Annotated in this window: 51 protein-coding genes and 1 pseudogene (1 of these 52 running past the window's edge); 26 read left to right on the top strand and 26 right to left on the bottom strand. The window is 53.5% G+C overall.

Going from position 1 to position 57671, the window contains the following annotated elements:
* Positions 1–72: 72 nt before the first annotated feature.
* From PQG80_RS22440 to PQG80_RS22510, 15 genes and pseudogenes are all read left to right on the top strand, one after another.
* Complete coding sequence (locus PQG80_RS22440) at positions 73–360, top strand: HPr family phosphocarrier protein (RefSeq protein WP_271753885.1); 288 nt, start codon at positions 73–75, stop codon at positions 358–360.
* Positions 357–1427, top strand: a pseudogene (locus tag PQG80_RS22445) (putative PEP-binding protein); the annotation flags it as partial. The gene PQG80_RS22440 and the pseudogene PQG80_RS22445, both read left to right, overlap by 4 nt.
* A gap of 112 nt (positions 1428–1539) precedes the next feature.
* On the top strand, positions 1540–2088 hold the full coding sequence (locus tag PQG80_RS22450) for a putative PEP-binding protein (protein ID WP_271753886.1): 549 nt from the start codon (positions 1540–1542) through the stop codon (positions 2086–2088).
* Positions 2072–2803 carry a helix-turn-helix domain-containing protein gene (locus tag PQG80_RS22455; protein WP_271753888.1) on the top strand — a complete coding sequence of 244 codons (732 nt, stop codon included), beginning with the start codon at positions 2072–2074 and terminating at the stop codon, positions 2801–2803. The genes PQG80_RS22450 and PQG80_RS22455 overlap by 17 nt, the downstream gene beginning before the upstream one ends.
* 344 nt (positions 2804–3147) lie before the next feature.
* Complete coding sequence (locus PQG80_RS22460; RefSeq protein ID WP_271753890.1) at positions 3148–3963, top strand: GntR family transcriptional regulator; 816 nt, start codon at positions 3148–3150, stop codon at positions 3961–3963.
* A gap of 71 nt (positions 3964–4034) precedes the next feature.
* Complete coding sequence (locus PQG80_RS22465) at positions 4035–6080, top strand: hydantoinase/oxoprolinase family protein (protein WP_271753891.1); 2046 nt, start codon at positions 4035–4037, stop codon at positions 6078–6080.
* On the top strand, positions 6077–7753 hold the full coding sequence (locus PQG80_RS22470; protein ID WP_271753892.1) for a hydantoinase B/oxoprolinase family protein: 1677 nt from the start codon (positions 6077–6079) through the stop codon (positions 7751–7753). Before PQG80_RS22465 ends, PQG80_RS22470 begins: the two co-directional genes overlap by 4 nt.
* 83 nt (positions 7754–7836) lie before the next feature.
* On the top strand, positions 7837–8784 hold the full coding sequence (locus PQG80_RS22475) for an SIS domain-containing protein (RefSeq protein ID WP_271753893.1): 948 nt from the start codon (positions 7837–7839) through the stop codon (positions 8782–8784).
* 4 nt (positions 8785–8788) lie between these two features.
* Entirely contained in the window at positions 8789–9766 is a 978-nt protein-coding gene (locus PQG80_RS22480) for a carbohydrate kinase family protein (RefSeq protein ID WP_271753894.1), read from the top strand.
* Entirely contained in the window at positions 9753–10589 is an 837-nt protein-coding gene (locus PQG80_RS22485) for an ABC transporter ATP-binding protein (RefSeq protein ID WP_271753981.1), read from the top strand. Before PQG80_RS22480 ends, PQG80_RS22485 begins: the two co-directional genes overlap by 14 nt.
* Complete coding sequence (locus PQG80_RS22490; RefSeq protein ID WP_271753895.1) at positions 10579–11406, top strand: ABC transporter permease; 828 nt, start codon at positions 10579–10581, stop codon at positions 11404–11406. Before PQG80_RS22485 ends, PQG80_RS22490 begins: the two co-directional genes overlap by 11 nt.
* Positions 11407–11423: 17 nt before the next feature.
* A complete protein-coding gene (locus PQG80_RS22495) occupies positions 11424–12626 on the top strand; it encodes an ABC transporter substrate-binding protein (protein WP_271753896.1) in 1203 nt (400 codons plus the stop codon).
* Between the two features lie 13 nt (positions 12627–12639).
* Positions 12640–13653 (top strand): aldose epimerase family protein, encoded by a 1014-nt coding sequence (locus PQG80_RS22500; protein ID WP_271753897.1) that lies wholly within the window; start codon positions 12640–12642, stop codon positions 13651–13653.
* Positions 13654–14183: 530 nt separating this feature from the next.
* Entirely contained in the window at positions 14184–15161 is a 978-nt protein-coding gene (locus PQG80_RS22505; RefSeq protein WP_271753982.1) for an InlB B-repeat-containing protein, read from the top strand.
* A 393-nt stretch (positions 15162–15554) separates the two neighbouring features.
* On the top strand, positions 15555–16403 hold the full coding sequence (locus tag PQG80_RS22510) for an LPD29 domain-containing protein (RefSeq protein ID WP_271753898.1): 849 nt from the start codon (positions 15555–15557) through the stop codon (positions 16401–16403).
* Positions 16404–16568: 165 nt separating this feature from the next.
* Here PQG80_RS22510 and PQG80_RS22515 read toward each other — a convergent pair whose 3' ends face one another.
* Complete coding sequence (locus PQG80_RS22515) at positions 16569–16916, bottom strand: hypothetical protein (protein WP_271753899.1); 348 nt, start codon at positions 16914–16916, stop codon at positions 16569–16571.
* 320 nt (positions 16917–17236) lie between these two features.
* On the opposite strand from PQG80_RS22515, the gene PQG80_RS22520 reads away from it, so the two are divergent.
* Positions 17237–17674, top strand: a complete 438-nt coding sequence (locus PQG80_RS22520) for a DUF4362 domain-containing protein (protein ID WP_271753900.1) — start codon at positions 17237–17239, stop codon at positions 17672–17674.
* Between the two features lie 76 nt (positions 17675–17750).
* Here PQG80_RS22520 and PQG80_RS22525 read toward each other — a convergent pair whose 3' ends face one another.
* Both PQG80_RS22525 and PQG80_RS22530 read right to left on the bottom strand, forming a co-directional pair.
* Positions 17751–18374 (bottom strand): hypothetical protein, encoded by a 624-nt coding sequence (locus PQG80_RS22525; RefSeq protein ID WP_271753901.1) that lies wholly within the window; start codon positions 18372–18374, stop codon positions 17751–17753.
* 16 nt (positions 18375–18390) lie between these two features.
* Positions 18391–19080: a zinc metalloprotease gene (locus PQG80_RS22530; protein WP_271753902.1), complete on the bottom strand. Its 690-nt coding sequence runs from the start codon at positions 19078–19080 to the stop codon at positions 18391–18393.
* Between the two features lie 810 nt (positions 19081–19890).
* Between PQG80_RS22530 and PQG80_RS22535 the strand changes: the two genes are divergently transcribed.
* Together PQG80_RS22535 and PQG80_RS22540 are read left to right on the top strand one after the other, a co-directional pair.
* The gene (locus tag PQG80_RS22535; RefSeq protein ID WP_271753903.1) at positions 19891–20280 is read left to right on the top strand and encodes a helix-turn-helix domain-containing protein; all 390 of its coding nucleotides are present in this window, start codon (positions 19891–19893) and stop codon (positions 20278–20280) included.
* Between the two features lie 565 nt (positions 20281–20845).
* Positions 20846–21826 (top strand): tyrosine-type recombinase/integrase, encoded by a 981-nt coding sequence (locus tag PQG80_RS22540; protein ID WP_271753905.1) that lies wholly within the window; start codon positions 20846–20848, stop codon positions 21824–21826.
* 956 nt (positions 21827–22782) lie between these two features.
* Here the strand turns inward: PQG80_RS22540 and PQG80_RS22545 are convergent.
* From PQG80_RS22545 to PQG80_RS22560, 4 genes are all read right to left on the bottom strand, one after another.
* The gene (locus tag PQG80_RS22545; RefSeq protein ID WP_271753906.1) at positions 22783–23010 is read right to left on the bottom strand and encodes a hypothetical protein; all 228 of its coding nucleotides are present in this window, start codon (positions 23008–23010) and stop codon (positions 22783–22785) included.
* A gap of 36 nt (positions 23011–23046) precedes the next feature.
* On the bottom strand, positions 23047–24558 hold the full coding sequence (locus PQG80_RS22550) for a YVTN family beta-propeller repeat-containing protein (RefSeq protein WP_271753907.1): 1512 nt from the start codon (positions 24556–24558) through the stop codon (positions 23047–23049).
* Positions 24559–25078: 520 nt separating this feature from the next.
* The gene (locus tag PQG80_RS22555) at positions 25079–26605 is read right to left on the bottom strand and encodes an alpha/beta hydrolase family protein (protein WP_271753908.1); all 1527 of its coding nucleotides are present in this window, start codon (positions 26603–26605) and stop codon (positions 25079–25081) included.
* 139 nt (positions 26606–26744) lie between these two features.
* Positions 26745–27284, bottom strand: a complete 540-nt coding sequence (locus PQG80_RS22560) for an NAD(P)H-dependent oxidoreductase (protein ID WP_271753909.1) — start codon at positions 27282–27284, stop codon at positions 26745–26747.
* Between the two features lie 251 nt (positions 27285–27535).
* Between PQG80_RS22560 and PQG80_RS22565 the strand changes: the two genes are divergently transcribed.
* Complete coding sequence (locus tag PQG80_RS22565) at positions 27536–27904, top strand: winged helix-turn-helix transcriptional regulator (RefSeq protein WP_271753910.1); 369 nt, start codon at positions 27536–27538, stop codon at positions 27902–27904.
* Positions 27905–27991: 87 nt separating this feature from the next.
* Here PQG80_RS22565 and PQG80_RS22570 read toward each other — a convergent pair whose 3' ends face one another.
* The 3 genes from PQG80_RS22570 to PQG80_RS22580 all read right to left on the bottom strand — a co-directional run bounded on the left by PQG80_RS22570 (position 27992) and on the right by PQG80_RS22580 (position 30377).
* Complete coding sequence (locus tag PQG80_RS22570) at positions 27992–28810, bottom strand: sugar phosphate isomerase/epimerase family protein (protein WP_271753911.1); 819 nt, start codon at positions 28808–28810, stop codon at positions 27992–27994.
* Positions 28811–28911: 101 nt separating this feature from the next.
* Complete coding sequence (locus PQG80_RS22575) at positions 28912–29235, bottom strand: MocE family 2Fe-2S type ferredoxin (RefSeq protein ID WP_271753912.1); 324 nt, start codon at positions 29233–29235, stop codon at positions 28912–28914.
* On the bottom strand, positions 29232–30377 hold the full coding sequence (locus PQG80_RS22580; RefSeq protein ID WP_271753913.1) for a fatty acid desaturase family protein: 1146 nt from the start codon (positions 30375–30377) through the stop codon (positions 29232–29234). The genes PQG80_RS22575 and PQG80_RS22580 overlap by 4 nt, the downstream gene beginning before the upstream one ends.
* A 169-nt stretch (positions 30378–30546) precedes the next feature.
* Between PQG80_RS22580 and PQG80_RS22585 the strand changes: the two genes are divergently transcribed.
* Positions 30547–31446, top strand: coding sequence for a helix-turn-helix domain-containing protein (locus tag PQG80_RS22585; protein WP_271753914.1), 900 nt, complete (start codon positions 30547–30549; stop codon positions 31444–31446).
* A 21-nt stretch (positions 31447–31467) separates the two neighbouring features.
* Here the strand turns inward: PQG80_RS22585 and PQG80_RS22590 are convergent, their stop codons facing one another.
* From PQG80_RS22590 to PQG80_RS22605, 4 genes are all read right to left on the bottom strand, one after another.
* Complete coding sequence (locus tag PQG80_RS22590) at positions 31468–32064, bottom strand: TetR/AcrR family transcriptional regulator (RefSeq protein WP_271753915.1); 597 nt, start codon at positions 32062–32064, stop codon at positions 31468–31470.
* A gap of 181 nt (positions 32065–32245) precedes the next feature.
* Positions 32246–33010, bottom strand: a complete 765-nt coding sequence (locus PQG80_RS22595) for an SDR family NAD(P)-dependent oxidoreductase (protein ID WP_271753916.1) — start codon at positions 33008–33010, stop codon at positions 32246–32248.
* Positions 33011–33071: 61 nt separating this feature from the next.
* A complete protein-coding gene (locus tag PQG80_RS22600; protein WP_271753917.1) occupies positions 33072–34115 on the bottom strand; it encodes an Atu2307/SP_0267 family LLM class monooxygenase in 1044 nt (347 codons plus the stop codon).
* A 172-nt stretch (positions 34116–34287) separates the two neighbouring features.
* Positions 34288–34758: a MarR family winged helix-turn-helix transcriptional regulator gene (locus tag PQG80_RS22605; protein ID WP_271753918.1), complete on the bottom strand. Its 471-nt coding sequence runs from the start codon at positions 34756–34758 to the stop codon at positions 34288–34290.
* Positions 34759–34945: 187 nt separating this feature from the next.
* On the opposite strand from PQG80_RS22605, the gene PQG80_RS22610 reads away from it, so the two are divergent.
* Together PQG80_RS22610 and PQG80_RS22615 are read left to right on the top strand one after the other, a co-directional pair.
* Positions 34946–35119 (top strand): hypothetical protein, encoded by a 174-nt coding sequence (locus PQG80_RS22610; protein WP_271753920.1) that lies wholly within the window; start codon positions 34946–34948, stop codon positions 35117–35119.
* A 216-nt stretch (positions 35120–35335) separates the two neighbouring features.
* Complete coding sequence (locus tag PQG80_RS22615) at positions 35336–36523, top strand: M20 metallopeptidase family protein (protein WP_271753921.1); 1188 nt, start codon at positions 35336–35338, stop codon at positions 36521–36523.
* A gap of 55 nt (positions 36524–36578) precedes the next feature.
* On the opposite strand, the gene PQG80_RS22620 is transcribed toward PQG80_RS22615, so the two are convergent.
* The 6 genes from PQG80_RS22620 to PQG80_RS22645 all read right to left on the bottom strand — a co-directional run bounded on the left by PQG80_RS22620 (position 36579) and on the right by PQG80_RS22645 (position 43806).
* Entirely contained in the window at positions 36579–36950 is a 372-nt protein-coding gene (locus tag PQG80_RS22620; RefSeq protein ID WP_271753922.1) for a glyoxalase superfamily protein, read from the bottom strand.
* 107 nt (positions 36951–37057) lie between these two features.
* Positions 37058–37885, bottom strand: a complete 828-nt coding sequence (locus PQG80_RS22625) for a carbohydrate ABC transporter permease (protein ID WP_271753923.1) — start codon at positions 37883–37885, stop codon at positions 37058–37060.
* A gap of 16 nt (positions 37886–37901) precedes the next feature.
* Positions 37902–38804 carry a carbohydrate ABC transporter permease gene (locus tag PQG80_RS22630; RefSeq protein WP_271753924.1) on the bottom strand — a complete coding sequence of 301 codons (903 nt, stop codon included), beginning with the start codon at positions 38802–38804 and terminating at the stop codon, positions 37902–37904.
* Positions 38797–40164 (bottom strand): ABC transporter substrate-binding protein, encoded by a 1368-nt coding sequence (locus tag PQG80_RS22635; RefSeq protein ID WP_432432798.1) that lies wholly within the window; start codon positions 40162–40164, stop codon positions 38797–38799. Before PQG80_RS22635 ends, PQG80_RS22630 begins: the two co-directional genes overlap by 8 nt.
* A gap of 188 nt (positions 40165–40352) precedes the next feature.
* Positions 40353–42005: a response regulator gene (locus tag PQG80_RS22640; protein WP_271753926.1), complete on the bottom strand. Its 1653-nt coding sequence runs from the start codon at positions 42003–42005 to the stop codon at positions 40353–40355.
* On the bottom strand, positions 41998–43806 hold the full coding sequence (locus PQG80_RS22645; RefSeq protein WP_271753927.1) for a cache domain-containing sensor histidine kinase: 1809 nt from the start codon (positions 43804–43806) through the stop codon (positions 41998–42000). Before PQG80_RS22645 ends, PQG80_RS22640 begins: the two co-directional genes overlap by 8 nt.
* A 145-nt stretch (positions 43807–43951) precedes the next feature.
* Between PQG80_RS22645 and PQG80_RS22650 the strand changes: the two genes are divergently transcribed.
* Genes PQG80_RS22650 through PQG80_RS22665 form a run of 4 tightly spaced genes read left to right on the top strand, consistent with a single transcriptional unit; the run spans position 43952 to position 47906 of the window.
* Entirely contained in the window at positions 43952–45418 is a 1467-nt protein-coding gene (locus tag PQG80_RS22650; protein WP_271753928.1) for a spore germination protein, read from the top strand.
* Positions 45399–46556, top strand: a complete 1158-nt coding sequence (locus PQG80_RS22655) for a Ger(x)C family spore germination protein (protein ID WP_271753929.1) — start codon at positions 45399–45401, stop codon at positions 46554–46556. Before PQG80_RS22650 ends, PQG80_RS22655 begins: the two co-directional genes overlap by 20 nt.
* Positions 46557–46567: 11 nt before the next feature.
* Complete coding sequence (locus tag PQG80_RS22660; protein ID WP_271753930.1) at positions 46568–46804, top strand: hypothetical protein; 237 nt, start codon at positions 46568–46570, stop codon at positions 46802–46804.
* A 4-nt stretch (positions 46805–46808) separates the two neighbouring features.
* Complete coding sequence (locus PQG80_RS22665) at positions 46809–47906, top strand: GerAB/ArcD/ProY family transporter (RefSeq protein WP_271753931.1); 1098 nt, start codon at positions 46809–46811, stop codon at positions 47904–47906.
* A gap of 6 nt (positions 47907–47912) precedes the next feature.
* Here the strand turns inward: PQG80_RS22665 and PQG80_RS22670 are convergent, their stop codons facing one another.
* The 6 genes from PQG80_RS22670 to hepB all read right to left on the bottom strand — a co-directional run.
* Positions 47913–49532, bottom strand: coding sequence for a response regulator (locus PQG80_RS22670; RefSeq protein WP_271753932.1), 1620 nt, complete (start codon positions 49530–49532; stop codon positions 47913–47915).
* Complete coding sequence (locus tag PQG80_RS22675; RefSeq protein WP_271753933.1) at positions 49492–51348, bottom strand: sensor histidine kinase; 1857 nt, start codon at positions 51346–51348, stop codon at positions 49492–49494. Before PQG80_RS22675 ends, PQG80_RS22670 begins: the two co-directional genes overlap by 41 nt.
* Positions 51349–51467: 119 nt before the next feature.
* Positions 51468–52340 (bottom strand): carbohydrate ABC transporter permease, encoded by an 873-nt coding sequence (locus tag PQG80_RS22680; protein WP_271753934.1) that lies wholly within the window; start codon positions 52338–52340, stop codon positions 51468–51470.
* Positions 52334–53296, bottom strand: a complete 963-nt coding sequence (locus PQG80_RS22685; RefSeq protein ID WP_271753935.1) for an ABC transporter permease — start codon at positions 53294–53296, stop codon at positions 52334–52336. The genes PQG80_RS22680 and PQG80_RS22685 overlap by 7 nt, the downstream gene beginning before the upstream one ends.
* A 120-nt stretch (positions 53297–53416) precedes the next feature.
* Positions 53417–55057 carry an extracellular solute-binding protein gene (locus PQG80_RS22690; protein WP_271753936.1) on the bottom strand — a complete coding sequence of 547 codons (1641 nt, stop codon included), beginning with the start codon at positions 55055–55057 and terminating at the stop codon, positions 53417–53419.
* A gap of 171 nt (positions 55058–55228) precedes the next feature.
* Positions 55229–57671 carry the 3' end of a heparin/heparin-sulfate lyase HepB gene (gene hepB / locus PQG80_RS22695; RefSeq protein ID WP_271753937.1) on the bottom strand. It continues 2894 nt past the right edge of the window, so only the last 2443 of its 5337 coding nucleotides appear in the window; the start codon falls outside the window, past its right edge; it ends in the stop codon at positions 55229–55231.

Below are 57671 nucleotides of genomic sequence, written 5' to 3' on the forward strand. Positions count from 1 at the left end.
GCGAAATGGGTTTGCTTGCGTTTGAGATCGAACGTTAACCGCAATGAATAGGAAAGGATGGGAAACGGTAAGATGCAAAATCAATTCGTCATTCAAAATCTGCTGGGGCTTCACGTGCGCCCGGCCAAAGCCATCGTTGCGTCGGCCTCGCAATTTAATTGCGCGATCCACCTGGAGAAGGGGGGCGCCCGGTTCAGCGCGAAGAGTCTGATCGGCGTCCTATCGGCCGGCATCAAATTCGGCGATACGGTGACCTTGATCGCCGAAGGAGAAGGAGAGGCGGAAGCCATGAAGACGATCGGCGATTTGCTCGCTTCTCCGATTGAAGAGAATCCTGCCAAGAAGGTGCAGCAGCCATGATCTTGCAAGGCGTCCCCGCTTCCGCCGGCTATGCGATCGGCAAGGCGCGAGTCATTCGCAAGAAGGACCACTCGCGCCAGTCGGTTGTCAGAATAGCTCCATCGGGCGTGACGAAGGAGCTTGAACGGCTCGAAGCGGCGCTGACTCGCGCTGCGGACGAGCTTTCCCGATTGCATGCGAAGTGGATTCGCGACAATAGGGAACAAGAAGCGGAGATATTCGAGGGGCATTTGTATCTGATCCGAGATGAAGAGCTGCTGGCTTCGGTTCGGACCAAGATTACGGACGAGCTTTTACAGGCGGAGTTTGCCGTTGGCGTGGCTGCGGAAGCCATCGCCTCCAGATTGAGCGAATTGGACGACCCGTATCTACAATTGCGCAGTGCCGACATTCGGGATATCGGCGATCGGATCTGCCGTTGTTTATCGAATAAACCGGTTGAGCGGACGGAGTCGAACAACGAGCGGGAGATCCTGATCGCCGAGGATTTATTGCCAACCTATATCGCGCAGCTGGATGAAGCCGCCGTAATCGGCTTCGCCACATCGTTGGGGGGGGCAACCTCGCACACCGCGATTATCGCCCGGTCTTTGGGACTGCCCGCCGTGATCGGCGCGGGCGCGAGTCTTGAACAAGTGAAGGACGGCCAAACGATTATCCTTGACGCCGTCGCAGGAACCGTGATACTCGAACCTTCCGAAGGCGATCTTGCGAGGTATGGCGAGTTAAGCGAACAGCATCTTCGCCGAATGAATACGTTGCGATCTTATAAGGACCGCCCTACGCGAACGAGAGATGACCACCTCGTCGAATTGACGGCCAATATCGGATCGGTCAAAGAGGCTTTGTCCGCCGCAGATCAGGGCGCAGAAGGAATTGGCTTATTTAGGACCGAGTTCCTGTTCATGGAGAGAAATGATCTGCCGGACGAAGAAGAGCAGTATCGGGTCTACCGGGACGTCGTACAGGCGATCGGCCCCGAGGCCCCCGTCGTTATTCGGACGATGGATATCGGCGGGGACAAGGAACTGCCTGCGCTGAATTTGCCCCAAGAACAAAATCCGTTTCTAGGGTTCCGGGCCATACGGATCAGTCTGGAAAAATTGGATCTATTCAAAACGCAGCTTGCGCGCAATACTGCGCGCAAGCGCCATCGGGAACGTCAGTATCATGTTCCCTATGATCTCGACGATGCAGGAGTTGAACAGCGCGATGGAGGCGGTGGAGGCATCGAAGGCGGAACTCGCCCAAGAGGGGGTGCCGTTCAACCGCGCCATTCCAATCGGGATCATGATCGAGGTGCCGGCCGCGGCGATCATGGCCGACCGCTTCGCCAAGGTTGTCGATTTCTTCAGTATCGGAACGAACGATCTTGTTCAATATACGATGGCGGCCGACCGTATGAATACGAAGGTCATGCACATGAATAACAGCTTGGAGCCTGCCGTACTGAGGCTGATCAATAATGTCATTCAAGCCGCCGTCGCCGAACGGATCCAAGTGGGGATGTGCGGAGAAATGGCGGGGCAGCCGATGGCGATTCCTCTGTTGCTGGGGATGGGATTGCAAAAATTCAGCGTGAGCGGAAGTTCCGTTTTGGCCACGCGCAAACTGATCTCACGGATCGATCGGCGCGAATCTCAAGAACTATTGAAGGTTGTTCTGGAGCTGGACGATCCGGAGGGAATTAAAGCGTGCGTGGAGAAGTGGTATGAAAGCAGGCAATGATGATGAATCCGCGTTGAAGCGATGTTGTCCGATGAGTATACTAGAGGACTTTGGCTTGCGCTTAAAGGAGCTGCGGCTGCGATCGAATATGACGCAGGACGTGCTTGCCGCCCGTTCGGGTTTGGACCCTACGTATATCGGTGGGGTAGAGCGCGGCACGCGCAATATCTCCCTCAAAAATATCGAGCTGCTTTGCAATACGCTGGATGTCGACATAGGCTATTTTTTCCACCATGAGCGATTTCCCTTTGATGCGGCTTCTCTGAAAAAAGCGCTGGAGAGGCCGTTCGAGGAGCGTTTTAACTATCGTGTCGAAGCGGCGGACAATCTCATCGCTTGGCAAGTAACGGGCGCGATCAGTTTAGATGAAGTCAAGCAAATCTCCTCGGATCTGAAAAACGCCTGTCTGCGGCTTGAGTCCGGAAAAGTCAAATTGCTGGTCGATAATCGAAAGATGATGATTCACAGGCAACCGATCGTTTTCCAGCAGGAGGTCAGAGAGGAATGGGAGGAGCTCCAGCGGTGGTTCCTGCCTCATTGTGAGCAAGTCATCGTCCTGTGCAACTCCAGGCTGATGCAAAACCAAATGAACCGGCTGGCCAGTCGGAGCGGGATCATTAAAGTACAGAAAAGCTTATTCGTCGAGGGAGAAGAATGGCTGAACGACAAGCTCGAAACAGGTTCGTTATTCGAGATGCTTTTGCCTAAAGAGTAAATTGAAGGTTAGCGGGCAAAAACAATCAAGCTGGTTTCGGTGTTGCGCCGGGAACCAGCTTGTTCTGCTTTATTTGCCGCTAGCCTTTTGGCTTTTAATCGGGCATTATCACGCAAAAAGATCATTATGGATGCACTCACTTGTAAATCGAAGTTAGATAAACTAACACGCGGAATGACGGACTTAATAAAACCGAATTTTGAATAGAATGTTACCGCATTCATTTTTTTTTAATAATCAATCGATTTATTCGCGTCATGAATATTGACATATTTCATCCGCCCCTTTATTATCTAGTTAATACAAATTTGTATCTTACTAATAACAACAATAAGGGGGGCTGCTTGCTGGACGCAATTGATCGAACGAGTCCAATTCCGCTCGTGCACCAATTAACCCAAATACTAAGAGAACAGATCGCAAGCGGAGCGTTCCCGCCGCAGTCGTTGTTCCCGACCGAGGAACAGCTAACGAACAAATACGGAGTAAGCCGAACGACCGTCAGACTTGCGCTGAGCAGTCTCGTGAATGAAGGCATTATCTATCGGGAGCAGGGCCGGGGAACATTCGTGAACGCTGCGCCGCTGACGACCGAAGTGCGCGGCAACTATTTGAGGAAGCATGTAGCACGCGACGTGAGGCAAGTGAAGAGCACTAGCTTCATTATTGAGTCCGCCGGCATGGTGCCGTCCTCGAAGGTCATTTATTTTGCGGCGGAGCTTCCGTCGGAGAAGGTTGCGCAAAGTCTCGAAATTCGCCGGGAACATGCCGTGTGGTATTTTGAGCGGGTCCGATTTGCCGACGATCTGCCCATACTGCTGGAGCGCGTTTGGATTCCGCAATTCCTGTGTCCGGACCTTACGGAGGAACATTTGAAAGGCTCGCTGTGGGAATACGTCTCCAATACGTACGGCTTCGAGTTTCAGAACGCAAGCCAGGTGCTTAGAGCCATATCGTTAAGTCCGGCGGATGCGCTGCTGCTTGACGAAAATCAGGGAGCGCCCGCTTTGTTTGTCACCGGCATTACGTATTTGAAGAACGGAAAACCGTTCGAACATGAAAATACGATTTATAACAGCGAGGCAATGGAATTTTTAATAGAACTCAGCGAGTCATCCGAGTATGCCAGAATCCGCAAAGCAGAAGAAACGCTATTCTAATCGAATGAGCGTTTTTTTCCAGAATAATTTGTTCCTACATTAAGACAACAAATTTTGAAAGGGGCTTTACTTTGGATTCCAAAAAACGATTGGCAGTAGAAATCGGCGGCACGTTTACCGATATTATTCTGATCGAGCAAGCGGGCGATCAAACTTCGCTAAAAACGCTGAAGGTACCCTCTACGCCGAAATCGCCAGAATTGGGCGTCATTCGAGGCGTGGACGAACTGCAGTCGGATTGGAGCGATACGGTCGAATTGCTGCACGGGTCGACGGTCGCGACGAACGCGGTTTTAGAGCGCAAAGGGTTTAAGGCGGCGCTTCTTGTCACGGAAGGGTTCGCCGACATTCTGGAAATCCAGCGCGGCGACAAAGAAAATATATACGATCTCTTCTACCAGCGGACGCCGTCCGTCATTCCTCGCAATCACGTATACCCCGTTCATGAAAGACTCTCGCATCGCGGTGAAATCCTGACCCCGATTCGGGAGGACGATATCGCCGCGATCGCGGACAAGCTGCACGCAAACGGCATTCAAGCCGTCGGCATTTGCTTCCTCCACAGCTATGCCAATGCCGAGCACGAACAAAAAGCAAAAATGGTGCTCGAATCGCGGATGCCGGACGCCACGATCATCGCCTCCTCGGATATACTCCCCCAGTTCCGCGAATACGAGCGGGCCAGCACGACTTCCATCAGCGCCTACATCGCACCGGTTATGATTCGTTACGTCGAATCGTTGCAGAACGAGCTCCGCCGCCGGTCGTTCAACGGAGAGATTATGATTACCCAATCCAATGGCGGCATCATTCCGGTTCATGCGCTTCGGAACGAGGTAGCCCGAACCTTGCTGTCGGGCCCGGCGGCAGGCGTGACGGGAGCCATCTACATGGCTGAGCAGGCAAACATCTCCGATATTATTACGTTCGATATCGGTGGCACAAGCGCGGACGTATGTCTCGTGAACCGGGGCGTCCCGATGGTCTCGACGGAAAATAAAATCGACGGCCTGTCGATCGCCGTCCCGATGCTCGACATTACGACCGTCGGAGCGGGCGGCGGAAGCATCGGCTGGCTGGACGACGGGAATATGCTTCGCGTCGGCCCGCACAGCGCAGGTGCCGATCCGGGGCCTGCATGCTACGGCCGGGGTGGGACGCAGCCTACGATTACGGACGCGCTCGTGTACCGGGGATTCATTCGACCGCAGCATTTTGCGGGGGGCTCTTATCCGCTGGACGTCGATGCGAGCAGGCGCACGTTCGACGAGTTGGGAGCAAAGCTCGGCGTATCGCCCGAAGACGCGGCGGAAGCGATGGTGCGCATCGTAGAGGCGCATATGATTCAGGCGATCCGGCTCGTATCCACCGAACGCGGCTATGACGCCCGCAACTATACGCTGGTCGCCTTCGGTGGCGGCGGCGCGCTTCACGCCGCGAATCTGGCCGAGGAGATCGGAATGAATCAGGTGCTGGTTCCTCGCTATGCCGGTATTCTGTCCTCGTTCGGACTGCTCGTCGCCGACATTATCCGCGATAACGTCCAGACGCGGGTTACGTTATGCAGGGATACGGACGCCGCATTCGTGAACGGAGAATTCGACCAGCTTAAATCGCGCACGGCGCAAGATATGTCCGCATATGGATTGCACAGTGCAGAAACAATATATCAGTTTAGCTGCGATGTTCGATATCAAGGGCAGGCGTTCGAGCTGCCGATCGACCTGGACAGCCCGGCTACATCCGGCGAGACGATTGCCGAGCAATTCCATGAAGCTCATCTAAAACGCTACGGGTACAAGTCGCCGCATATTCCCGTCGAGATCGTGAACTATCGCATTCGGGCGATCATCTCGCGCAAGGACAAAACGGGAGACATGTTAGGCTATCGGCCTGATCCTTCTCTCTCGGCTGTCGAGCAGAATCAGGTACTGATTCAGGGTAAATGGGTGACCTGCAGCTTCTACAACTGGAACGGCATTTCTCCGCTCGCGCCGGTGCAAGGTCCGGCAATCGTGGAAGAGAGCTCGACGACCTGCTACATCCCGACCGGATGGGCCGGCTACATGCTGAGAAACGGCAGCCTGCTGCTGATAAAAGAGGAGGCAACGCGATGAGAATCGATCCGGCGCTTTTTAATATCGTCACGAACAATTTGCTGGCCATCGCCAAAGAAATGAGCGCGGATTTGCTCCGAAGCGCCTATTCGACGGTCATCCGCGAAGCGGCCGATGCGTCGACGTTTCTTGCGGATGCCAAGGGCCGAATCATTGCCCAATCACAGAACATCCCTCTTCATATGAACTCGGTAAGTCCCGCGCTCAACGGAGCGTTAAAAAAAATCAACGCCGACGCACTGACCGAGGACGACGTCATCATACTTAACGATCCGTACAACGGCGGCCAGCATCTGTCCGACATTTACTTGTTCTCGCCAGTGTTCTGGAATGGTCAGCTCATCGCATTCTCCGGCAGCGTTGGCCATCACGTCGATTTGGGCCATTCGCCGGGCTTCAACCTGTATGCGCGCGATATTTTCGAGGAGCGGATGCGCTTCACGCCGATTACGTTCTCCTTGTCCCGCGACTGGAACGGAGGATTAATGGAGCAGATTATTCGGGCGAACATCCGCATTCCGGACGACACGATCGGCGACATCAACGCGCAGCTGATCGCGAACGAGACGGGGCGCCGGCGACTCCATCAGCTTTTGGAGCGATACGGAAAGGAAAGCATACTCGCGATTTGCGAGCAATTTTTGGACTATACGGAAACCGCAATGAGGCGCTCCATCAGTCAGGTGCCGGACGGCAGATACTATGGCACGGATCAAGCCGACGACGACGGCATCGGCGATACGCCGGTCGTCATACAAGTTTGCTTGAACGTATCAGGAGATACGTTAACCGTCGATTTTGAAGGCTCCTCTCCCCAAGTGAAGACGGCAATCAATGTGCCGTGGGCTTCAACCGTTTCAAGCACTTACTCCGCGCTGAAGATGATTTTGTCCGACCCCCTCATCCCCTTTAACGACGGCGCCTATCGTCCCATTCAAATTACGGCGCCGAAGGGAAGCATCGTAAATCCGATCGAATTCGCGCCCGTAGAAGGCCGCAACGTGCTGGTTATGCGTATTTTCCAGGCGATCTTAAAAGCGTTGTTCCAGGCGATTCCTCATCGCGTGCCCGCGCCCGGCTACGATCAGCGTACCGAACTGGATATGCATTGGCGCGGCGACAAGTTCTACGCGATCAGCGAACAGCTGGGCGGAGGATACGGGGCCGGTCCGAATAACGACGGCGCCGATCAATTGGACGACCCGCTCGGGAACTGCAAAAATACGCCGGTCGAAACGCTGGAAATCGCGACTCCGTTTTTGCGCGTAACCAGATACGAACTCCGGCCGGATTCCGGCGGCGCCGGCGCAACCCGCGGAGGACTTGGCGCCTATCGTTCGTACGAATTTTTAGAGGATGACGTTCATGTATCCGTATACTCTGATCGCTTCAAATACCCGGCTCCGGGTATCCTTGGCGGGCATGACGGAGCCTGCGCATTCTTGAAGGTCACTCGTGTGAACGGCGACGAGGAATTTCTGCCGCCTAAAGGCAGCGCGGTCGTCCATCGGGGAGATCGTTTGGAGATGGCGATCGGCGGCGGAGCCGGCTACGGTTCGCCCCTGGACCGCCCGCGTAACTTAGTGGAATTGGATATCGAACGACGCAAAGTGACGCCCGAGGCTGCCGAAAAGCTGTACGGTTTGCTACCGGAGAAGGAGAGACATCTATGAGTTTAGAGGCCCTGGTAGAAGACATAAAGGAACAGCCGATCTCTTTATCCAATCACGTGGAAATGATCGAGCGGGTAATCGGCATGGTCAAAAAAATCGACTTAAGCGGCGGATACGTATTTACTGGAATCGCGACATCCTTTTATGCCATGCAGGCAATGGAGATGTGGTTGCGAAATATCGGAAAGTTTAATGGGGCGCTCGTCAATACAACGGATTTGCTCGATTACGATTATCCGCTTGCCAAAGATATGCGTCCTCTGTTTGTTATGAGCAGGTCTGGCGAATCCGCCGAAATCGTAAGACTGGTCAAATCCGTCTCGCCGGATCGGATCGTGATCGGAATTACGGAAAACGCGGCAAGCCCGTTGGCGCAAAGGGCCAACCACCTTTGTCAGTTTCACGCCAACGAGGAAGCCTTCACGAACACCAAGTCGTTTACGCTGTCGTTAGCTTACGCGCTGGCGATAGGCATCGGACTCGGATACGAATTTCCGATTAAACCGTCCGCATGGGTCGGCGAAGCGGTGACCGCACTGAACGAAGCGATGAAGCAGTGGGATCGGGCGGAACGGATTGCCGCCATGCTGCTGAACAAGGAAACCATTCTAATCGAAGCCCAGGGCTATTTGACCGGCGTGGCGAACCAAGCGTCGCTCGACTATCAGGAGATCCAGGTTCCATCGATTCCTGTTACGGGAGGCACGCTTCGGCACGGTACGATCGAGCTGCTGGCGCGGGACGACGTTGCCTTGCTTGTGCTTGCTCCGATGGACGGAACGCTAAAGCGCAAAGTAGAGCTGCTCCACGACATTCACGTCCGAAACCGGAACGTCGCGGCTGTTATTTCCATGGAGGCACAGCAGATCCCCTCCGACCTGCCGACCGTTCTTTTGCCCGGGATTCGCAAGGAGCTGCAGCCGCTCGTGTACGCCTTTGTCGTTCATATGATCTATTCCAGTTATGCCCGGATGAAGGGATTAACAACGGTACAGCCCATTCTCGTGGACAAAGTAACCCGAAAGGAGTGAAACAATGGCTTCAACTGTGATCGGTATCGGCGATTTTACGGTCGACCTCTATCTACCCCGGCTGGATCGTTTGCCGGAATGGGGACAGGAGACAATCATCGGTGAGCCTCGGAGAAAACTGGGCGGCAATATCGGCAATATGGCGATCGCTGCCTCGGCGCTCAGAACGCCTTTTGCCGGGATGGGCTGGATCGGCAACGATAACGAAGGGCGCTTCCTTCAGGAGGAGATTCGAAGGCTGGGACTCCCGACGGAAGGCATGGCTCTTCATGAGACGGAGCGGACGAGTCAGACCTTCGCCTGCATCCGGAAGGACGGCGAGCGTTTGTTCCTTACCTATCCCGGCGTCTTGGATCGCATGGAGCAACTGTTCCGGGAGATGTCGCTGCCTTCGGGAAACATCGTATTTCTGTCCGGCTGGTGTCTCCCGCCGCGAGTGCCTCTCGCATTGTTTGTAGATCGGGTGCAAGCCTGGAAGCGGGAAGGAAGGCTGGTTGCCGTCGACTTGATCTGGTCCGAAGAGAGCTGGGCGTCCAGAGAGCCGGTGCTCTCGGCGCTGATCGCATGCGACGCTGTGTTTTTGAATGCGGACGAGCTCAGGGCAATCACCGCGCTTCAAGACGTCGACGATGCCGCAAAGCAGCTGGAGCGGACGCTCTCGGAGGCCTCGAATTCGGATGCGGCGCCACTCCTCGTCGTCAAAAAAGGGAAAGAGGGCGCATTGGCCATCCGCGAAGCTGTACGTTCCGAAGCGAGAGCGGCCATGATGGAGGTCGAACATACGGTGGGTGCGGGAGATCTGTTCAATCTGGCGTTCTTGCACGCCTACTGGATTAAGAATCGCGCGATCGCGGAAGCTTTGTCATTCGCTTGTACATTCGCCGGCCTGAGCATACAGAAAAACGCGGACGGTTGCCCGACGGAGAACGAGGTGCTTCATTATATCGCGAAGGGAGGCGTCGGCATTGATGGAAGCCGATAAGCGAACAGCAGGCATCGCCTCATCCGATCGAGCCGTCAAAATATCGCTTCAGCATATTCAAATGGTGTACGAGACGCGAAATCGGCAGATGGTTGCACTTCACGATATCAACCTGCACATCAAGGAAGGCGAATTCGTCGTGTTTATCGGTCCGTCGGGCTGCGGCAAATCCACGCTGCTGCGAGTCATTGCCGGGCTGCTAAAGCCTACCGCCGGCACCATGTTAATCGGCGGTAGGCCGACTGCGAAGCCGGGAGCGGATCGGGCGGTCGTTTTTCAGGATGATTCGGTATTTCCGTGGTTGAATGTCGAGCAGAACATCGAATACGGTCTTAAATTAAAAGGCATAGCCCGCGTTGAAAGGGAAGAGGCCGTAGACCGCTGTCTGCGGATGGTTGGTCTGACTCGGCACGGCATTCGCAAGATGCTGCCCAAGGAATTGTCGGGCGGCATGCGAAAGCGGGTGGATATGGCGCGTGCTGTCGCAAACAATCCGGACGTACTGCTGATGGATGAGCCGTTCGGAATGCTGGATGCCATGACCAAACAAAAGCTGCAGGTCGAGACCGTACAAATTTGGGAGGAGACGGGCAAAACCGTATGCTTCGTCACCCATGATCTAGAAGAAGCGCTGTTTCTGGCGGACCGCATTATTATACTCGGCGCAGATCCCGGCCACATTCATTTAGAAATCGATCCCTCCTTTTCGCGTCCGCGGCGTATCGGTTTGAAGATGACCGCAGAATTCCAGGAGAAACGGGGACAACTTCAGGATATTCTGAACGCGCTGTCCGGAAAAGGGGGCGAGGAGCTTGATCACTGAGTCGACGATAAGAGGCGGTACTAAGCCGCCATCATTAATCAGAAAATTCAAAACATACAAAGCCTGGGTCAAAAGCATTCCTCTGCTCCTTATACTAGTAATCTGGTATATCGTAACCCAGCTGGAGCTGGTCAGACCGTTATTCCTGCCGAGCCCCGAAGCGGTTTTACGCTCCTACGTCTCCTTGGGACCTTCGCTTCCTGAAGCGACCTGGACAAGTCTCTCCATGATTTTTACAGGATTTTTGATCGGCTCTGCTATCGGCATTGCACTCAGCATCTTAATGGCTTACAGCAAAGGCTTTCTGTACGCATTCGGCACGATATTCGACCTGCTTCGCCCGGTGCCGGTGTTCGCGTTAATCCCCATGTTTGTATTATGGTTCGGAATCGGCGCCGCGCCTCAAATCGGATTGATCGCGCTTGGGTGCTCGATGATCATGGGGGTGACGACTTCGGAAGCGGTCAGGAACATTCCGAGCATTTATATTCAGGCAGCCTACACGCTGGGCGCGGATCGCAAAGCCGTATTCCGCACGATCGTTATGCCCAATATCGTACCTCACCTGGTAGGCGCGATACGCCTGGCGGCCGCCTCTTCCTTCGGACTAGACGTAGCGGCGGAATTTATGGGCTCGCAGACCGGTCTCGGCTACCTAATGATCGTGCAGCAGCAATATTTGAATACGAGCGGTATTTTCGCCATCGTCATATTGTACAGCGTTCTGGCTTTGATCGTGGATCGGTTGATCGCGGTTCTGGAATCGCGCCTTACGGCGTGGACCGACCGAAATCATAAAAACAGTGCATTGCACTAAGAAAAGGAGAGGGAGATATGGTAAAAAGATGGGGTATCATTCTGCTTTTCGTAATGTTGCTTGCATTAACGGCTACTGCCTGCGGCGGGGGGACGAAAGGCGACTCCAACGCATCCGCCGGAGCGAGTTCGGCAGCGACGGGCACTTCAGAGGCAGGCGCGACGGTCTCCGCTGAACCTGGAGAAGTCCGGAAGGTCAGGATGGCCGTACTGCCGTACTTCGACTATACCTTGTTCGTAGCCGCGCATAAGCTGGGGGTGGACCTGGAGCAAGGGATCGATCTGGAGCTCGTTCCTTTTGCGGGCGAGAGCCAGGCGGTGCAAGCCCTGCTGAACGGATCGATTGATGCCGTGCAGGGCGCGATGGGCTCCTTCGTACCGCTGCTTCCGAACGCCGACGATCTTCGGATCGTGCTGAACAATAACCAGTTCAAAGGCTTCGTGTATATCGGAAGAGAAGGAAAACTGAAAAGCTTCAAGCAGCTTATGGAGGAAAAAGGGAACGATTTTGCCGCTGCCCAAAAAGCGACGATGGAGCAGTTAAAAGGAAAAACGTTCATGATGGTCGAATCGTCCTTCAGCAGCATGCTGAGCTCTGCGTTGAAAAATGTGGGAATGACGTATGGTGACGTAAAGGTGATGAACTTCCAAAATGACGCGCAAGCGGCCACGGCTTTTCTGAGAGGCGAGGGGGATCTGTACACCGGCAGCTTGCCGCAGCAGATGAAAATTCTTAAGGAACCGGGATATATTTCGGTCGCAGGCAACGAAGCGTTGGGTGCAGCTGGACTTTGGTTTAGCAATTCGGCCGTGACGGCGAAGTATTTGAAGGAGCATGAGGACGTGGTGGAGAAGCTTACCGCTATCCATTACCGAATGACGCGGTACTTGAAGGAAAAGCCGGATCAAACGCTGCAGCCCATGATCGACTACGTCAAAACGAACGCCTCGTCCGATCTCACGATGGAAGATGCCAAGCAGATGATTGCGGACTTCGTCGTGTTCAATACGCTGGAAGAAGCGAAGGAAGGCGTCTACGCGGCTGATTCGCCGTTGTATTGGAAGAAGGCCGGAGATCTGTTTGTTGAGCAGAATGTCTCACTAGGCAAAATTCCGAAAAATTCGGTCCAAATCGATGAAGTCGTGCAGCAAGAAAACATCTTTAATCGTTTGCAGGCCAATCAGGCCCTGATGAAGTGGATCGAATCGCCGATTAAATGAGAAGGAGCCTGATATGAACGTTTATCAATTGAAAAACGCAAGCGGCATGTCGTTAAAGTTTCTCGATTACGGCGGCGCAGTCACCGAGCTATTGGCACCCGATCGTCATGGCCTGCTTGGCAACGTTGTGCTTGGCTTCAGCGATCCGCAAGAATACTTGAAGCCGCAGCCCTACTTTGGCGCCATCGTGGGCCGATACAGCGGACGTATTAGCAATGCCAGATTCGAGCTTGACGGCTTTGTTCACGAGCTGTCCGCCAACAACGGAAAAAACAGTTTGGCCGGCGGTTATAAGGGCTTCGACAAAGTCTTTTGGTCCGTTGAAGCGTCTGGTTCCAGCGCTCGGCTCCAATATACCAGCGCGGATGGCGAGGAAGGTTTTCCAGGAACACTTCGCACGACTGTTACCTATACATTGACGGACAACAATGAATTTCGCATCGATTACGAGGCGACTACGGACAAGGCTACCGTGCTGAACCTGACCAATCATTCTTACTTCAACCTGGCAGGCGAGGGGAACGGCAGCGTCGAAGGCCATCTGCTGACGATTCAATCCAATCGCGTGCTTGAAGTGGACGCCGAGCTTATCCCGACGGGGAAGATATTGTCGGTAGAGGGTACGCCGCTCGACTTCAGGAAGGCGACGACAATTGGCGCCAGAATCCGCTCGTCTCATCCGTTGATCCGGAATGCCAAAGGCTACGATCATAGCTATGTATTAAGCGGAGGGACAGAGCCTGTACTCGCGGCTCGCGCCTATGAGCCAACTTCCGGCCGAGCGATGGAAGTATGGACGACAGAACCCAGCATGGCATTTTATACGGGCAACTTTCTGGACTCGAGCCTGCTGGGGGCTTCGGGAAGACAGTACAGGCAAGGCGACGCGTTCACGCTGGAACCGAGGCGGCTGCCCGATTCGCCTAATCAGCCGGCTTTTCCCTCGACGGTTCTGAGACCCGGCGAAGTTTTTAACGCAACTACTGTTTATCGCTTCCATACAGATGCAGGTTCATCTCGCGAATAAGCATGTTTTGCACGGCTGTTTGCATGGGGACCTAAGCGGACAAGGAGCAGGGGCTGACCCCAAAATATCGTCGAATCAATTATCTGATAGACTGTCGACAAAAAGTCGGCAGTTTTTGCTGTTTGGCGTGCCCAGCGAAGTACGCATCTTCTAGCCGGTTAAAGTCCGGTCGCGGGAGGGGACAAGCCCCCGCGTAACTGGGATGTTGCGGATGGCGAAATCTGTGCCTAGAAGGGCATCGACGAAAGTAACCGTCAGAGACAGTGCGAGCAACAGGCCAGGCCGTAACATGAAGTGAATCCTACCGCGTCGTCAAAAAGGCCTCATCGAGAGGGAAATGAGCCTCGCCGAGGCAAATATGGACGAAGGTCATGGAATCTGTTAGGAACTTGGAGCGACAGCTGAGGCACACTGCGAGTTGCGGCTGCCGCCATCGCCCCCATTGCTCCAGAGTTAATTAGTGCTTGAACGGCTGCAGCAGCTGAACCCGTTGAAGCAACAAGATATGCAGAAGTAAATACTGAATCCGTATATGTTTTACCTATCCGACTGGCACCGAAGTGACGGTGACCGCAACCGCGGATACCGAATACGTCTTCACTGGCTGGAGTGGCGACCTGAGCGGCTTAACCAACCCAGCTACGATTACCATGAATGCCGACAAGCTCATCAAGGCTAATTTCGGAAAGAAAACGGACAAGTATACCCTAACCACCATAGCAGAGCATGGCGTCATTACGCTTGTCACCGAGCAGGAAACGTATAGTCCGGGGACGCAAGTCAGCTTGACCGTTACACCGCATGAGAATTATGTCTTTATGGGATGGAGCGGCGATTACGTTAGCACGTCCAACCCTTTGACCTTCATTATGGACGGTAACAAAACAATAACCGCTAAATTTGCCTTTGTACTGAAACCGGGACAGTATGAGAATGCAAATGTCGGCGGCGCAGTCGCCGGCACGACGGTTCATGAAGGAGCCTCCATGAAAGTGACGGGCTCAGGAACGAACGTCTGGGGCATGAGCGACATGTTCAGATATGTTTACCAGAACGTCAAGGCCGATAATGCCGCGATCGTAGCCAGAGTCGACGGAATGTCTTATTGGGGCAGCGCACCGCATGCAGATATAAAGGTCGGCCTCATGGTCCGTCAGACCGAAGCGGCAAATAGCGACCAACAGGGCATATTCGTGAGTGGAAGAGGGGAGCTTGTAAGCATCAAGCGCGACTTTTACGGAGCATGGTCGCAGATCATTCCACAAGATGCACCTCCTGTTAAGGTTACAGCGCCTATCTGGTTAAAAGTTGAGAAGACGGGGAATGTCGTGAAGACATTCTCGACCATCGACGGCGCCGAGTGGATTGAACGAAGCACGCACACCATGGCGTTTACGAGTCCGTATACAATGGGACTGGTTGTATCTGCAGGCGTGGACGGTCAGTTCGTTGAGGGAACCTTCAGTAACATTATGTGGCCAGTTCTGCCATCGCCTACTAATCAATAGAAATAACCACCAGAGGAGATCCGTGATTCCATCACGGGTCTTCTTTCTTTTGCCAAAATGAGAATTAGACCTCTCTATTAACAATGTTGAACATAGACCAGCCTTGTTCCATTGGATTTGCGGTCAAACTCTCCTGATTATTGCACTCGCCCATAGAAGAAATATCTGATGACTCTGCGTATCTGGTGGAATTTTAAACATTCTACTATTGTAGGAGGGGATAGCATGCAGGGAGTTTTGCTTCCGAGTCATCCACTTCATCACACAGAAGATTCAATACAAAGAATCACTAGATGACAGTCGGACGCGGCAGATCTCCAATAGCATCGTTATATTTATTTGCCTGGCTGCAAATTTGGACGGTCGCCGAGCGTTCAATAAGGGAGTAAAAACATGATGGAAAAAATCACGATAACCGGCATGGAGACCAAGCAGCACATTCAAGAGGCACTAACCTCGATCTTTCCAACTGTGAAGTTTTCTCTGATATCCAGTAAAGACTCCGTATTGGTCTCGTGGACGGATGGCCCTCTCACTTCTATTGTAGAAAAGATGCTTATTCGATTCGCACCATTTACGTCTAACCTGGATAACGAGGAGCATTGCGAAGCAACAGGATATGAGTGGAAGGGAAAACATTACATAGGAGCGCGGTATCTAAATACACATCGAAAATTATCGGACGCCCGACTTTCAGCTATCAAAGTTTATATGGAGAAGAATGGGTGGACAAAATATTGCAACGCCCATATTCCTTATCGGATAGAAATCGAAAAGGAGATGATCGCCACCGGGCTGCTGCTTGGCATAGAGCCAGTCGATCTTCCTGATAGGATGCACGATGAATGTCACGATGAGAACAAACGAAAAAACGAAGAGTCGGCTACATCAGTGCCGGATGCATTAAAAAAAAGTATTGAAAGTCCATCGAGGTCAGAACCAAGCAATGTTGTGCCACTTATTCAAAAGGAGATTGAACTCCCATTTCAGTTGACTGAGCAACTATCGGAGGTGGCTGAAATCTTATGGAACATAATTGAATTGGGAGACATCTTGGAAAAACCAATAGCGCTCAAAGAATTGGAGAAAGCTACCGAAGAAATGGTAAAGATTTGGACGGGGCTTAAACGAATTAATAAGTCGTTCCCGATTTTGCATACGTACCTGCAGCAACTATCGGAACAGATGGACAAACTTACACGATTGCATAGGGTTGGGCCGGAAACTCAAGATTTTAAATGACCACATTGTTTAAATTGAAGATAAACAATCGTACCGCAGAAGATGCGATCGATCGTCTGCTGCGGCTTTCGATGATTCGAAACACTACCTAACCCAGCATCAAAGTTTATTTTCCACCTTGCCATTTTACAACAAGGGTAACTGGTTTATTGGATTCTCCAGTTACTATCGGTTGCTCTTAGGAGACATTCTTTTCTCACAGCGCAGATCTAGAATACCATGCATTTCTGCAGGATTTCTTACATCGAGAAGCCTAACAGTCCCCTCAAGGGTAGTATGGAGCACATTCCCCTTTAGGCCAGAGATATATTGGAAAAGAACAGCAATAGGCGTAATCCCAGACCACCCGACGAAAGGCTTGTCAGGGTCAAGAGGGGCTATATTCTCCGTAGAAATAGTTTTCCAAAACGGCTCTTGTGTTTCATAACCCATCAAAATATATTCCAGATGCCTTCTATTAATCTCATGCACCAAGGCATCAAATCCGGCTGTATGAATGCCTTTCAACACCATGTAGTTCGGTCCTCTGTATACTTAGTGGATAAAGTAGGCATAGGATACGGACGTGACTTTGTTTTTCAATAGACATGAATGGTTAGAAAGCTGCATAGAATAAAGAACACGTTTATATATATGATTGCTGAAAGAGCTTCGTATAACTCATTTATAGGAAAATCTCTTAATGGGAGATTGCCCAGCTAAACGCAAGTGCTGGTAGATTAGGTCTTAGATTGCACATCATGACTAAAGATATAGGATAGAATAGTGAAGAATTCTTCGTCCAACTATGTACAATTAGTAATGAGGGTATGTAGGCATTTAGGAGGAATAGGATGAAAAAGACAGTTTGGTTTCTTTCAATTTTCGTTGTTTTACTTGGCACTTGGCTCGCTTATTCAAATCGATTGAATGTATCGAACAAGGAAAATGACTTTAAAGGCATTATTATTAAAAAAAGCGATAAAGGTGCATTGAGTAGAATGAATACGCTCTATGAGAGATTTATGGCTCATAAAGATGATTATTTAGTGATAATTGGATCTAACATCGACAGCGGGCCTGTAATAAATAACATAAGCTCAAACGGAAAGGCAATCGTATGGATTAATGATGCGACTAGAGATGTGTATGCGAATGAATCGATAGAAGTTTATAAATGTAAAAATTTAAATAGAACAGAAGAGAACGAAACGACAGTTTTTTCAGTTTCAAACTGTGAGGGGTTTAAGGAGAGCGATATAAAGGGCTCAATAGCCTTTTCAATTAAATAAATAAGAAGGGAAATATTGAGAATTCAAATTCATATTTTAAAAGAACAGCCGTGTTTATGCGGCTGTTCTTTCAATTTTATTTGACTTCCTCGATCATCTTCTTTACCTCATCATAAGATGCATTGTTCAAATTCGAAAATTCTTTTCCTTTATCGAACATCGGTCTCACCTTATTATCGTCATTAACTTTCAGATAACCGGCGATAGGATGCACGTCGATATACCTTCCGATTGGCTTGCTAAAAGCCAAGTTAAAGATTAGTTCATCGCCGATTTTCAGTTCAGGACGGAGGTTTATTTCATCTTCCGGTATATACATTGTAACTTCCTGATGACCAAGCTGTCCCTTTATTACATCTGACACTGAAATGGTATAGTTTGTGCCCGAACGGATATGAGTTGGCCTTCCACCCTGCGCTTCAACTACTGTCCTCTCCGGAGTACCTTCAATTAGCTGAATCTCTTCTTGAACATAGTCAGTTTTAATAATTTGTCCTTTGACAATCAGTGTCGAATGACTAACTAAGTCCTTCAAATTTTGGGGATCTAAAATTTGAATGAGTCTTCCACTTGTAGTTTCGACAATTCGAGACTTTACAGAGAGTTCATCTGCCGCCTTAGTTTTAGTTTTCGATAACTCAATACTGCTATAAACAGTAACAGCTAATGCCGCACTGACAATTAAAACATATTTTTTCATCTGGTTCTTCCTCCCTTTATTGATATCCGTACATTTCTTTTACTTCCCTTACTTCATGATTCTGAGGTAAGTAACTCAGCCCTAAAGCGTAATAATCATAACTCATTATTGAGGGGTCCGTATTGGGATTGGCCGGTTTATATTGAGGTAAATGAGAATGACCTAAAGCAAGGACATGACCGAGCTCGTGGCTCATCGTGAACCGATAGGTAAAAGCTGAGGCAGAATTAGGACTTGGATTTAAGTAAATATTTGCACCTTTAAGTTGCTTGGTGGAAGCACTCGCTGTAGCGTAGGAATTAATAGCCGAACCATTAGTATCATATAAATCTGTAACTCCTAAAGTTTCCGTAAAAGGTCCGTCAGGATACATAGTATCCCAGTATTGCTGGGTGGTAGTGGCCATATAAGTATTCGGAGCTGGTGTCGTGGTAGTAGTTGTAAATTCTCCGGGAACAGCAGAAGAGTGCCAAGCTGTGCGAGCATCTTCGAAATACGTAGCCCATGTTCCAGTAAGGCTTTGTTTATTAATCAAGATTTTCAAACGGCCTGTGCTCGAGTTTTTTGGAGTCCATCTAAGTTTAATCTCGGTCACGGATGAGCCACTTCCAGTAAAGTACATTTCATGTGCAAAAGCACTGGTACTTGTTAAGAACGCAAAAAGCGTAAACATACTCAGTAAAATGGTTAACTTCTTTGTCATCATAAGAACACTTCCTTTGCACTAATAGGTACTTATAAAACTGAACCCAAACATTCCCTTCAAACGGAGTTTAATTGCTTCACTTTAGCATTAACGGAATAGTAGAGTTCCATATTTAAGGCTTCATCATTTTAATCACCATCCTAGAGCAGGGTTGCTTTCTCCTCAAATGGTATAAGATCCCTTTTTATTTGAACATAGCTCATTGGTACTATTTAGTATAATTGGAATTATAATATATTTTTCTTTTGATTGTTATTCAATTAATATTTGCGTGTCTTATCATAACTAATTATTTTCTTGATTCAGTCACTTTGATGTCTTCGCTACGGTCTGTGGCGGAGTGTTAGGAGGGATGAATAACGAGATAAATATTCTGACAGTATAAACTTTTGATGCAGAACTGAAATAACCATTATCATTAGGATTACCAAAGGTGTTATACATCACTAATAGCATCATTATTAATGTTTATCCCTATAGTAAGTGGTTCATCTCAAAAATGTCGACGGACTATATGTATCCTTCGTCTTTTCTTAGAAAGATTAATTGTCAAACACAGACGGCCATTATCAGCAGTAGACGGATCAGATGCGTATGGTCCTTTATTAGAAACCGTCTTATAAAGCATGCATTTTAAGACGGTTCTAATACAGGGGCATCGTGCCCCTGGTTACGATCTGACTCAACCACTGCTGACAGTGACCGTCCGCCGGAGACGACCAAATTTGATAGATTTACAGTCGACTTCGCAGCTAAGACCAATTAAGATGGAGATATCGCTTGAGAATACACACCTAAGGATGTTGCCCGATGAGTGTATTAGAAGACTTCGGCATGCGCTTAAAGGAGCTGCGGCTTCGGTCGAACATGTCGCAGGACACGCTCGCCGAACGCTCGGGTTTAGACCGCAGCTACATCGGAGGCGTAGAGCGCGGCGATCGGAATATTTCGCTCAAAAACATCGAACTGCTTTGCAACACGTTGGATATCGACATCGGTTATTTTTTTCATCATGAGCACTTTTCCTTGCATGCGGCTTCTCTGAAAAAAGAGCTACAGCGGCCGTTACGAGATCGTTTTAATTATCGTGTCGAGGCAGCGGACAATCTTATCGCTTGGCAAGTAACCGGCGCCATCAGTTCAGAAGAGATCAGGAAAATCTCCCGGGATTTGAAGAACGAACGGGCAGCATTCCTATAATGCAAAAAATACAGGTTTGGGAAATAAAAAGACTCCTTGGTAAGATGTTTAAAATCAGCGAATTACTCAATCATAGCCACGACTCTCATCGTTGGGGTGGACATCGCCAAGTTCAAGCACGTGGCTAGAGCTCAGGACTTCAGGGGCCTCGAAATCGGAGTCGTGCAAGGGCGAATGCATAACTGGCTGGACCGCTATTTCCCAGAGTTCCTGATAGTGTGCCAAGGATTGGGAATGCAAGTCAGCGATACAGCTTCTTAAACGCAAGCTTCTGTCGGGTAAAATCGTCCATATATCGCTGGAATATATGAGACAGGTAGCGAAGCGCGGCGCCGGATTGAGCCGGATTCACCGGTTTAAAGAGACGGAACGCCGGTCTGTAGGTATTGAGCAAGGTAAGGAACTGGCCAAGATGGAGCTGCAATTGCTGCTTACGCAGTACTAATTTCTTCAGGAGCAGTTCACGGAGTTGTAAGCCAGAATGAACTTTAATTTTACTTCACAAAATAACTGTTTCGTGTAGTAAGTATATAAGGTATTATTGTTTTAAGGGGGCGATAGAAACGTGACAACTCTGACTATAGATGATTTGATTGATTCCTTTACTGTATATCTTGGAGTGAATAAAAATTACGCTAAGGGAACCGTTGAGATCTATAACCGCACTGTGGTTAAGCTTTCTTCCTGGCTCAAAGATACTAGAAACGTAATCTACATAGAAGATGTAACAACTAATGACCTTCAGCTATTTCTAGGTACTTTAAGACACTCCAATACGAAAGATAACGAAAATAAAAACAAGAAATCAATAAAAGCGGGAGCAATTTTTGAAGCGACCACCAGAGCGCGCATAATATCTGCACTAAAACAATTTTTTAAATGGGCAGTTAGGCAGCAGTACATTAAATACGATGTATCGCAATATATTGAAAACCCAAAACTCGGTGAACGCCTTCCCAAAAGCCTTACTTTACAAGATGCAATGAAATTTGAAACCGCAGCAGCTCAACGGAAATTTAGGGAAAGAGATCATTTGATTACTGTTATGTTTTTACTGTTGGGCCTTCGCGTCTCAGAATTAGTAAGGATCGATCTATCTCACATTAACCATGACGACGGGACGATAGTTATACTTGGAAAGGGGAATAAAGAAAGAAAATTGGCATTAACACCTAAGATTATAAAAACATTTGAAATATATAAGCCACATCGCCTTGAGATACTAAAAAAACGTAGCCAAATAAATGAGCAGGCGTTGTTTATATCAGAAAAACGTGGGCAACGATTAACTCGAAGATCCGTGGAATTGATTATTGAGGAAATTGCAAGAGCAGCAGGTGTAAAGGCAAATAATTATAAAGTAACTCCTCATAAACTACGGCATACTTGTGCAACCGTATTATACAACGATGGTGAAGGTGCAGATCTACTTGCACTTGCTGAATTATTAGGACATGAAGATCCCAAGACAACTACAATCTATACTAAAATAAATATAGAAAAAATGCGAACAATTGTAACGACAAACCCGTTAGAATCCACATAAGTCGAAAATACAAGCGGGTATTGACACAAAAATCCCATTTTGATGAACGGATTTGACAATAATTAGCCCCTATAATCGAAGTGTTGACACTAAAATACCATTGTGTTCGGAGTATTGACGCTAAATCACCATCATGCTTTTCGGTTCTGATATAATCTCCATAATTGCTTATGGTTCAAGTAGAAACTGATCAATTGTGACTCAGTTTCTTATGATTAGGGGGGATTTGTGTCAATTTTAAGGGGAGATTATTGTCATTTAACACATATTAACGTTCTGGCCCCGGGGGGGCTCAGCTCAATCTATGGACATCTGTATAAAATACGGGTTTTGTGAAATAGATGTAGTAAAAAGCTTGGATAGATGTAGTAAAAAGAAGATTACGGCGGCGTTCCACTGCTGCAATAAAAAAGCAATTCGGAAATCCGATTCCAGTTACCCAAATGCAACTTCCTGCAGTAACACCTGTAAATGTGACTGTTTTTAATGTTGTTGCAGTTGTGCTAATTGGTATCGCTGAACTTCCAGTTGTGTTTGGAATATTCTCGGATGCTTAAAATTCTCTAAAAGATCCTGTGGCGCCGGTCGCGCAGGCCGCGCCGGTCGCGCCAGGTTCACCTGTTGCTCCTGTCGCTCCAACTATTCCTGTGGCGCCGACTTTCATGATAGTCTTGCCTTTCTTGATTTCATTCAAGGGGCCGAGACAGTAAAATCCGCGATTCGTTTATGGTATGAGGCGCTTCCTTTCTGCCAAAAACTCTGTACTCGGCATTTAGTCATTCCTTGAAGCCCCATTTCCACGGCTCTCTTTTTCATTCCAAAACTGTAAGTAAGCAGTTTCTGCCCCTTCTTCGCCATAACGAAAGCACCCCCTAGAATAGATCGTCATTGAGAGGGTTCTTCTCAATGTCCATTCAAAGGGGGGCAGTTCAACGACGCGGAGGATTTTTTTCTCTTTAGAGAAACGGATTCCTTTCTAATTCAGATACCGGCATGACTCGCCCTTTATTCTCTGCTCCTGAATGTTCGTTTTCCTCCTGCAATACAATTGTGAACGTTCCCTTACCGGGAAGTAAGATTTGGCATATAGAATTCTGCTTGTTCATATTTGTCAGTCGCTGAATTAACTCTTCTGCCGTTTTAATTTCTATCACATGAATCACCTCTAATGTAAATTTATTCATTTCTTATTTCCTATATTTTTCGTTGTCAAATAAAGCTTATGGATATACCCCGATTGCGAATGGCCGAGCTCCAACCGGTACGGTAGCAATCACAGTATTAGTGTCTCCATCGATTACGGAAACGGTGTTATCATCCTGGTTGGATACATAAATACGATTGGTTATTGGATTGACCCCTACTCCATTTGGATTCGTTCCGACCGGAATGGTAACAATCACTGTGTTCGTTAGTCCATCTATAACAGAAACATTATCAGTATCTCGATTTGCTACGTAGATGGCATTAGTAAATGTATTAACGCCCACTTCGGCTGGAGTAGTCCCAACAGGAACAGTAGCAATCACCGTGTTGGTAAATCCATTGATAACTGAGACAGTGTTACTGGTAAAATTCGAAATATAAATACGGTTTGTATCTGGATTTATACCAATTCTAAATGGATTCACTTGCACTGGAACGTTAGTAATCAATGTATTGGTAACTCCATCAATTACAGAAACGGTATCCGAATTAAAATTGGCTACATAAATCAGGTTAGTGGTTGGATTGGCACCGATTCCAGTTGATAAAGTGAAACCCGGAATATTAATGGTAGCAATAACTGTATGGGTCAATCCGCTAATTACCGTAACATCTTCAGTTAAGTCCAATGAATTAAAATTCGCTGTATAAATAGCATTTGTAGCTATATTGACCCCTACATCCCCTGCTTCATCCCCAACTGGCACATTAGTTATCACAGTGTTACTATCTCCATCAATAACGGATATGTTGTCGCTGGTTCTGTTTGCAACATAAACACGTCCCGTTAATCGATTGACATCGACTCCCGCCGGATTAATCCCAACCGGAATGGCAGCGATCACAGCATTGGTTGCGCCATCAATCACAGAGACATCGTCACTGTTGAAATTGGCTACATAAATGCGATTGATTGATAGCGATCCTGCTGGCCCCGCTGGTCCTACCGGCCCTGTTTCTCCTTGAGGCCCTGCTGGTCCTACCGGCCCTGTTTCTCCTTGAGGCCCTGCTGGCCCTGCCGGTCCGGATTCTCCTTGAGCCCCCGCTGGTCCTGCCGGCCCTGATCCTCCTTGAGCTCCTGTTGGTCCGACTGGCCCCGTTTCTCCCCGTGGTCCTGCTAGTCCTGCTGCGCCGATTGCCCCCGCAAGCCCTGCCAGTCCTGAAGGTCCAAGCGCTCCTGCCAATCCTTCGGGTCCAAGTGCGCCAACTGCACCTAATAGTCCTGCTGCTCCTTGGGAGCCAAGTGCACCCGCAAGTCCTTGGGGCCCAATTGCGCCAATTGCTCCTGCCAGTCCTGCCAGTCCTTGCGGTCCAAGCGCGCCTACAAGCCCTTTAGGTCCAGCTTCTGCGATTGCTCCACCAAGTCCATGAAGTAATTGCTTTCCTTCCGGAGGGGGACACGGCACCTGCACTTCTTTTTTAAACACTTTTTTTTTAATACGTTTTAGACGACGTTTCTTTTTGTGGGGATGGCACACAATTCGCGTTTTCTTTTTACAACGTTTTTTCCTGACCGGACAACTCAACAGCAGCACCCCCTAGTAAGATGGTTCAGTGTACGTGAGTCGATTATTTTAGGCATGGACGAATAGCCGTTATTGTCTAGACTAAAAACTATTTTTAAAATATTGGAGATGCTTCGCTTTTGCAAAAATCCACTTCTCGGAATCGATGAAGCGGACCATTGACTTAAAGTTTGCCTTCGAGGGGGATAATTCGCACGAACACCAGGAGTGCCCTGCAGCTATTTTTAACCACCATACCATTCTAAAGAACTTGGAATACTCGTTTAACAATATATGTTCTTGAGCTTTTCGGCTAACGATATATGTTCTTGTCTTTCGAACTAGACAAGAACACGTATCGTTACAACAAAAAATCCGCGTTATACGCGGATCAGATACGATATATGTTCTTGTCCTCTGACATTATATTTCATTCTTCATCAGTTAATCTTCAATCATCTTCATCTCATTCAGTTGATCTTCTATTAATGCTCTACCTTATTATTCCATTTTCCGAGGTCTAAATTCAATAACACACGATTCAAGCCGGTTTGTTGCGCGAATATAATAGCGAGGTTGAGACTTTCACCTCCGGAAAGCGGCTATCCGGCCCTTTCATTAAGATTCCGCCTTGATTTTTTAAGTACATATCGAAGAAATCCAGCATATAGGCATTGATTACGGCATTCGCCCTTTCAGGCGCAATTTTTCCTGTTATGCCCAGCATTCTAAAAATCGGAGAAATGAATTGTACGTCGGTAAAATTCAAATGCTCCGTATTGTCGATATAGAGGAATTGTCCCCCTGAAGCAACTGTTGCACTCATCCGTTCGAGCTCTAGCTTTTTGTCTTCCGTTACTTGATCCATCCACTCTCTTGTGTTGCCCAGACGCTCAAGTTCGGTATCCGTGTAGACGTGGTTATCCCTCATCATTTTTAATCGTTCGAATTCGCTTTCCGAGTTGATGAACAAAAACGGCTTTCGCAGACCCTCTCTCTCGCGCAGACGATAGAGTCCTCCATCCAAGTCTATTCCAACCGCGATTCGCGGATCGTACGAAGCGTCATAGGCCGTCGCTCCGCCGATGGAATGACCGAACACGCCTACATGCCCGAGATCAATCCTCCCCTTCAGCTGACTGGGAATCTGCCCCGATTGGATGAGTTCGAATTGGTCCAGGGCAAACGTTACATCGTCGGTTAAAACTTTTCCCAATTTGTCGCGATTTCCGCTTTCCGTCCGGTAATCATGGTCGGGCGAAAATAAGTCGTTGGTTGTGCTGGTCGTGATTCGACCGTCCGGAAACTCGGTCGCAAATGTATTGTAGGTGTGGTCGATCACAGCCACGATATATCCGTGACTCGCGAGATTTTCGGCTTGCGACGTGTGGAGGAATCTAGAAGAGCCGAAACCGGGATTCGCAAGGATCAGCGGGTATGAAGTCAGAGCCGAAGAGATTTCGGCCCCTGAATAAGCATGACTGGATACGTATTTCAAGTGTTGAAGAGTAAACCCGGGAAGGCCATAGTTAGCGGCCATGTAACGTAAAATCCGTGCATCGGAAATAAATGGAGCGCGCTTGCCGGTGCCGGCCTGAGCCGGATACCATACCTGCACCATCAATTCTCTCTTTCCTGTCGGAGTTTGGCCGTATGCCTCATCACGCGCTGGATCGATGAAATGAAAGACCTGCGTGCCTACCTTCAACTCGCCGGTCGGTGCCGGAAGGTCGAAAACGGGAAACGCATAGATTAAGCACGCCGTTGCGATGAGCCCTATCCAGATAAAAATGCGGCCCAACATCCTACGAATTCTCGAGACAGTCCGAACGGCTTTCGGCATGATGTAAACGTCTTTAAGCGAGAGCATTAGCAACAGGATCGTAAATCCGTATAAAAACAAAAGCTGAATTCTATATCCTTCGATAAGCAAATGTAAAAATAAAAAAACGGACCCTGCTACGCTTGTCAGGAGCAAAGCTGTTCTTCGGATACGTGGATTGAAGATGATTAGGAATGCCAACAAACAAGCATTTGAAAAAAATAACAGCCATTCAAAAAGCCTCACGCCATCTCCCCCTTAAAAATATCCCATCCATGGAATAGTATAGAGGAGCGGCTAGGTCGGTACCATTGATCTAGATGACAACTGCCTTACACTCTTGAAAGGTTGGCGTCGATGGCGCTGCTAACGGCAGCGTCTTCCATCAGTGTACAAGTTCTTCCCTCCGAAGCTGGATATGCTTCGTAAACCGTATAGCTTCGCTTGCCAGATACTCTTCCGAGCCCAAATTCGCATTGAAGGAAACGAATGCCGGAAGATAAGTACCTCTACATTTGATGAGGGTCTGTTCGATCGGCCGCAATAATTCGCTGATCGTGAACCGGTTGCTGCCTCCCGCCCGATAGGAGTTCTCTGTCCCCCCGGCGGTAGTGGCGACGATGAACTCTTTGCCCAGCAATCTGTCACCTGAAGGGTCTAACGCCCATCCTAACGTTAAGACATCATCGAACCACTTTTTCATTAAAGGCGGGCAGCTGTACCAGTACAGCGGGAACTGTAGCACGATGCGGTCGTAGCGGAGAAGCCGTTGACGTTCCTTATCCGCGTCAATATTCCAGTCAGCGTATTCCTCGTACAGATTGTAGTAATCAATATCGGTTTGCCTCGTTAATTCAAGAAAAAGAGCCTGATTGGCGCGGGACTCATACGGCCGTGGATGTGCAGCAATGACTAAGATTCGCATAGGACGGTTTTCCTCTCCTGTTCAATGTTAACCTCGCGAGTTACTTCCCCATTATTGGTTACATCCTTGCATTTGCAAAGTACGCAGTTTTTCCGTACTAAGTCTATAAAATCATACTCATGACCTTATATGACAAAGGCGTATAGTATGAAAAACCGTACTATGTACGATAAATCGGCGTACTGTTTATTTTCCAGATACTCTGATAAAGTAACGGTAAAAAACCAATCTCGTATTCGGGGGTGTGGAGCATGCAAGCGGATATGCGCGAGCCCGATTCAACGCAAGGTGTAATAACGATGCTGCAAGCGATCGGCGGTAAGTGGAAGCCGCTTATTTTGTTCATTTTGCTGAACGAAGGAACAAAACGCTTCGGGCAGCTCAGACGCCAGTTAACCAACATTACGCAAGGAATGCTCACTAACCAGCTGCGCGAGCTTGAGCAGGATGGGCTGATTGTGCGCCGGGTATATCAGGAGATCCCGCCCAAAGTCGAGTATGAACTATCCGAACACGGGCGAACTTTAAAAACGGTTCTAGGAGAGATGTGTACATGGGGCTACCGGCATTTGGATTTTTTGAACGGGGAAAAAGTAAGCGCCGGACCTTCTGAACGGTAACAAGTTTAAATACCATTTCCGCCAAGAGGCTCAACGGTTCAGTTTTTCAAATAAAAAATGCCGCGATTTACGCGGCATCGAAGGCAATCAACTAAAAGGCGCATTCTGTCTCCAATCCTTGAACAACTGCGCGGCGTAATCGGACATCCATTGATTGACCTCCCACAGATCCGCGACCGGCGTACCCGTGAAGGGCAGCGTGTGCATATATCCCGGAGGCCCGAACTCGGCGGTGAACGTAACGGCTTCCGCGCCATTTTTCGAGCGTTGCTCCCATATCCTTTTCCACCAGCCGGCAAAAAAGTCTAGCTCCGTCCGGTATTCGGGCGCTACCGGATGAGGCACCTGCGGCCCTTCGGGATAACCGATTCTCCCGTGGATATGTAGGGTGCGTTCGATGGCCAGCGCGAGATTCTCCTGCTGATCGTCCAGATGGGACTCGCATACGTTCATCCAATGGCTGAAGTCGGCGGTGATCGCAAGCTCCGGGAATTTGCGCAGCAGCCTGGCCGTCGTCCAAGGCGTGAACATGGCTCTATGCCGATGCGTCTCGTGTGCGACCGGAATGCCGATTCGTGCTTCCGTCTCCAGCGCGGCCCCGAAGAATCGGTCCTGCTCGTCCTCCGTCATGCAATCGCGGGCGCTGTGCGAGACGATCGCCAGAGGCTTGAAGCGCGAGGCATAGGCGACCTGCGCATTAAAATCGGCCGCGTGGTCGCTGCCCGTGAATACTTGCGCGATAAACGCAAGACCGTACCGCTGAAGCAAGGCCTCGAACGCGTCGGCTTGCTCCGGCGCCGGCGGAGCTGCTTCGATGCCCGTATATCCCGCTTCGGCGGCTCGGCCCAGCTGCTGCTCATAGTCGCCTTCCATGCCCCATAAGGCTTTAAATAATTGAAGCTCCATGTCTCAACCTCTCCCCCTTATCACCATAGGATCTAAGCCGCGTTCAATGAGACGCATCGTTCTTGATTATAGCAGGCCCCGAAGACAATCGCCGCGCCCATTTATTCGTTCGCGCTAAGATACACTTTGCCGTTCTCCACCTTCACCGGATACGTCTTCAGATCCACGCATACTGGCGCTTTCTTCGCTTTGCCGGTCGTATAGTCGAATCTGCCGTTGTGCTTCGGACATTCGATCGTATTCCCCATGACGAAGCCGTCGGCCAGATGGAACCGCTGATGCGTGCAATATCCGTCCGTTGCGTAATAATCGTCGTCCTCGGACCGGTAGACCGCGAACGTGCGGTCCCCGTAATCGAAACGAATGACGTCCTCCTGCTCGATCTCGTTCGCGCCGCACACCTCGACCCACTTTTGCTCCGTCATGCCGTCTCCCCCTCCGTGTCCGTTTTCCCGTTGGTATGACCGGTTGCCTGTCTGATTCGTTCCGTAATATAAGGAATCTCCTGAAGGCCGTACATATAAGGACGCGCCGTCTCCGGCAATGGCTGAATCACCGCATAACCGGGATCCTTGCCCTGTCGGATCATCGCTCCGATCGCCTCCCGCAAGGCGGCCCATAGGCTGGGTCTCGGCGCAGGCGTATCATCCTTCATGGCTTCGTGCAGCGCGGGCAGCGCATGGTAAGGCACCATCGGGAACATGTGATGCTCGACGTGGTAGTTCATGTTCCAATACAAGAACCGGAGGACCGGATTCATCTTCATCGTACGGGAATTCAGCCGGTGATCGAGCACGTCGTCATAAAGGCCGAGGTGTTGGGTGATTCCAAAGCAAAGCATTAGAATGACGCCGTAAAACGAAGGAAGCCCGATCAGCATGGCCGGCAGCAGACTGCCTTGCCATATGCAGGTCGCGACGACGCCGAGCAGGATCAACAGATAGATCCTCGCCTCGCGAAATGTTTTATTGAACTCGGACGGCGGGATGTATTCCTTCTCATGCGCGTCCAACTTGCCGAAGCAGTGGAGAATGAAACGCTTGATCTCGATCGGACCGCCGTACAAATGAAGAATCTGCATAAACAGAATGCGCCAGACCGGAGGCCGCTCGGTCAGAATCTCCGGATCTCTGCCGACGATGTACGTATCCGTATGGTGCCTGGTGTGGCTCCACCGCCAAGGGGTCGCCGACCGTAGCACCATAAAGGACGCGATCTGATAAATCGCTTCATTCATCCAAGGCGTCTTGAACGCCGTGCCGTGCCCGCATTCATGCCACCGCGAATCGCCCGGCGTCGCGTACAGAATGCCATATACGAGGAATACCGGTACCGCCCACCAGGTCCCCCAGACGACCGTGCCCAGCCAGCCGGTTCCGGCGAGCAGCGCGAACCACAGGACGGTGTCCCGGATCGCGGGTCCGTTTTTTCGTTTCATCAGCTCTTTCATCCGCGGCCTGGGGATCGGCGACTGATACCACTCCGCAGCGACCATGCCCCGCTCCTGAGCCAGCTTTCCTTCGGGTCCTATGAGGCTGTAATCCCGCTTCTTCACCGCAGCAGCCAATCCGCCCATCTCCTTTTTCTGTCATCCGCCTCGTTCCTGAACCGCTTACAACCTCCATTCTATTCATAGAATCGCATCCTGTATTTAGTCCGGATCGGCAATTTGGTTGCCAAAATCGGTATTTGGACCGTATGCTTATCCTAATCGTCAGGAGAGGAAGCGGCTGCCCATGGAAGAAGAGCGTCCTTTGTTCTTTAAGGGGCCAAGCGAGACCATCGATGCGTTGTCCGACGTCTATTTTCCGCCGTACATCACGCTTGCCCATGTCTTCCATGCGCCGGAGGGCTGGGGAATCCGCTCGCGCGTGCTGAAGCAGTACCAGTTCCAGTACAACCTCGGCGGACTCGCCGAATATCGGATCGGCGAACGCGTGTACGAGACGAAGCGGGGCGATCTGATTTTCCACCGGCCGGGCGAGAATCACGAGATTACGACGCCTCAGGGCTCGCCATACGTCTGTATCTCCATCGTTTTCCACTTCGGAAGCGCCGCTTTTCCGATCGACAGTCTCCTTTCCGGTTCCCACGACATGGGGAACTTCACCGGCCATGAGCTCGAAGAGAAGCTGACCAGCCTTGTCCTCGCCTATCGGCAGCCTGGACTCGCCTCTCAGTTCAAAGCGCAGTCGCTGCTCATGGACGTGCTGTCGGAGCTGGGCCGGATGCTGCATGAGCGCGTACGGGACGAATCCACCGCCACGCAGCGCAATAACTTGGCCAAGATGGTCCTGGTCAAAAATCATATCCTGCAAAACTATCGGGAAAATCTGCAGATTCGGCAGCTGGAGACGTTAACGGGTTTTAGCCGAGACTATCTCATCGAGCAGTTCCGCAAGTCGTTCGGCATGACGCCGATCCAGTACTTGATTCACGTACGCGTAGAGAAAGCGAAAGAGCTGGCCCTGCATACCGGACTCAGCATTGGCGAGATCGCGGAGCGGGTCGGGTACAGCGACGTCCATACCTTCGGAAAAATGTTCAAGAAAAAAACCGGCTACAGCTTGAGCCGGTTCTGCTCCTCCCTATTTATCCAGTCTTCCTACAAGGAAGACGATCATAAACTACCCTGACCGGCAGGTATAAGCCGTAAATCACGACATCAGTTTGACCAAACCCTGGATTAACGTATCCTCGTTCGAGCTTCCGAAAAGCTTGGAGAAAATCGTAAAGCCTTCATTAAAAGCAATGACCTGCATGGCGATCGACTGCGTATCTTTATCCCGCGAGACCCAGCCTCCTTCTTGCAGCACCTTAACCAGCATCTCGATGCCGGATACCCAATCGCGGTATTTGGCCATCAGCTTCTCATGGTATTCGGGTATATGCTTGGTCTGCAGATAAAAGTCGACCAGTACGATAATCCAGTTATCGATTTCTTTTAACTGATGCGCCAGATTCGACAGCGTATGCTTAATGACTTCTTCCAGCGTCGTATCCGAAGAATCGTATTGCTTGGGAACGTCCGTCCATCCCGACGTCAGTTGGATCTGATAGTCCAGCACGTCGAAAAAAAGCTCCTCTTTACTCTTAAAATGACCGTAAAACGCTCCCTTCGTATGCCCGGTGCGGGCTACGATCTCTCCGAGCGTCGTGGAGGCGTATCCTTTTTCGGAGAAACACTGCAAGCCCGCTTCCAGCAGCTGCCGGTACGTCGCTTCTCTTTTAAGCTGGAATTTGTTTTTTTTCAAAGCGAACACTCCCGGCTGCGGAATTCTTTCTCCTAAGATAGCAGATAAGCGGGATTCAAGAAAGACGCAGTCCGCGGGATGCAAAAATTAAGACGCCCATGCGGTCCGCATGAGCGACTTAAAGTTCGTGCCTAATCAGACGATCGAACGGGTGTGGCGGGATAATATCGCCCTGCCGTCATCACCACGCAGTCGCGCCGCCGTCCACGGCATAGTTGGCTCCCGTAATATACGATGCCTTGTCGGATGCAAGAAAGGCGGCCAGCTCCACGATCTCCTCGGGTTTGCCAAATCGCTTCAGCAGCGTCTTTTGCGTAATCGCGTCCCGAGCGGCTTGATTGTCGCCCAGATCCCGCTCGCTTGCCGGAGTCAGCACGGGACCGGAACTGATCGCCACCGCGCGAATGCCGTGCGGCGCCCCCTCGAGCGCGAATTGCCTCGTCATGGCGATCACGCCCGCTTTGGTTGCCGTATGGGCGACCATGGGCGGCGTCTCGCCGGCGATCATGCCCGATATGGAGGCTATGCTTAGAATCACGCCGCCCCCTCGGCGTACGAGATGAGGCCATGCGTACTTGGAGACAAAGAACGGAATGTCCAGCTCGCCGGCCACCGTCGCCCGCCAATCCTCCACTGAAAACTCGGGGATCGGCCCGAAGCGCTGATACGCCGCATTGTTGTAGACGACATCGATGCCGCCATATACGGATGCCGCGGATTGTACGAAACGCTCCACCTGCTTGGGATCCGTAAGATCAACGGGCGCGAAGCCCGTCATTTCGCCGCCGGCGCGCCGGACCAGCTCCACCGTCTCGTTATTCAGGTCGGCCTTGAGATCGCATCCGATCACTTTGGCGCCTTCCCTGGCGAATATTTGAGCCGCCACCCGTCCTTGTCCGCCGCCCGTACCCGTAATTAATACGACTTTATCGTCGAGAATGCCCATAGCAGCCTCCTAAGTGATGATCCTCTAGACCAGACATAGCATGCCCGCTTGGGCATTGCTGTCATTCCTGATTAAGAGCTTCCCGCACGCGCGGAGCGACTTCCGTGCCGAGCAGCTCGATGGATCTCAATATGTCCTGATGCGGCATCGTCCCGACCGGCAAGTGCAGGAAAAACCGCGACAATCCCAAACGCTTGCTCATGGCTATGATCTTGTCGGCGACCGTCTCGGGGTCTCCTACATATAGAGCGCCTTCGGGACCGCGGGAGGCATCGAAGGACTCACGCGTATAAGGACTCCAGCCGCGCTCCTTGGCGAATAGATTAAACGATGCCTGCGTAGGCGGAAAATACTGCTCGACGGCGATGGACGTACTGTCGGCTACATAGCCGAGCGAATGCACGGCTACCCGCAGCTGCGATGCGTCATGTCCCGCCCGGGCGCCCGCGTTCTTGTACAGATCTATGATGGGCGCGAACCGTAAAGGACTGCCGCCGATAATCGCCAACACCAGCGGCAGACCCAGCACGCCTGCGCGTACGGCGGATTCCGCGTTCCCGCCGCTGCCGATCCATACGGGGAGCGGGGACTGCACGGGACGCGGATATATGCCGAGGTTCGTGAAGGCCGGGCGATGTCCGCCCTTCCAACTAACCTTCTCGGATTGTCTCAGCTTGAGCAGCAGCTCGAGCTTCTCCTCGAATAGCTCGTTATAATCGTTCACGTCGTAACCGAACAAAGGAAAGGCATCCACCATGGAGCCGCGTCCCGCGATGATCTCGGCCCGGCCGTTGGATATGCCGTCCACCGTGGCGAATTGCTGGAATAACCGCACCGGATCGACGGCCGAGAGCACGGTCACCGAGCTGGTCAACCGAATCTGTCGGGTAACCGCGGCACCTGCCGCCAATACGACGGCGGTGGCCGAATCCGCGAATTCCTTGCGATGATGCTCGCCGATGCCGAATATATCGAGCCCTGCCTGATCGGCTAGCGCGATTTCTTCCACGACCTCGCGCAGCCGCTCCGCATGGCTGATCGTCTGTCCCGTGTTCACGTCGGGAGTCGTCTCGATAAACGAATCGACGCCAATTTCAAATCTCACGGATATTCTCCCCTTTAGATATATATTATAATATTAGATATCCTACCATTAGGATATATGAGTGCGAGATGCTTGTCAACACCCTACGTTCATGTCCCATCGTCAATGCCCAGGTATGGCAAGCATAAAAAAAACGGCGCAGAATCATCCTGCGTCGTCTAAAAGCAATCCCTTATTCATCTTTTGCCGGTTCAGCTCTTTGCTGGAGGGCCAATCCGATTTTTTTGGCTACGCGGATCAGTTCCAGCTTCTCGTCGTCCGTCGCGGGCGACAAGCCCATCTTGATCGCCTCCAGGTGCTTAGGGAAAATATCCGCGAAGTAATCATGGCCTTGCCGGGTCAACGTAATATTAATCTTCCTACGGTCCCCCGGGATGGGCGTACGCTCGACGAGCCCTTTCTTTTCCAGCTTATCGACGACGTAAGTAATGCTCCCGCTCGGAATGGAGAAGATGTCGCTGATGAGCTGTACGGAATGGGGACCCTTATTATATAGAAGCTCGAGGATTTGAAACGTTTCCCTGCTGAGTTCGTAACCGTCGATATCGCGCTTCAGGTAGTCGAAAAGCGTATCCGTGAATTTCTTCAATACGCGGACCACCTGCAGATCCAGCTCTTGTTCCGTTGAATCGCGTTCGGTCATATCCAAGTCTCCCTGCATTTAGCCTATTACTAGGAATTATAGTAATAGCTTAAATGCGATGTCAAGAATGCGATGAATCCGCAGCTTCGCACCATAAAAAATAAAAAGCGCACAAGCTGAATGCACGGGACGAGATTTGGGTATAAATAATCAGATAGGTATTTTTTTCTTCGGGGAGAGATTTCTGATGCAACCAGACCAAGACTCGAAGCTCCGACAATTACAATCGCAGGCAGAGGACTTGCGTAAATGGGTTGTATTTTATGAAAAAGCGCATGAAGAATATAGGCTGAAGCAATATGAAAAATATCTCACCAATGCGCTGACGGCTATTGATCGGTTAAAGCAACCCACGCGTTGAAATATGGCGCTCGATGATAGATGGCATATTAAGCTATAAAGCCCTTTCGGATCCAGAAGGAATCCGAAAGGGCTTTATTCGTGCTGTTCTGCAATCCGGCAGACAATAATATTCGACTATAAAATGCGCGTTAGACGCAGACGTTTTGTCTCCCCGATTCGTTATGATAGAGGTATTGGCCAACTAAGCCCGCAAAAAGAAGGAGAGGATCAAGCCGTGACAGAACGACATCCGTTGTATCAAGCCGCCGCCGACCTGCAGGCGCAGTTGTCCGTCTGGAGGCGCGACTTCCACCGCAACCCGGAGCTGGGTTATGAAGAAACGAGAACGGCCGGCATCGTCGCGGATCATCTGACGCGATTGGGCCTGGAGGTCCGGACGGGCGTCGGCAAGACCGGCGTCGTCGGCCTACTGCGAGGCGCGGAGCCTGGGCCGACGGTGCTGCTCAGAGCCGACATGGACGCGCTGCCGATCCCGGACGGCAAAGAGGCGGACTATGCATCTACGGTAAAAGGAAAAGCCCACTTGTGCGGCCACGACGGCCATACGTCCATGCTGATGGCCGCCGCGCTCCTGCTCGCGAAGAACGCGCCGCCCAAAGGGAACATCAAATTCATGTTCCAGCCTGCGGAAGAAGGACTGGCCGGCGCAAAATCGATGATCGACGACGGCGTGCTCGAGCACCCGCGCGTGGATGCCGCCTTCGCCCTGCACGTCAAGCCGACGATCGCTTCGGGCAGGATCGGCGTCGGCTCGGGCACGTTCTATGCGGCGGCGGACCGCATCCGCATCCGGATTATCGGTCGGGGCGGCCACGCCGCGGCGCCGCACCAGACGATCGATTCCATACCGATCGCCGCGCAGGTCATCACGGCGCTGCAGTCGATCGCGAGCCGCCAGACCGATCCGCTGGATGCGGTGGTCGTGACGATCGGCCAGATTCAGGGCGGATTCGCCTCCAACGTGATCGCGCCCGAGGTCGAGCTCAGCGGAACGGTCCGCACGCTGAATCCCGCCCTGCAGGAGCTGATGCCAGCCAGGATCGAGCGGATCGTCCGCGGCGTGACCGAGTCGTTCGGCGCTTCCTATGCGTTCGATTACAATTTCAGCTATCCCATGGTGATCAACGACGAGCAGATGACAGAACATATCAGCCGCACGGCCGACGTCACGCTTGGTTCTGGCAGCTGGTTCGCAGAAAGGCCGACCATGGGCGGCGAAGACTTCGCCTTCGTCGCGCGGGAGGTGCCCTCGGCTTTGTTCTGGCTCGGCGTCGGAGACGGTACGGAGCGTACCTCCTACCCGCTGCACCATCCGAAGTTCGACCTGGACGAGAACGCCCTTCCTGTCGGGGCCGCCATGCTCGCATCCGCGGCTCTGAATTATCTGGAGCAGCATAGTTAAGCGAATCTAGGAAAATAGAGAAGCATCCCTCAGCTCGCGGGCTAAGGGGTGCTTTTCAAGCGGACGCGGGATATTCGCAAAATACGAGGCGGTTGCCGAACGGATCGGTGACCGTGCATTCCTCGCTGCCCCAAGGCGGTTTTTCCAAGCCGGGTCTCGCATAATCGTACTTCTTTTCGATCAATGCCTTTTGCCATTCGCGCACGCCCGTCATATGGATCCGCAGAGCGGCGCCCGGACAGCAGTCTCCATGGTGCTCGCTGAGATGCAGCTTAATCTCGCCTTGGGAGATCTGGAAGTACAGCGGCAATTCCGGTTCGAACCGATGCTCCCAATCCACCTGAAAGCCCAGGAAGTCCACGTAAAATTCCTTTGCCTTCCGTACGTCGAAAATGCGCAGAATCGGAACGATTTGCTCGAGTTTCATCCTTGGCGGCCCCTTTCAACTCAGCAGAATTTCAATCTCCCGATATGAATTCGATAGGCGCACCGGATTTCCTCTTGCCGTTAGGCCGCGATGGCCTCATCGCGTTGTCAGCCCTTGATCGCGCCGGCGGACATCTGCATGAACGACTTGTTGGCGAAAACGTAAGCGACGAGGATCGGCACGATCGACAAGCAGGCGCCCGCCATCATCAGATGCGTCTGCGAGGCGGCCGAGACGCCGTACTTCAGACTCGCGAGCCCTACGGTCAACGTCTGCAGCTCCGGCTTGCTCAGCGTGAATACGAACGGAAGCAGATACTCGTTCCAGGCGCCGCGGAACGCAAACAACGCGCATACGCCCAATCCAGGCGCGAGAAGCGGCAAAACGATCTTAACGAACGTCCTGCCGCGGGAGCATCCGTCGATGAGCGCGGCTTCGTCGAGCTCGCGGGGGATGCCGCTCATGAAGCTAAGCAAGATAAAAAATGCCGAAGCATGCGCGCTGACGAGGATCAATACGACGCCCCATAACGTGTCCTGCAGGCGCAGCTTGATCATCAGCTCGAACTGCGGTCGCAGGACAACGGCCCCGATCGCCACGAACATCGTGAAGGCCTGCATGCCGATATACAGCCTTTTGCCGGCAAACGTCATCCTGTCGGCCACGTAGGCCGCCATCGAGGATACGAGCAGGATGCCGATCGTCGACGCGGCTGCGACGAACAGGCTGTTCATCGTATATGCCGAGAAGTTGGCCTGCCGCCAGGCTTCGGCGTAGTTGGACAGCTGCCAGCTCGTCGGCAGGATCGTCGCCCCCGCCGTCAGTTCGGCGTTCGTCTTGAACGAACCCAGGAGCGTGACCAGGATCGGGAACAGCGTTAACAAAGCTGCAGCGAGCAGGAACGCCCACAGCGCGGTCTTCCCTATCGTTCGCATTTAAGCCTCTCCTTTCTTAGGCGTACCGGTTCATCTGTTTGGAGCCGTAGAAATACAGGACCGTAACCGCGCCGACGATGACCGCCGTGACAAAAGCGACCGCGCTCCCATAGCCGATCTCCTGGACCTGCGAGGCCGCGCCGGTGCCCGCCGTAGGGAAGAACAGCTTGTATACGTACAAAAACATGACGTTCGTCTTGCCGACCGGCCCTCCGTCCGTCAGCACCATGATGCTCTCGTAGCCCTTGAGCGCATTGATGATGGCCAGCATGACGATCATCTGCGAGACCGGACCCAGCATCGGGAGCGTCACGTAGCGGAACTGCTGCAGCTTGTTCGCGCCGTCCAGCGAAGCGCTCTCGTAGACGTCGGCAGGAATATTCTGCAGGCCGGCCAGGAACAGCAGCATGTAGTTGCCGACGGCGCCCCAGACGGAGACGAGCACGACCGTCAGCATCGCATGATCGACGCCGAGCCAGTCGACGGCGCCGCCGATCAGCTTGTACTTGAGCAGAAACTGGTTGAGTACGCCGTTGTAGGCGTTAAATATCGCGAAGAAGACGACGGCCATGACCGCGGAGCTGATGATCGTGGGCATGAAAAAGACGGCACGGAGCACATGCCGTCCTCTCAATCCGCGATTCAGCAGCACCGCGAGCAGCAGCGCGAGCGGGATCGACAGCGCCAGCTTGCCCCCGGCGTACGCGAACGTATTGACCACGGACTGCCAAAACTCGCCGTCCCGCAGGACGCGCGCGAAGTTGTCCAGGCCGATATACCGCTCCGCCCCGTATCCCTTGTAATCGTAGAACATGTATCGCATCGCCCAGCCGATCGGATAGATGCCGAGCACGACCGTGAGCAGGAAGCTCGGCATCATGAATCCGTAGGAGAACGCCAGGTTTTTCTTTCTATTCATCGGCGTACTGACCGGCCAGCCGGGCCGGGTCGAAGTCCGGATCCGGCTCCGCCTTCACGTCGCCGCTCGCGATCGCGGCGTCGAGCGCTTTGTTGTACCGCGCGTTCAGATCGGCGACGATGGCGTCCAGATCGCCGCCGCTGAGGATGTACTTGAAGAAAGCGTCGTCGGACTTGGCGCCCTGCACGGGGACGGCGGGATAAACCGGCCACACGCCGTCACGCGCGGTCGGCAGGAAACCGTCGATTCCGTACACTTCGGGTTTGGCGGCTACCGCGCTCACCGACGGCACCATCGCGATGCCGAAGCCCTTCTCCTGGTATTGCTGCAGAATCTGGTCGCCGTACATATAGGCCATGAATTTCCAAGCGGCATCCTTATGCTCGGATTCCGAGCTGATCGCGAGCCATTGTCCCCCCAGGAATCCGGAGGCGCCGTTTACGCTGCCGTCGATCGAAGGCGCTGGCGCGGCGGCCCATTCGATCTTGGCGGGGAACTGCGACTGGTAAACGCCTGCCTCCGCGGAGAAGGACAGGTACATCCCGATCTTCCCTTCGGCGAACTGCGCCCGCAGCGGATCGATATCCAGCGATTCCACGCCGGGCAGCATGCTGCCGTCGTCCTTCATCTGCTTGAACGCCTCGATGATCGGCTTGAAAGGGGCGAAGTCGTACCGCGCCGTCTTGAAATCGTAGCCGAAGCCGCCATAGCCGCTCGTCTCGGCGATGACGCGCGCGGACCTGCCCAGCGCGCTGCCCGGGCTTTTGAAGTTTTGAGCGAAGCCGTATTCTCCGTTCGCCTTCCCTGCGGCCGTTATTTTTTTGGCATCCTCCACGAGCTCGGCCAGCGTCGTCGGCGGCGCTGCGATACCCGCCTTGGCGAACAGCTCCTTGTTGTAGATGAGCCGCATCGTCGTCCCGTAGTTCGGCAGGCTGTATCGCTTCCCGTCGAAGCTGTTCAAGTTTTCCATGAGCGGAAACTTGGCTTTGAGCTCGTCTGTCAGGTACGCGTCGATCGGCGCGAGGAACCCCTTTTTATAAAAGGTCTGGATCGTATTCTCCTTCACCCGGATGACGTCCGGGGCTTCGGAGGTCTGGAACGACATGTCGAGCGCCTGGTCGAAGTCGTCGCCCTTGATGACCAGCTCGACCTCGATATCGTCCGCATTGGTCCGGTTGTACGCGTCGACCTGTTCCTTGATGAATTCCGAATCGTGCCGGTCTCCGGTCCAATAGACGATTTTCGTTTTGCCGCCGGACTTGGCTCCGCTTTGTTCTTCCTCCGATGACTGTCCGCTGCAGGCGACCAGGCTTCCCGCGAGCGTCAAGCCCGAGGCTGCGAGCAGCAGCTGCTTTTTCATGCGCATCTCTCTCTCTCCTATCGATCAAATATACGGTCCTGTGCTTTATTATAGAGTCGGCCCCGCCCGCGCATAATGCGGTGAACCGCACATTGAGGGCAGGTTTTCCAATCTTCTTCGCAAAAAACAGCCCTTCCCGCCCCTGCAAGGCGGAATCGGGCTGTCCTCCGGGTAAGCGGCGTCTGCGGCTACGAATCGATCGCGAGATCGAACGGCAGGTCCAGCTTGCCCGTGCTATAGAGCTTGAACTCCGACGGCGTCATGTTCGTGTGCTTCTTGAAGCTCTCACTAAAATAACGGCGGTGCTCGTAGCCGAGCGCCGACGCGATCTCCTGGACCTGGTCCCCGCGGACGAGCATCTCCTTCGCCCGCTCCATCCGCTGATGGATCACGAACTGCTGGTGGGAGATGCCCATCACTTTTTTGAACAGGTTGGAAAAGTAACCCGGACTGATGTTGAACTGTCTCGCGCAGCGCTCTACCGACAGGTCCTGCCCGAGATTCGCGCAGATGTAGTCCTTGGCCCGATAGATCAGCTTGGTCGGCTCGTCCGCGCGCTCCCGCTCGATCCACGAGCAAGCCTCGAGACAGATATCCGTCACCGCCGCCCGCATCGTCTGGAACGAAGCGCCGCGTCCTGCCGCCGCATGCCATCTGTCTTCCAGCGCCTTGACGCGCGATTGCGGGAATTGCTCCATCATCGTCCTGCACGCTTTGGTCGTCAGCTCGTAGCACAGGTTCTCGACATGCCTGGGCTCGGGGAGCGGCTCCCGCCGCAGCAGTCCGCCACATATCTGCTCCAGGATCAGCTGGCAATGATCCGCGTTGCCCGACCGCAGCGCCATCAGGAACGCCTGTTCGGTAGCCGAGGAGAACAGCGGCAGCGCTTGCGCGTCTTCGGTCCCGGTGCCGGCATAGCGGCTCACGCCGTTGCCCTCGGTGTAAAAATGGTAGGACAGCGCGCTTAACGCCTGATTGTAGGCCTTGGGGAGCTCCTCGACGGAGGCCACGCACAAGCCGACGCCGACGGAGACCGTCGCGCGGGTGAATTGGAATATATTCGCCCGGCACGCCTCCGAGATCTGCCCGGCGAGACGATCGTCCGCGCAATTGATCAAGCAGACGAACCGGTTCACCCCTTCGCTGAACACGACGCCCGCGGCAGAGGCCGCGATCGTTTCTTCCAGGATATTGCGCAGGCTGAAGCGGAGCAGATCTACCTCGCGCGCAGGCTGGAGCTTGTACTTGTCCATGAATCGATCGAGCTCGATGATGAAAAGGCCGAAGTTCCGCGGCGCCATGGGGATCCCCCGCCGCTCCCATTCGCCCGGCGCCGTATCGGCGTTCGCGGCGTGGTGCACGAGGAGGAAGAGGTATTCCTGCTGCACCGCAGGCAGGCTCTTGCGCATGCTCCGCTCCAGTTCGAGCCGCTGCGCCGCCTCGCGCCGCTCCGCCAAGCTCGCCTCCTTGGCCTTCAGGACGACGCTCAAGATCTCGTCGATCGAGAACGGCTTCTTGACGAAGTCGAACGCCCCGAGCCGGATCGCCTGCCGCGTATATGCGAAGTCCGTATATGCGCTCAGGATGACGATCTTCGTGGCGGGCGAACCTTCCAGAATCGCCTGCGTCATGGCCAGTCCGTCTATCCGGGGCATGCGGATATCGGTCAGCACGACGTCGGGCCTCGTCTCGCGGACGATCCGGATGCCTTCCTCCCCGTCCAGCGCCGTGCCGGCCACCACGATCCCGTGCTCGGCCCACGGCGGCTTGCGCGAGATCATCTCGACGACGCTGCGGATATCGTCGATGATGCAGAGCTTAACCATCTCTCCCTCAATCATGTCCATCGCCCTCCTTCGGCCTGAGCGGGATCCATAAGTCGGTCCTTGCGCCGCCGCCCGGCGCGTCCGATAGCTCCATGCGGGCTTCGTCTCCGTAGTACAGCTGCAGCCTGTCCCTGATATTGCCTAGCGCATAGCCCTTCTTGGCGCCCGCGGGCTCCTGCATGCGCTGCCTAACCCGGTCCGCGTCCATGCCCGTCCCGTTATCCTGGATGGAGATATGCAGCCCGTGCTCGTATTCGTCCGCCTTCATTCGTATTAAGCCGCCCTCCGACTTATCCTTGAAGCCGTGCTGGATGCTGTTCTCCACGATCGGCTGGAGCAGGATCTTGGGCAGCGCGCAGCCCAGGAGCCGCTCGTCGGATACGGACGCCTCGTAGCGGAACAGCCCCTCGTAGCACTTTTGCTGGATGGCGCAGTACTGCGCGACATGGGAGAGCTCGTCCTCGAGCGAATGCCAGTCCTTGCCCCCGCTGAGGCCCAGCTGGAACATCTGCGACAGCGCCAGGATCATCTCGGCCGCGTCCTCGTTCTCGCCGAGGACGGACTTGCAGTAGATCGTATTCAGCGTGTTGTACAAGAAGTGCGGTTCCATCTGCGCGGTCAGCGCCCGCATCTCGGCCTCGCGCTTGCCGGCCTCGCTGTCCCGCACGTCGCGGATGAGCCGGTTGATCTCGTCCAGCATGCGATTGAACTGATAGCCGACCTGCGCGACCTCGTCGGCGGAGCGGCTGGAGAAGCGGACGTCCAGACGGTTGTCCTCCACCTCCCGCATGAGCCGCTGCAGCTTGAACAGCGGGAGCAGCAGCAAGGACGTCAGCTTGTTCGACAAGAGCCAGGATAACAAGAGGAAGACGGCCATAATGCCAAGCGTCGTCCGCTGTACGCCCTTCATTTGAGCGAGCAGCTTGCCCTTCTCTTGTATGCCGTAGAGCAGCCAGTCCTGTACGATGTTTGATCTCGTATAATTCACCAGATACGAGGCCTCGTCGAAATCGTGGAAAAACGCGCCTTGCCCGCCCGTCACATGCCGCAGGAACGATTCGTCGCGCAGCAGGTTATGCTTCAGGGACCAAGCGGTCTGCACGACCTGCTCCCCGGTCGAGTCCACGATGAAGTAATGGTCGTCCTCGCTGTCCGTGCGTTGGTTCAGGGCGGAGATGAAACCGTTCTCGTTCACGTTCACGACGATGTAAACGTTCGTATCGGCTTCGCCGTCCATGACGCCCTTGGTGACGAAGGAAAGCGCGCGGCGGTTCCCCGTAAAGAACGTGTCCGTGTGCCCCTTGATCCACAGGCCGCCGGCGATATCCTTCATATCGTAATAAAGGTTCGATTCGTAGAAGGACCTCGTCTGGGAGCGGCGGCGGGAGATGGGATAAAAATCCCCGATCGGCGTCGCGATCAGCATGCTGTCGATCAGCGGCTCGTTGAAGACGACCTGGGAGAAGACGTACTGCAGCTCGGAGAGATGAATGTAGTAATCGGCGATCCGATTGCTCTGCACGTCGAGCATCGTCTGCTTGTAGGCGTCGCTGAACATCAGCGACCGGACGGCGCTAGAGATCTGGTACAGCTTTTCGTCCAGGATCTGCGTCGTTTTGTCCACCGCCTCCTGCCGGGAGGCGAACGCGTTTTTCTGCAGCTCGCGCGAGGCGATCCAATAGGCGCAGACGCCTACCGCTCCGATCGCCAGCGCGATCATGACCATAAATGCGAGCCGGACCCGCTGCTTGAAAGAAACGCTGCGAAGGCGGTCGTAAATATTCATTTTCAATCGCGCCGGTACCGGTACCGCCATAGGACGCCCAACCTTTCGCTTCCGTCAACCTCGTCTACTAGAATCTTATCAAAAGACGGCAAGGAATGGATAACGTTCGTCATTTTTTCTCATAATAGACGACGCAAGCCGGCAACGTCGATTCTATTCGCAAGGGGGTTGTGACATGCAGCAGCAAGCCAGGCCCTTACATCGCTCGTCGGCCGCTAATATCCAAGCGTTGCAGGAGACGTTCTCCGACAACGCGTCGTTTGTTACGCGGGACCTGTCGTGCCGTACGGGACCGGACCGGGCTGCGTTCGCCTATCTCGACGTGCTCGTGGACGAGAAGCTCCTTCATCAGAACGTCATCCGGAAAATGAACGAAGACTTGGAGCTGCCCTACGATCAATTCGATCTCAAGGTTCTGGGATCGCTGTACTCTGCGGGAAAGGTCGAAGTGATCGACGATTGGAGCGCCGTCCCGGAATTTTTATATCAAGCCGGCGCGGTGCTCTTCGTGGACGGACACCCTTGCGTCTACGGCATTCTCATGCCGGGCTACGACACCCGGTCGATCGGCGAGCCCAAGATCGAAGTCAATGTGCGGGGGCCCCGGGATAGCTTTATCGAAGACCACGACAAAAATCTAAGCATGATTTACCGGAGATTAAAAACGTCCGATCTGAAATCCCTATCCTATATCATCGGGACGCAGAGCCGAACGAAAGTGACCTTGTTATATATGGAAGGCAAAATGGACCGCGAACTCGCGGCGAAGCTCCGGCGCAAGCTGGCGGATTTTCAATGCGACGTGCTCCTGGCCAACACGCAGATCGAGGAGCTGATCCAGGACAGCGCCTATTCGCCTTTTCCGCAAATCGCAAATACCGAGCGCCCCGATCGCGTCGTTACGTCGCTAAGCAGAGGGAAGGCCGTGATTCTCACGGACGGCACCCCGATTGCGCTCATCGCGCCGACGACGTTTTTCGAGATGCTTCACCCGAGCGAAGATATGTACGAGCGATTCCACTTCGCGAACTTTATACGGATCATCCGTACGATCACGCTGTTTATTTCCTTGTTCGGACCGTCGCTCTACATCGCGCTCACGACCTTCCACCTCGAGATGATCCCGACGCCGCTGATGATGGCCTTCCTGACCTCCAAAGCCGGCATTCCTTTCCCGACCTTCGTCGAAGCGTTGATCATGGAGACCGCCTTCGAGATCTTGCGGGAAGCCAGCCTGCGGCTGCCGAAGGTCGTGGGACAATCCGTAAGCATCGTCGGCGCGCTTATCATCGGAGAGGCGGCCGTTCAATCCGGCATCGTCTCCCGCCCCGTGGTCATCGTCGTGGCCATGACCGGGATCTCGTCGTTCACGATCCCTTCGTTCGGCACCGCGCTCTCCATTCGTCTGCTCCGGTTCCCGCTGATGCTGCTCGCATCGTACGCCGGCGTGCTGGGGATGGCGCTCGGCTTCCTCGTTCTTCTGCTTCACCTGTGTTCCTTGCATTCGATAGGCGTTCCCTATTTGAATCCCATCAGCGCGGACGGCTGGAAAAAGACGCTGCAGAATTACGTGCGGCTGCCGGCCAGGCTCCGAAACGGAACGGGATCGCGAGAACCGGACTATGACAAAAACATTCCTTAGCGCGCTCTGGGTCCCGCTGCTGGCGTTCGCCATGGCCGGTTGTTCGCCCGACACGACGGAGATCGGAGATATCGCGCTGGTCACGGCGATCGGCATCGATTATGACAAGGAGAACCATCAGTTCACGTTCTCCTCGTACAGCATCATGCCGATGGCGGGAGGCGCCGACCAACCGGGCAGACTGTCGCAATGGGTGGCCAGATCGAACGGCGGTTCCATTCTCGAATCGGCCAGGAACTTAAAAAGCCAGGCGGGAAAAACGCTGATCTGGGTGCACAACAAATTTATCATCGTCGGGGAAGAAGCCGCGCGGCATTCCTTCTCCGAGATTATGGACTTCTTGACGCGCAACCGTCAGATCCGCATGTCCAGTTATTTGATCGTCAGCGAAGGTAAGGCGGCGGATCAGTTGAGGGCGAAAGTCGGTACCGGCGACATGCTGTCCAACGATCTGCTAGGCAAGATCCGCAATGAAAACGCCTGGGGAAAAAACGTGGCGATCCCTCTGCACGACATTGCCGACCGTTACGGGAGTCCGGACAGAGGCTTTATTACAGGCAAAATCAAAACGGTATTCGATGGCGACATGCAAGGCCAAAAGGCGGAGCTTAAAGGGGCAGCCGTATTCAATCGCGGGCGGCTGGCCGGATGGATCGAAGGGGACGACGTGCTCGTATACAGGCTTCTATCGGACAAGCAGCTGTGGAACTCCCTTGAATTCGACAAAACCGTGAGGTATGAACGCGCCGCCATGACTTTTTTGGTCAGAGAGTCCAAGCACTCCGTCCGCACGAGCTTCCGCCGCGGCGTGCCGGTTGTCGATATTTACTTAAAGTTCAGTGCGAGTATCGGGGAGATCGACCGCACGCTGCCCTTGCAGGATCCCTCGGTTATTAAGCAGATGGAGCGGTTGGTTTCCAAAGAATTGGAGAAAATGATGGACACGAGCCTGCATCATTATCAGCGCGAGGTCAAGGTCGACATTCTCGGATGGGCCGATCTCTTCGCCGCTCATCACCCAAGGCAGTGGGAGAAAATCAAGGCGGATTGGTCTACGGTATATCCCGCCGTTAAGGCGAACGTAACCGTCGACGTCAAGATCGAGAAATTGGGACTAATCCGCGTTCTAAAGGACTGAGGACTGAGGACATGCTGCATGCCGGAATCGCTGTACTGGTACTGACTTACGGAACGATAGTCGGCGTTATCTCGATGAGAAGAAAGCGGGGCCGTGACGCGCTATGGCTTGTATTGCTATGCTGCCTGACCAGCCTGTATGAGCTGCCTCATATCGGCGCAAACATGCTGACGGTCGAAAAAGCGCACAAGCTCGTCTATGGCCCGATCGCGAGAACGGTCATGTCAAAACTGGGAATCGGAGATTGACGGGATGCCGGCAAAGCAAGGACAAATCACGTTCACTTCCTTCGGCTGCTTGCTGTTCAGTTACTTATCCGGATTTTCTACGTTGTTTCTGATAGAAGCCAAGTTTCTTAATCAGGATGTATGGATGGCTTACTCGATCGGCATGGCGCTTTCCTTCGGCATTTTATGGCTATTGCATCGCACCCAGATCCGGCTTCCCAATCTCACGATGCTGGAGGTGTTCGACCATGCGCTGGGCAAGCTGTTTTCCAGAGTCGTGCTCTGCTTTTATCTCGTTTATTTACTTGAGATTCAAGGCGACGCTTCCCAAGCGCTGACTTCTTTTTATAGAAGCGTCGTGCTCCCGAACACCCCGACCAATTCGATCTTGCTGATGCTTGCGCTAACGACGACCTACGCCGTCAGCGTCGGGTTCCATGCGATCGTACGCTCCGTGCTGCTCGCGCTGCCGTTTTTCCTGCTGGGCATCGCGTTCATTTTGCTGATGATTTCTCAGGACGTGCATACGAATCCCTTTTTGCCGCCGTTCCGGCACAGCGCGGCCCTGATCGGGTACGGAGGATTGCTCTCCTTCTTTCTCCCCTTCGGCAAGTCGATCGTTTTTTGCTTTCTTTTTGACCGGATCGGCTCAGGCCGCAAAAAGATGGCGAGCATATTCGCGGCGCTGTTTCTAGCGGGACTGTATCTGTGCGCCGCGACCTATCTTACCTTCGGCTCGCTTGGCATGAGACTGACGTCGCACTCGCTGTTCCCCTTTTTCTCCGCCATCCAGCTGGTGAAATTAGGCGAATATCTCGAACGAATCGAGATCATGATTATCGGAATCTGGACGCTGTTTACGGTGTTCGAGATCATCGTGCTGCAGTATATTTTCGTTCAGCTCTTCACGCACGTATTCCGGATCCAACGGCCTAAGTGGTTTGTGTTACCGATCGGCCTGCTGTTTTTTGCGATATCGGAGCGCAGCTTCCGCGAGGTTTACGACCAGGACTACTATAACTCGCATATCGCGCCCTTCTCCACGTTGATTCCGACGGTCGTGATCCCGCTGCTTCTCTTCGTCGTCGGATCGATCCGCCTCAAGCGGTTATCCGGCGCATGAGTCCCTTCACTTTTTGTTTTTGACTTCCGCCGGCGTCATGCCCCACGTCTTGCGGAAAACCTTGGCGAAGTAGCTGAAGTCCCGGTAACCGAGCAGGTTGGCCGTCTCCGACACCTTCATGCCTTCGCTCAGCCATTGCATGGCGAGCTTCATCTTGCGCTCCACGATATAAGCGGTGAACGACTGTCCCATATGCTGCTTGAACAAGCGGGACAGATACGACGAATTGATATACAGTCTCCCGGCGACCTCGTGCAGGCCGATATCCTCTCCGATATCTGCTTCGACCATTCCGATCATTTTCTCGATCAGCTCATGGCGGCTCTTGCTCTTGCCCTCGTTGACGTATGCGCATATATGATCGACGGAGCCGTGCAGCCACTGCCGCGTCTGCTCCTTGGTCGATAGGGCGCGGAGGTGGTGGAAAAACGCCAGATGGCTTCCCAGCGCCTCCTTGAGCGGCCAGCCCTGGAAATGGACGACCCGGACGATGAGCGATCCGAGCAGCAGCACGTTTTCGTACGCCTCCTCGCTCGTGCCCGCCCGATCCACGTGCGCTTCGAGCCATTCGTCGATCAGGGCTAGGGCCGTATCGCGCTGTCCGGATTCGAGCGCGTGCGCGAGCACCTTCTCGAGCTGGACGTCCGCGGCGACGGCGCTGGCCGGCGGCCGCTCGTCCCGGAAGGGGACGACGATGTCGTGCCCGTGCACGACCCGATCCTGGAGCGCATGACCGGCTTCGCGGTAGGAAAGGCTGACGTCCGCCTTCCGGTCGACGGCGCGGCCGATGCCCGCGCTGGCGGACGTCTTCATGTATTCCTTGAAGACGGACAGCAGGCGGGTCGTGTGCAAGTGCACGTCCGCGGTAAAGTCGTTGGCGGTCCGCGGCCTGGCGCGGTCGTCCGGCGCATCGTAATAGACGATTACCGTGGCGCCCTCGTCGTCGGAGAAAATATGGCAAGGGACGCCGGCCAGCAGCTCCTTGGCGATGCCCAGCATCGAGATTCTTAATAGCGTGATGTCCTCGGCGGTAAACCTCGGGTTCGGCCCCGTCAGCGGATCGGGATCCGCGACGGCGACGGCCCACCTCGCGTCGGCGGGCAACTCGAGCATCAATTCGCGGCTGCGTTTTTCGATTTCCCATTCCGCGTACTTCCCCGCGATCCAGTTTTGGAAATAGAGGTCCTGCAGGCGCGGCAGATGCTCCGCCCACTTTTTCTGCATCATCTCGTGATCGTACTTGGCGGCGAGGTCCTCGCGGATCTTCTCGCGCGCCCCCAGCACGGCCTGCAGCACTTCGTCGTTGCCGGCCGGCTTGAGCAGATACTTGGCGACTTGAAGGTCGATGGCCGTCTGCGCGTACCGAAAATCGTCGTGGCCGCTGAGCAGAATGATTTTCGCCAGCGGATCCGTTGCCATCATATGCCTGGCCGCGGTCAAGCCGTCCACGTCCGGCATCTGTATATCCATGAGGACGATATGCGGCTTCGTCTGGTCGAACAGCCGGATCGCGTCCGCGCCGTTGTCCGCGGTCGCGACCACTTCGATACCCTCCTCTTCCCATGGAATGTTGCGGGCGATGTTGTTAAGAAGCCGAAGCTCGTCTTCCACGATCATCAGATTCATGCGCGCCTCCGATCGGGATCCACAAGACGACGGTGGTCCCTTCGTTTTCAATGCTGTCGATGGTCAGCTCGGCCTCTTCGCCATAATAAAGCTTGAGCCTGGCTTTGACGTTCCACAAACCGTACAGATCGTTCCTGCGCATCTCCTGATCCCAAGCCTTGCCGGCCTGAAGAGAGAATTTGCCCAGCTCTTCCTTGATGTAGAGCATCCGCTCCGCACGAATGCCCTTTCCGTTGTCGGCGACTTCGAGGCGCAATCTCCCCGCCTCCACCCGGCCGTCGATCAGGACGCGGCCATCCTTTTTCTTGTGCTCCAGCCCGTGCAGGATCGCGTTCTCTACGATCGGCTGCAGCAGCAGCTTAAGAACCATATATCGCTTGCAGGCTTCGTCGATCCGGATGACGACGGAAAGCTTGTCGACGAACCTCAGCTCCTGCACCCTAAGGTAGTAACTGAGGTGTTCGATCGTCTCCTCGACGGTAAATTCGTCCTGTCCCTTGCTCAAGCTTAACCGGAAAAACTTGGACAAGTGCAGCGCCATCTCCGAGATTTCCTCCGCCTCGTAGTTCTCGGCCATACTGTAGATCGAATCGAGCGTGTTATATAGAAAATGAGGATTGATCTGCGACTGAAGGACGCGAAGCTCCGCCTTCAGCCGGAGCAGCTGCTGCTCGTATATGTTTTGAATGAGGTTTTTCTGCTCTTGCGCCATATCGTTGAACGCGCTCATGAGGTAGCCGAATTCGTCCTCCCGCTTGTTCGGCAGGCTCGTCTCCAGCCGGCCCATGCGCACCTGCTTCATTCCGTATGCCAGCGACCCGAGCGGCGACGCGATCCCCCGGTAGACGATCCACGAGATAACGATCGTCAGCAGTACGCTGATGCCGATGATCGCGTACATGAACGTCCTGAGCTGCTCGGTCTCGGCATACATGGCCGCGGCCGGTTTGACGAGCATGATCGTCCAGCCGGACGTCTGGGAACGGTATCTCACGAGCATTTCCCGTTTCCCGGTATCGGCTGATTCTCTTAACGTCATCATATCGCCGTTCGCTTCCCAGACCGGCGGCGTCCCTTCGGCCGAGCCCGCCCCTACGATCAGCCGGTCATCCGCCGTCGACAGATAGACGCTCTCGTCCGTCCCGTCCACCAGCGTATCCAGATGCTTGCGCAGGTGATCGACGTCCAGGGTGATCATCAGCACGCTTTTATGAGTCCCCGGTTTGAACGGGTCCATCGAACGCAGCAAAGTGACGTACCCGGGTTGAAACGTTTGATCCAGCTGTTGATAGGAATTGAATTCGTTGGGCTTCGGCACGAGCAGCCGGCTTTTGCCGCTCGAGCGCATCAGTCCGGTATACCAGTCCTGCTCGGGAAGCTCGTCGACTCTCCTGCCGCCGAACTTCGACGATACGATCGTCTGCGAATACGCATGGTAAATCGAGAGCTGAGCGAGATAGCTGTTGACCGAATTCATATTGGACAATTGGCTGAGCACCTTCTGAAAATCCAGCGTCATCTCCCCTGTCAGCTGCGGCTCCGTCCGGTTCAGCAGCTCGATCAGGTTCGTATCCGTCGCAAGCGCCATCGACATATTCTCGAGGTTGTCCATCGTCATGTCGATCGCCTCCATCGCGGAGGACAGCGCCACGACCGTCTGGTCGTTGACCTTGCGTTCGAGTATCCGTTCGGATCGCAGGCTCGCGAATACGCTGACCGCGACCAGCGGGAGAAGAATGATCAGAAAGTAGCTCGTGAGCCGCAATTGTACGGATCGGCGGAAAGCGTTCGCAAGTCTCGGTAAGATAGGGGTCATAGTCAGGCTGGCGCACCTCCGGCGTGAAGGGAACAATAGGATGAAAATATATTACCATATAACAGCCCAGGGGCTTCGGCGATCCGGAAAAACGCCGGATGCCGAGCCCCTTATTTGACTTATCCCTTGATCGCGCCGATCATCATGCCTTTGGTGAAGTACTTCTGCAGGAAAGGATAGATCAGCACGATCGGTAAAATGGCGACCGTCACCGTGGCCATCTTGATCGTCTCCGGCGGCAGCTGCGCCACCTTGGAGGAATTCAGCGCCAGCTCCTGGCTTACGCTCGGCGTCTGAATCATGTTGCGAAGGACCACCTGGATCGGCGCCAGATCCTTGTCCGAGACGTACATGATGCCTTTAAAATATTCGTTCCAGTGTCCGACCCCGTAGAAGAGTCCGATGGTCGCCAGGATCGGCGCCGATAGCGGGAGCACGATACGCCAGAGCGTCGCGATCTCGCCGCAGCCGTCGATCCGCGCCGCCTCTTCGACCTCCTGCGGCAGCCCTTCGAAGTACGTTTTCATGATCAGGAAGTTGAAGGTGGATACGGTGCCGGGGATGATCATCGCCCAGATGGTGTTGTACAGGCCCAGCTCGCGTATCACCATGTAGGTCGGGATCAGCCCTCCGTTGAACAACATCGTGAATATGATCGCCAGCAATATACCGTTGCGCCCCGGCGTCGATTTCTTGGACAACGGGTAGGCGAGCAGCGTCGTCACGAGCAGATTGATCGCGGTGGCGACGACCGTGATGAACACGGTAATCTTCAGCGCATCGGGAATCCGGGCGCTCGACAGGATTTGCTTGTAGGCTTCTAACGTTACCGCGCTCGGCCAGATGACGAAGCCTCCGTTGCGAAGCACCTCGGTATACGGCGTGATGGACATGACGACCACGAAGTACAGCGGGAACAGCGTCGACAGCGCGAACAATCCCAGGAAGACGTAGAGAGCGCCGTCGACGATCCGGTCCGATTTCGTTACCATATGCCCGAACCTCCGACTTTTTTGGCTAATTTATTCGCGCCCAGGATGAAGATCAGGCCGATGACTGATTTGAACACGCCGGTGGCCGCCGCAATGCTGAAGTTCAGCTGCTCGAGCCCTTGGCGGAATACCCAAGTGTCGATGATATCTCCGACCCCGAATACTCTGGCATTCAGGAAGATGTATACCTGATCGAAGCCCGCGTCGAGAATGCTGCCCATCCGCAGAATCAACAGCAGGATGAACACCGAACGGATGCCGGGCAGCGTGATATTCCACATTTTCCGCCATCTGCCCGCGCCGTCCACCGCCGCCGCCTCGTACAGCTCCTGATTGATCGTCCCGAGCGCCGCCAGATAGATAATGGCTCCGAAGCCTACGTTTTTCCATAGATCGGAGACGACGAGCAGCGAACGGAAATAATTCGGATCGGTCAGCAGGTTCAGCTCGCCCCATCCCCAGTCGCGGAACAGCGTCGTAACCAGACCGGCGCCCGGCGCGAAAAAGGAAAAGACGATGCCGTATACGATAATCCAGGACAGGAAGTGCGGCCCGTACGTGATCGATTGTACGGCCTTTTTGAACCACTTGGAGCGAATCTCGTTCAGCAGCAGCGCCAGCAGCATATCGGGGACCATGTTAAAAATCATGCGATAGATGCTGATGAGCAGCGTATTTTTCATGATTTGGGGAAAATCCGGAGACCTGAACAAGGTCATAAAGTGGTCCAGTCCGACCCAAGGGCTCTTCCAGATGCCCTTCATCAGGTTGTAATCCTGGAAGGCGATCAGGATGCCCGCCATGGGCAAGTAATGAAAAAGCAAATAATAGAGCAAACCCGGAATCATCATCAGAATCATCCATCTGCCGCGATACAAGCTTACGAGCGCCTTGCGCCTTGCGGAGCTTTTAGGGGAGGCCGCCTGCTGCTTCGTTTGTGCTAGGGTTTGGTTCATTGCCGTTGCCCCTTTGTGCTGGAGTTGCGGGAAAAGAGGACGGCAACCCCGACCCCGTCAGGGGTTGCCTCCGTTTCTTCACCTTGCCGGATCTCTTGCTTCTAACGGGTATCCTTCGCCTTACTTGAATGCGTTCAGCTTTTTGTCCTTCAGCACCGCATTGATCTGGTCGGTATAGCCTTGGAAGATCGTTCTGCCGGTATACTTCGTCATCAGCTCTTCGCGGTACTCGGGCCACTTGGCGGCGCTCTTGTCCTCGAAGATCATCTTGATGTGCAGGCGGTGCATTTCCTTGCGGAAGTCGCCGATGTTCGTGCCTTCCGGCGGCAGCAGCGAGACCGGCGGGAGCGCGTCGTGCTTCGGATACGAAGCGACCGTCTTCAAGATCGCCTGATCGCGCGGCGAGATGCGCGGATCGTTGATCTCAAGGCCGAGCACGGCCGGTTCGTCAGGCGTGAAGAAGCGGTAAATGCCGAGCCAGTTGCCTGCGTTCGCGATGTCCGCGTTGTACGCTTCGGGGATCAACGTAATCTTGTTGCCCTCTTTGGTATAATGCTTGCCCTCTTGGCCGTAGTGCGTCAGCAGATAACCTTCTTCGCCGGCCAGCCAGTTCAGCACTTCGAATGCGCGCGCGACTTTCTCCGGGTTTTTCTCGGCGACCGCCTTGCCGACCATGACCGAGGTTTCCGGCACGCCGTTTTTCCAGATCGCCGGCAGGTCCGGGAACGGGTTGAACGGCTGCCAGTCCGCGTTCGGATCGATCGCTTTCGTGCGGGTCTGCAAACTGTTCGCATCGCCTTCGAGCGCCGCGTTCTTTTCGCCGCTGAAGATGATGCCGATCTTGTTTTGCGCGGCTTTGTCCAGATGACCCGGGTATTTGCTGAGGAACCAGTCCGGATCGATGATGCCTTCGTTCGTCATGTCGATGATGCCCTGAATGACCTTCTGCACGCCCAGGTCCGTCCGGTTGTCCACGAATACGTCGTTCGCGATCTGGAAGTCGGCTACGAAGCCGTTTGCCAGCCATTGCGGGAACTCGAGCGGCACGCTTGCGCCATTGCCCGACGTGGAGAAGCCGAACGTATCTTTTTTGCCGTTGCCGTCCGGATCCCCGTTCGTGAACTTGCGCATGACCTCGAGCATCTCGTCGTACGACTTCGGCATCTGGAGCTGGAGCTTGTCGAGCCAGTCCTTGCGCACGTACCAGGCCGGATACTGGTTGCGCATGAAGGGCAGGATGCCGCGATTGAAGCCGCCGCCGACCAGCTGGTACGAGTCTAGCTCGGATTGCTTCACCCATTTGTAGTAATTCGGTACCTTCTCTTCATTCAAGTAATCGGTCAGGTCGGCCAGCAGGCCGTCGGTAGCGTACTTCTGCGACGCGGCCCCGTCCGCGATGAACACGTCGGGAATATCGCCTCCCGCCAGCTGGACGTTCATCTTGCTCTTGTAATCTTCGCCGCCGACCATGTAGTCGAGCTTCAGATCCACGTTGAACTTTTCTTCGATCGCCTGCTTGACGAAGTCTTTGTCCGCCGATGGAAGCGTAGCGTTGGCGAATTCCGTGCCGACCGGCACCATGAAGCGCAAGCTGATTTTCTCCGGCTTGGCCGCTTCGGACGCGGTCGCCGATGCCGACGCCGTGCTTGCGCTTGTCGCGGGCTGGCTCGAAGCCGCCCCGTTTGTCTCTTCCCCGTTGTTCGAGCAGGCCGTGGCCAGCAAGGTCGCCCCCGATAATACGACGAGCAATGACTTTTTCAAATGCATCACCTTCCGACGATTTAATCTTTCGCTTGCCTACGTTCATTATCCGACATGGCTCCTATCATTCATAGACGAGCGATTTGACATTGCGTCGGTACTTTTTTGACTTTGCCTTTAAAGAACGGCGGGCTGATTTCGAGATCCTCGAGATCAGCCCGCCGTTTTCAGTTATCGAACGGTTACTTTCATCACCGCGCTTTCCGAAGTGCCTGCGTCGTTGCCGAGCTCGACGCGATACGCGTACGTACCTTTCGCGCGTCCCGCAATGCTAGTTGCGGCAGTTTGTGCGTTCGGCGCGTGAGCCGAAAGGGTCTGCGTATCGATAAGAACGCCGTTCTCGTAAAGCTTGTAAGACGTCGCGTTCGTTCCCCACCACATGTTCGTCGTCACCTTATAGTCGCCATCCCCGTCCCAATTATCATGGGACAGCACCGGCATCCCAGGCGCGGCATCCTTAACCGCGACGCTTAGCGGCGAACAGGGGGTTGTACCGAAGGAATTGATAAGTTCGCATGTATACGTATACGAGCCGTTCGCTTTACCGCTGATCGCCGTTTCGGCTTTTTGTGCCGATGGCGATTGGGCTGTCAGCGTCCTCGTATCGATTAACGTACCGTTCTCGTACAATTTATAGCTCGTACCGTTGTCGCCGTACCACATATTCATCGCGATCTTATAGCTTCCGTCCAGCAGTCCCGTGTCATAACCGTTGTCGCTGGACAGGACCGGATTGCCGGGTACGCCCGACGCTCCCGGATCCGGAAGCGGCTTTGTCGTTGCCGACACCGCCTCCGACAATGGCGATTCGCCTGCCCGATTGACGGCAGAAACTTTGTAATAATAGGCGGTGGAAGCGCTAAGCGCGGTATCCGCGTACGTTACGCCTTGCACGGACGCAGCGTTTAACTTGATATACGAACCGTCCGCCTCCTCTGAGCGGTAGACGTGGTACCCCTCCGCGCCGTCAACGGCGTCCCAGCTCAATTCGACGGCTTGCTCGCTGATAGCCGAAGCCGTCAATAACGCCGGCGCTGCCGGCGTCGGTTCGTCGCCGACAGGCGTCAGCGTATACGTTCCGGCAGGCGCCGAGAATGCCAGTATGCCGCCTTCCTCGGTCACGACGCCCGTGCGGTCGGGTTGGCCTGCCATCGAGATTTTCCATTTCCCGGCGTGAAGATCGGCTACGGTAACGGACATATCGGCCTGGGAACCGTAGACGGACAGCGTCACCGATTCGTTCAGGCGATGGCCGCTCTTGCTGAACCAGACCGCGCGATCCGCGATCTGCACGCCCGTCATCAGATCGGCGTCAAGCCGCTGGCTCGGCAGAACCGTCGTTTCCCCGTCGTCCATCACCTGCATGACGTTCAGGAAGTAGTCGGTCTCCGCGGGCGCTTCAGGCGATACTTCCACGCGCCATGCGCCGGCTTCGATCGTGTTTAAGTGGGCCGGCGTAGATGGAATGCGCGGATAGTTCGTTCCGTTCGTTTCAAATTCGTGTCCCGGCCCGCCGACTTTTTCAATGTTCAAGTTGTCGGCGAGCGGGAGCAGCGTCTCGTTAACCATCTTGCCGGAATACCCGTTCCCGCTTCTGGTCACGGTCGTGACCGTGCCGTCGACGGCCGGTTCCTCCTCCGTATGCAGCAGCCAGGTTTTCTTGAAGTTCGGATTCGACGACACGACCTTGTCGAAGACGACCATCGCGGCGGGGTGATCGGCGTCCTTCAGATTCAGGAACATCATCGAGCGATCGAATTGACTAACCTTATCCGAATAGGCCTGCGTCAGGTCGCCCTTGATATAGCTGTATTCAGGGGCGAGCGAATCCGAGCCCCCGCCGTACGCCTGCCCCGTCACTTTGGCGCGTGCGTAGTCCTTGCCCGCCAGTTCATCGAGCGACCAGGCTTCGGCATAGGTGCCCGAGTCGTTCGCCCACAGCTGACCGCCGTCGTTCGCAAGCGATTGGCCGCGATAGGCGGGCGTCTCTGCCGGATCGTAGATCAGCATGGAATTATGAGCGATCGTTCGTTTGTAGTAGTTGCGGTCATACGCGCTCATATAGGACTCGGACTTGGCTCCAGGGGCAGGCAGCCCCTCGTACAACCCGCTGTCCAGCGCGAGCGAGCCTTGATAATACAGCTGGAAGCTGCCCATGTCGAGATGCTGGTGGTTGCCGAACCAGTAGCCCCCGATCTTCATCTCCGCGACGACGGAGGGGGAATTTTTGTTGACCGCGGTCGGATCGTCCCAGCCGGTGCGCGCGACCATCGATCCCATCGGCGAGCCGAAGTACTTGGTCATCGGCAGTTCGTCGACCGGGCTGGAAGCCTGGTCCGGCTTGACGAATAGCATCTCCGACACCGGATCGATCGTCCCCGGCACGTATTCTTCTTGGAACATGTCGCGCACATAAGGATTATCGTACAAATAAGAAGCGAGCATGGCCGTATTCTCATATTTCCAGGTCTTGTCGTCGGGCGTGTAAATATCCTGATAAGAGTCTCCGTCGCGGATCAACTGGCCGTCCGGCCTGCGGGTATAGATCGCGCGCATCAGGACGTCGCCCTGCTTTTCCGAGAAAATATCGCCGGCGCCCATCTTCCGCATGATA

This window comes from Cohnella rhizoplanae (assembly GCF_948329515.1).
Taxonomy (GTDB): Bacteria; Bacillota; Bacilli; order Paenibacillales; family Paenibacillaceae; genus Cohnella; species Cohnella rhizoplanae.

Coding starts and splice junctions, on each gene's coding strand:
- PQG80_RS22440 (WP_271753885.1), top strand. CDS start 73: ATGCAAAATCAATTCGTCATTCAAAATCTGCTGGGGCTTCACGTGCGC.
- PQG80_RS22450 (WP_271753886.1), top strand. CDS start 1,540: ATGATCTCGACGATGCAGGAGTTGAACAGCGCGATGGAGGCGGTGGAG.
- PQG80_RS22455 (WP_271753888.1), top strand. CDS start 2,072: ATGAAAGCAGGCAATGATGATGAATCCGCGTTGAAGCGATGTTGTCCG.
- PQG80_RS22470 (WP_271753892.1), top strand. CDS start 6,077: ATGAGAATCGATCCGGCGCTTTTTAATATCGTCACGAACAATTTGCTG.
- PQG80_RS22475 (WP_271753893.1), top strand. CDS start 7,837: ATGGTCAAAAAAATCGACTTAAGCGGCGGATACGTATTTACTGGAATC.
- PQG80_RS22480 (WP_271753894.1), top strand. CDS start 8,789: ATGGCTTCAACTGTGATCGGTATCGGCGATTTTACGGTCGACCTCTAT.
- PQG80_RS22485 (WP_271753981.1), top strand. CDS start 9,753: ATGGAAGCCGATAAGCGAACAGCAGGCATCGCCTCATCCGATCGAGCC.
- PQG80_RS22495 (WP_271753896.1), top strand. CDS start 11,424: ATGGTAAAAAGATGGGGTATCATTCTGCTTTTCGTAATGTTGCTTGCA.
- PQG80_RS22500 (WP_271753897.1), top strand. CDS start 12,640: ATGAACGTTTATCAATTGAAAAACGCAAGCGGCATGTCGTTAAAGTTT.
- PQG80_RS22510 (WP_271753898.1), top strand. CDS start 15,555: ATGATGGAAAAAATCACGATAACCGGCATGGAGACCAAGCAGCACATT.
- PQG80_RS22515 (WP_271753899.1), bottom strand. CDS start 16,916: ATGGTGTTGAAAGGCATTCATACAGCCGGATTTGATGCCTTGGTGCAT.
- PQG80_RS22520 (WP_271753900.1), top strand. CDS start 17,237: ATGAAAAAGACAGTTTGGTTTCTTTCAATTTTCGTTGTTTTACTTGGC.
- PQG80_RS22525 (WP_271753901.1), bottom strand. CDS start 18,374: ATGAAAAAATATGTTTTAATTGTCAGTGCGGCATTAGCTGTTACTGTT.
- PQG80_RS22530 (WP_271753902.1), bottom strand. CDS start 19,080: ATGATGACAAAGAAGTTAACCATTTTACTGAGTATGTTTACGCTTTTT.
- PQG80_RS22535 (WP_271753903.1), top strand. CDS start 19,891: ATGAGTGTATTAGAAGACTTCGGCATGCGCTTAAAGGAGCTGCGGCTT.
- PQG80_RS22545 (WP_271753906.1), bottom strand. CDS start 23,010: ATGAATAAATTTACATTAGAGGTGATTCATGTGATAGAAATTAAAACG.
- PQG80_RS22560 (WP_271753909.1), bottom strand. CDS start 27,284: ATGCGAATCTTAGTCATTGCTGCACATCCACGGCCGTATGAGTCCCGC.
- PQG80_RS22565 (WP_271753910.1), top strand. CDS start 27,536: ATGCAAGCGGATATGCGCGAGCCCGATTCAACGCAAGGTGTAATAACG.
- PQG80_RS22570 (WP_271753911.1), bottom strand. CDS start 28,810: ATGGAGCTTCAATTATTTAAAGCCTTATGGGGCATGGAAGGCGACTAT.
- PQG80_RS22575 (WP_271753912.1), bottom strand. CDS start 29,235: ATGACGGAGCAAAAGTGGGTCGAGGTGTGCGGCGCGAACGAGATCGAG.
- PQG80_RS22585 (WP_271753914.1), top strand. CDS start 30,547: ATGGAAGAAGAGCGTCCTTTGTTCTTTAAGGGGCCAAGCGAGACCATC.
- PQG80_RS22595 (WP_271753916.1), bottom strand. CDS start 33,010: ATGGGCATTCTCGACGATAAAGTCGTATTAATTACGGGTACGGGCGGC.
- PQG80_RS22605 (WP_271753918.1), bottom strand. CDS start 34,758: ATGACCGAACGCGATTCAACGGAACAAGAGCTGGATCTGCAGGTGGTC.
- PQG80_RS22610 (WP_271753920.1), top strand. CDS start 34,946: ATGCAACCAGACCAAGACTCGAAGCTCCGACAATTACAATCGCAGGCA.
- PQG80_RS22620 (WP_271753922.1), bottom strand. CDS start 36,950: ATGAAACTCGAGCAAATCGTTCCGATTCTGCGCATTTTCGACGTACGG.
- PQG80_RS22625 (WP_271753923.1), bottom strand. CDS start 37,885: ATGCGAACGATAGGGAAGACCGCGCTGTGGGCGTTCCTGCTCGCTGCA.
- PQG80_RS22630 (WP_271753924.1), bottom strand. CDS start 38,804: ATGAATAGAAAGAAAAACCTGGCGTTCTCCTACGGATTCATGATGCCG.
- PQG80_RS22635 (WP_432432798.1), bottom strand. CDS start 40,164: ATGAAAAAGCAGCTGCTGCTCGCAGCCTCGGGCTTGACGCTCGCGGGA.
- PQG80_RS22640 (WP_271753926.1), bottom strand. CDS start 42,005: ATGATTGAGGGAGAGATGGTTAAGCTCTGCATCATCGACGATATCCGC.
- PQG80_RS22645 (WP_271753927.1), bottom strand. CDS start 43,806: ATGGCGGTACCGGTACCGGCGCGATTGAAAATGAATATTTACGACCGC.
- PQG80_RS22650 (WP_271753928.1), top strand. CDS start 43,952: ATGCAGCAGCAAGCCAGGCCCTTACATCGCTCGTCGGCCGCTAATATC.
- PQG80_RS22655 (WP_271753929.1), top strand. CDS start 45,399: ATGACAAAAACATTCCTTAGCGCGCTCTGGGTCCCGCTGCTGGCGTTC.
- PQG80_RS22660 (WP_271753930.1), top strand. CDS start 46,568: ATGCTGCATGCCGGAATCGCTGTACTGGTACTGACTTACGGAACGATA.
- PQG80_RS22665 (WP_271753931.1), top strand. CDS start 46,809: ATGCCGGCAAAGCAAGGACAAATCACGTTCACTTCCTTCGGCTGCTTG.
- PQG80_RS22670 (WP_271753932.1), bottom strand. CDS start 49,532: ATGAATCTGATGATCGTGGAAGACGAGCTTCGGCTTCTTAACAACATC.
- PQG80_RS22675 (WP_271753933.1), bottom strand. CDS start 51,348: ATGACCCCTATCTTACCGAGACTTGCGAACGCTTTCCGCCGATCCGTA.
- PQG80_RS22680 (WP_271753934.1), bottom strand. CDS start 52,340: ATGGTAACGAAATCGGACCGGATCGTCGACGGCGCTCTCTACGTCTTC.
- PQG80_RS22685 (WP_271753935.1), bottom strand. CDS start 53,296: ATGAACCAAACCCTAGCACAAACGAAGCAGCAGGCGGCCTCCCCTAAA.